We start from the raw sequence: 57,671 nt of genomic DNA, 5'->3' as shown, positions 1-57,671 counted from the left end.
GGCTCATCGGCTGAGGCTGTTACTCGCCCACTCGCCTCCGGGGCGCTCTTGGCCCGGTGCCGACGGTCGGCGCTCCGGCGCTCCTTCGTCGCTTGTCGCTTCTCGCTTTCGGCACCGGCGCGCCCCTTCGGCTCGGGGCGGGGGCTCGCCCGCTCGCTGTGACTCGCCCGCTCGCCTCCGAGGTGCTCGGGGCGGCCGGGGTCACGGCAGGGTGAGGATCTCCGCGCCGTCCGCCGTGACCACCAGGGTGTGCTCGAACTGGGCGGTGCGCTTGCGGTCCTTGGTGACGACCGTCCAGCCGTCCGCCCAGATCTCGTAGTCGTACGTCCCCAGGGTCAGCATCGGCTCGATGGTGAACGTCATGCCCGGCTTGATCACCTCGGTGGCCCGCTCGCTGTCGTAGTGCGGGATGACCAGGCCGGAGTGGAACGACGTGTTGATGCCGTGTCCGGTGAAGTCCCGCACCACGCCGTAGTCGAAGCGCTTGGCGTAGGACTCGATCACCCGTCCGATGACGTTGATCTGACGACCCGGCTTGACCGTCTTGATCGCCCGGTTGAGGGACTCCCGGGTGCGCTCGACCAGCAGCCGGGACTCCTCGTCCACGTCGCCGACCAGGTAGGTGGCGTTGAGGTCGCCGTGCACCCCGTGGATGTACGCGGTGGCGTCGATGTTGACGATGTCGCCGTCCTGCAGCACGGTCGAGTCCGGGATGCCGTGGCAGATCACCTCGTTGATCGAGGTGCAGATCGACTTCGGGAAGCCCCGGTAGCCGAGGTCGGACGGGTAGGCGCCGTGGTCGCACATGTACTCGTGGGCCACGACGTCCAGAGCGTCGGTGGTGACGCCGGGGGCGATCAGCTTGGCCGCCTCCTCCATCGCCCGGGCCGCGATCCCGCCCGCGATCCGCATCTTCTCGATCGTCTCGGCGGTCTGCACCTCGGGCCCGGTGTACGGCGTCGGGGCGGGCCGCCCGACGTACTCGGGACGCGTGATGTGCGCCGGGACCTTGCGGGTGGGGGACTGGATGCCGGGTACGAGAGCCATGGCGGCGAGTCTAGCCGCCGGGCCCCGCCGTTCCCGGGTGGTGTGCGCAGCCGCCCGGGCCGGGGAATGATCGGTACCGACCCATCCGTCCGAACGGGAGAGCGTCATGCCCCTGGGATTCCACCGCAAGCCGACCGGCCAGCCCGGCGAGTGGTTCTACTGCATCAAGCACGGCAAGGTCGAGGAGGGCCCCGAGTGCCCGGCCAAGGACCGCCTCGGGCCGTACGCCACCCCCGAGGAGGCCGCCCACGCGCTGCAGACCGTGGACGAGCGCAACCGGGAGTGGCAGAACGACCCGCGCTGGAGGGACGAGCCGAAGGACAAGGGGGGCGAGTAGCACCGTGATCAGGCGCCGCGACAAGGAGGCCGCCGCCGTTGTGTCGATCGAGGTCCTGCGGGAGCACCAGGAGCGGGAAGACCGCGAGATCAACCGGATCATCGACGAGCGCATGGCCAACCCCTCGCCGGGCGTTCCCATCGAGGACGTCATGAGGGAGACGCTGGCCCGCAGTGAGTGAGGCCGTTCGCTCCGGTCACGCCGCGGCGGCCTTTTCCTGCTCGGTCCGTTCGTGCTCGGCCCGGACCGCCGCGGTGTGCGGGTCGGCGCGGTCGTCGTACGCGAGCAGCCTCGGCAGCGCGGCGGCGACCGCGAGCACGGCGACCACGCAGGCCAGGCCGCCGGTCCAGACGGCGGCGCGCACTCCGATCAGCCCGGCCATGGTGCCGGCCCGGACCTGGCCGAGCTGGGGGCCGACGGAGTAGCTGAGCAGTTCGACGCCGGCCATCCGGCCGCGGACCGCGTCCGGGATGGACTGGTTCCACATCGTCGAGCGGGCGATCCCGCTGATCTCGTCGGCGCCGCCGGCCAGCGCCAGCCCGAGCAGCACCACCCAGACGTTCCCGGACAGCCCGGCCAGCGCCATGGCCGCGCCCCAGCCGACCGCAGCGGCTACCAGCAGCCGCCCGTGCCGGTGGACCCGGGACGTCCAGCCGCTGGTCGCGCCGACCAGCAGGCCGCCGGCGGCGGGGGCCGCGTACATCGGGCCGAGCGCCCAGTTCGCGCCCAACTCCGAGGCCAGGAAGGGGAAGACGGCCACCGGGAAGGCGAACAGCATGGCGCAGGTGTCGATCGCGTAGGTGCCCAGCAGGTCCTTGCGGCTCCACGCGTACCGCACCCCGGTGAGCACCGCCCGTACGGACGGGCGCTCGGCGCCGATGGGCGGCGGCACCGCCTTGATCCGCAGGAGCAGCAGCAGCGAGACGGCGAAGGTGAGCGCGTCCAGCGCGTACGCGGTCCGCACCCCGGAGAAGGCCACCACGATGCCGGCCAGCGCCGGCCCGGCCACCGAAGCGACGTTGTGGTAGAGGGACTTGAGGGCGAAGGCAGCGGTGAGGTGCTGGTGCGCGATGATCCGCGGCAGCAGCGAGTCCAGCGCCGGGCGCTGCAGGCCGTCGCAGGCCGCGACCAGCGCGGCGACCAGGTAGATCGGCCAGAGCACCGGGTGCGGCAGCAGGGCGTTGAGCAGCAGCAGTCCGGCGAGCAGACCGAGCGCGGCCTCCGAGCGAAGCACCAGCTTGCGCCGGTCCAGGGCGTCGGCGAGCGCGCCGCCCCAGAGGCCGAAGACGATCAGCGGGACGAGTTCGACGGCGCCGATCAGGCCGACCGCGAGGGAGGAGTCGGTGAGCTCCTTGATCTGCATCGGCACGGCGACGTACGTCAGGAAGCTGCCGAAGCTGGTGACGCAGCCGGAGGTCCACAGGTAGCGGAAGTCGCGCGAGGCGCGCCACGGGGACAGGTCGGGCGTCAGCGAGCGCAGCAGCGTGCGCGGCCGACCGATATGCGATGGTTCGTCGTCGTCCACGAACCACCATCCTCGGACGGCCACTTCGGCCCCCGCAACGGGTTTTTCACCAGCGGCTGAGCGAGGGCGCCGAGGTCAGCCGCCCGGCGAGTTCGGCCAGCCGGTCCAGGGCGGAGCGGCGGCCAGCCGGCTGCCCGGCGGCGGCGGTGACCAGGTGCTGGGCGAGGTCGAAGGGCTCCTCGGCGGCGGTGCCGACGGCCAGTCGCTCATGGGCGATGCCGCCGAGGTCGCCCGGTGCGCCGGGGGCGGCGCCGTCCAGCGCGAGGACGGTCACGCCGTGCCGGCGGGCGTCCCGCACCCGTTCCAGCAGCGGGGCGCCGGCCGCCGCGGGGGCCACTACCAGGACGGTGGCACCGCGCCGGGCCTCGGTGAGCCGGCGCAGGCCGTGCCCCAGGTGGGCCGGGGCGGCGGGGGGCGGGCGGTGCCGCAGCAGGGTGGGCGCCAGCCGGGGGACGGCCGACCAGGCGGCCTCGTCCTCCAGGTGGGCGGCCAGGTGCCAGGGCTCGTACGCCTCGGTGCCGACCAGCAGCAACTCGCCCGCCCCGTGCCGCTCCACGGAACGCCGCAGCGAGCCGGCGAAGCCGCCGACCGCCTCCAGCCAGCCGGTGCCCGCCAGCCGCTCCCGGAGTGCCGAAACTCTCACCGCGTCCATGCGGGCCAGGATGTCGCGCCGGGCCGGGGATTTGGCAGGATCGGCCCATGACTTCCCTCGATTCAGCGACAAACCCGGCCCACGACGCGCCGGATGTCTCGCAGCTGGTGGTCGGCGTCCTCGGCGGCACCGGCGACCAGGGGCGGGGACTGGCCCTGCGGCTGGCCAAGGCCGGCCAGCAGGTGATCATCGGCTCCCGCGACGCCGCCCGGGCCGAGGCCTCGGCCGCCGAGCTGGGCCTGGGCGTGCGCGGGGCCGACAACGCCACCGTCGCCCGGGAGAGTGACGTGGTGATCGTGGCCGTCCCGTGGGACGGCCACGCCGCCACCCTGACCGCGCTGCGCGCGGAGCTGGCCGGAAAGATCGTGGTGGACTGCGTCAACCCGCTCGGCTTCGACAAGCAGGGCGCGTACGCGCTGAAGCCGGAGGAGGGTAGCGCCGCCCAGCAGGCCGCCGCGCTGCTGCCGGACTCCCGGGTCACCGCCGCCTTCCACCACCTCTCGGCGGTGCTGCTGCAGGACGAGTCGGTGGAGCGGATCGACACCGACGTCATGGTGCTCGGCGACGACCGGGCCGCCACCGACGTGGTGCGGGCGCTGGCGGACCTGATCCCCGGCATGCGGGGCATCTTCGCGGGCCGGCTGCGCAACGCCCACCAGGTGGAGGCGCTGGTGGCCAACCTGATCTCGGTCAACCGCCGCTACAAGGCCCACGCGGGCCTGCGGGTCACCGACGTGTGATCGACGGACGTCGTGTCGGCCTCACCCCTGGACCGTCTTCAGAGGTGAGGTCGGCGACAATGGGTGGCGGTCGCAACCCGGCCGTCCGTACCCGCGCCTAGGAGCCCCGCGTCATGCCTCGCACGTCCCTCATCGCCCTGATCGTCACCGTCCTCGCGCTGGCGGCCGCCGTGGTCTCGGTGATCGCGGGCTTCTGGATCGGGCTGATCTGGCTCCCGCTGGCCGGTGTGGCCAGCAACGTGCTGTGGCTGAACCGCCGCAAGGCGAAGCTGGCCGAGGCCGCAGCGGCTGAGCAGGCCTAGTTCTTCCAGAAGCTGAAGAGGTACCGGCCGACCGTCGCGTAGTCGGTGTCCACGCCGAACAGGTTCATCAGGTCGTGGACGATCCCGAAGAAGAACGAGTTCACCTCGGGCTGCCACAGCAGCGCGAACACCGCGAGCATGCCGTACGGCGCGAACGGCTCGACCGCGCGCCGGGTCTTGGCCGAGAGCCAGGGCTCGATGATCCCGTAGCCGTCCAGGCCGGGCACCGGCAACAGGTTCAGCAGGGCCGCGCTGAGCTGCAGCAGGCCGAGGAAGCCGAGGGCGCAGGCGAAGGGCGAGACGGTCAGCTCGTAGCCGTAGTAGGAGGCGTGCACGGTCGAGTCGTCCAGCCAGCCGGCGCCGACCGGGATCAGCAGCGCCGCCGCGAACAGCAGGTTCACCAGCGGCCCGGCCGCCGAGATCAGGCTGTGCTTGAGCCGGCCGTGGATCCGGTGCCGCTCGATCCACACCGAGCCACCGGGCAGGCCGATGCCGCCGAGGATCACGAAGACGATCGGCAGCACGAAGCTGAGCAGCACGTTGGTGTACTTCAGCGGGTTGAGCGTGAGGTAGCCCTTGGCGCCGACGGTGATGTCGCCGCCGTGCAGCGCGGTGCGCGCGTGGGCGTACTCGTGCAGGCAGAGCGACACCATCCACCCCGACACCACGAACAGGAACACCCCGAACCGGGCGTTGCCGAAGCCGGCGTACACCGCCCAGGCGGAGGTGCCGAGGGTGGCGAGGAGCACCCAGAACACCGGGCTGATCCGGCGGTCCTCGCTGCGGGATCGCGGCGTGGCGGCGAAGGTCATGGTGGGGGTGCTCCGTGGGCAGAGGGAAGGGGAATACCGGCAGGGACCGATCATGCCGGGCGGGCCGGTGGCCGGACAAGCCGTGCCGGGTGAACGTCCGAGGGATCGCCCCCGGTTCCACCGCTCCCGGTTCCGCCGCTGCCGGGCCGACTCCCGGGGCCGACCGCCGGGGCGGGGGGCCAGCACAATTGTGCGCCCCGACACCGCCCATCGACCAGAATGGACCGGTGCACTACGGCATCCTCGGGACCACCACGGCCCACCACGACGACGGCACACCGGTCCCGCTCGGCGGCGCCCGGCTGCGGGCCCTGCTCACCGCGCTGGCCCTGCGCCAGGGCCGGCCGGTCCCGGCCGACCTGCTGGTGGACGAGGTGTGGGACGCCGAGCCCCCGCAGGACTCCTCCGCCGCGCTGCAGACCCTGATCGGCCGGCTGCGCCGCACCATCGGCCGGGAGCGGGTCGGCTCCGGCCCCGCCGGGTACTGGCTGACCGAGCCGGCCACCGACCTCGCCGACTTCCAGCGGCTGAGCGGCGAGGGCCGTCGCGCCCTGGACGCCGGAGACCACGCGCTGGCCGCCGAGCGGCTGGGCGCCGCGCTGGCGCTGTGGCGCGGCCCGGCCCTGGCCGACCTGCCCGACCGCGCAGGACCGGCCGCCCGGCTGGAGGCCCAGCGGGACGAGGTCCGCCGCCGCCGGATCACCGCCGACCTCGGGCTCGGCCGGGCCGCCGAGCTGGTCGCCGAACTCGCCGAGCTGTGCGAACGGCAGCCGCTGGACGAGCCCCTGCAGCTGCTGATGCTGCGGGCGCTGCACGAGAGCGGCCGCACCGCCGAGGCGCTGCGCCACTACGAACGCATCAGGCGGGCCCTGGCGGAGGAGCTCGGCGCCGACCCGGGTCGTCAACTTCAGTCCATGTACTCAGAGTTGCTCGCCTCCTCGGAGCCTCCGGCGCCCGCCCCGGCGGTTCCGCCCGCGCTGCCGGAGCCGTCCGCGCCAACCCCGCCGGCCCCCCAACTCCCGCGCTCTGGAAGCAACCTACGCAGCCGGCTGACCAGCTTCGTCGGCCGCGAGGTCGATATAGCCACCCTGCGCGGAATGTTGACGGACCGTCGACTCGTCACCCTGACCGGCCCCGGCGGCTCCGGCAAGACCAGGATGTCGGTCGAGGCCGGCCGCGCCGAACAGTCCGCCGGGCACTGGCCGGACGGCGTCTGGGTGGCCGAACTCGCCCCGCTGGAGAGCCCGGACGCCGTCCCCGCCGCCGTGGTCTCCGCGCTCGGCCTGCGCGAGATCCAGCTGCACAGCGCCAACATGGTCGCCGAGGTGATGGACAAGCGCGCCGAGGACCCGGTGCGCCGGCTGGTCGAGCACTGCGGCCACCGCCGGATGCTGCTGGTCCTGGACAACTGCGAGCACCTGATCCAGGCCGCCGCCGACCTCGCCGACCTGCTGCTCGCCGAGTGCCCCGGGCTGACCGTGCTCGCCACCAGCCGCGAGCCGCTCGGCGTGCCCGGCGAGACGGTGCTGCCGGTCGAGCCGCTGCCCGACCCGGTGGCGCTGCGGCTGTTCGCCGAGCGCGCCGCCACCGCCCGTCCCGGCTTCGACCCGCAGAGCGACCCGGAGGCCTGCGCCGAGATCTGCCGCCGCCTGGACGGCCTGCCGCTGGCCATCGAACTGGCCGCCGCCCGGCTGCGGGTGATGACGGCTCGTCAGATAGCCGACCGCCTGGACGGCCGCTTCGCGCTGCTCACCGCCGGCAGCCGCACCCTGCTGCCGCGCCAGCAGACCCTGCGCGCGGTGGTCGACTGGAGCTGGGACCTGCTGGGCAAGCGGGAGCGAGCGGTGCTGCGGCGCCTGTCGGTGTTCGCGGGCGGCTGGCAGCTGGAGGACGCCGAGGCGATCTGCGCCGACGGCGCGGAGGTGGCCCGGGGCGAGGTCGCCGCCCTGCTGCTGTCCCTGGTCGACAAGTCCCTGCTGGTGGCAGACCTGGACGACGACAGCCTGCCGCGCTACCGGATGCTGGAGACCATCCACGAGTACGCCACCGAGCGGCTGGCGGGGGCCGCCGCCGAGCGCGCCGCCACCGAGGCCGCCCACCTGGCCCACTTCTGCTCCGCCGTCGCCTCCGCCGACCAGGAGGTCCACGGCTCCCGGCAGCTGCACTGGCTGGCCGTGCTGGAGCGGGAGCAGGACAACGTCCGGGCCGCGCTGCGCCGCGCGGTCGACCGCGGCGACGAGCAGTCGGCGCTGGTCCTCGCCCTCGGCATGAGCTGGTACTGGTCGCTGCGCGGCTACAGCCTGGAGGCCCGCGGCTGGTACACCGCGATCGCGGCCCTGGGGCCGGACCCGTTCGGTCCGGACGTCCCGCCGCCGGTGCCGCTGGAGCACAACGTGCTCGCGTACGGCCTGCCGATGTCCGACGCGGTGCTCCGGGAGGCCCGCCGGCTGCTCGCGATGTTCCGGCTGCTCGGGCTGTTCGAGGGGAACCTGGACGTGCGCGGCGACCCGGAGGCGGTCGCGGTCGCCCAGCGCCTGATGGACGCCTACACCCCCGAGCTGCCGCAGTCCCACCGGTTCCCAGCGCTGATGCGGGTGTTCGGCGCCTTCCTGTCCGGCCGGCTGGACCTGATGAGGGAGCTGGTGGACGACGCGGTCCGCGGCTGCGAGGTGCACGGCGGGCCGAACGACCTGGCGTTCATCCTGCAGGCCCGCTCCAGGATGCTGAACGACTGGCCGGGCGGCCTGGAGCAGAGCATCCGGGACGGCGAGCGCTCCCTGGAGCTGTACCAGCAGGCCGGCAACCTCTGGGGGGTCTCGCAGGCGCTGGCGGCCCACGGCGAGGCGCTGGCCAACCGGGGCGAGGCCGAGGCCGCCGCCGCCGCGTACCAGCGGGCGATCGAGCTGGCCGAGGAGCTGGGGGCGCCGCAGGAGGTGCCGTTCCTCAAGGTGCACCTCGGCACTGCCCTGCTGGATGGGGACCTGGCACGCGGCGAGCGGGTGATCCGCGAGGCGGTGGAGTCCATCGGCTCCCCGGGCGCCAACCAGTCCACCACCGGCGCCCTGATGATCGGCCACCTGACGCTCTGCGCCATCCGGGCCCAACGCGGCGAGTACCAGGAGGCGCTGGCCGAGCTGGACGTCCTCGACGGGATCACGGTGAGTGGCTTCGTGCCGACCATCGTGAAGGGACTGCTGTTCAGTGCCCGGGGCTGGATCACCGCCCGGGCCGGGGACCCGGAGCGGGGGCTCGCCATGCTGCGCGAGGGCCGCCGGTCGCTGCGGGCGATGACGGAGGCGAGCGGTTTCGCCGAGCACATGACCGTGATGGTGGTGCCCGCGGTGTGCGGAGTGCTGTGCTCCTTCGCCGTGCGCGACGGTGACCTGGGGCGGGCCCGGCTGGCGGCGGTGCTGCAGGGCGCGCAGAGCGGGCTGCACGGTCCGAGGGGCGGCTACCTGGAGCGGGTCGAGCACGAGCGGATGGCCGCCCAGCTGCGGGAGCTGCTGGGCGAGGCCGGGTACGAGGAGGCCCGCGCCGAGGGCGACAGGATGACCCAGCAGCAGACCCACGAGCTGCTGAATGAGTTGATCGGATAGCGGTGGCCGGCCGGCGCCCGTCCCCTGGTCGCCGGCCGGCCACTCTTGCCCCGCGCGTCCTCGCGGCGCAAGACCTCGCGCCGCTCGCTCAGGTCCGCTTGCGGAAGCGGGCCACCGCGAGCGGGGCGAAGATCGCGGTTGAGGCGACGGACCAGATCAGCACGATCATCACCGGGTGGGCCACCGCCCCCTCACCGTTGAGCAGCCCGCGGGAGGCGTCGGCCAGCGCGGACAGCGGGTTGACCTTGGTGAAGGACTGCAGCCAGCCCGGCATGGTGTCGGTCGGCGCGAAGATCGAGCTGCCGAACTGCATCGGCATCAGGACCAGCATGGAGACGCCCTGGACGGCCTGGGCGCTGCGCAGCGACATGCCCAGCAGCATCGAGATCCAGACGATCGACATGCCGAACACCAGCGACAGGCCGACCGCGGTCAGCAGTTCCAGCACGCCGGTCTTCAGCTCGAACCCGAGGATGAACGCGAAGGCCAGCAGGATCGTGGAGGAGAGCAGCGCCCGCAGCGACTCCGCCACGATTTTGGACAGCAGCACCGAGGCCCGTCCGATCGGCAGGGTGCGGAAGCGGTCCATCACCCCGGTCTGGAAGTCGCTGTTCAGGCCGGTGCCGACGGCCAGCGCCAGCGTCATGCCGGTCTGCCCGAGCAGACCGGGGATCAGGCGTTGTATGTAGGTGTCCTGACCGCCCGCGATCGCGCCGCCGAAGACGTAGACGAACAGCAGGGTGAAGACGATCGGCATCAGCACGGCGTCGAACATCGACTCCGGGTCGGCCTTGATCCGCATCAGGTTGCGGCGGGTCAGCGCGCCGATGTGGCGCAGGGTGCCGGCCAGGCCGATCCGGGCGTCCTCCGCCCGGGCGTTCTCGGCCCGGGCCGGGGCGATGGTGGCGGTGGTCATGCGACGGGCTCCTTGACGAGGCTGGTGGCGGGGGCGGTGGCCGCGTCGGCGGCGGGCTTGCCGGTGACGGCGAGGAAGACCTCGTCCAGGCTGGGCACCTTGGTGTCGATGCCGGCGATCGCGAAGCCGCGGGTGCCGAGCACCGCGATGACGGCGGTCAGCTGCTCCTCGCCGGTGATCGGCACCGCGAGCAGGCCGTCGTCGGGGGAGACGGTGGCGCTGGTGATGCCGCTCTCGTGCAGGCAGCGGGCCATCTCGGGCAGTTCGGCCGGGTGCGCCGGGCGGACCTGGAGGGTCTGGCCGCCGACCTTGGCCCTGAGCTCGGCGACGGCGCCGTTGGCGATCACCTTGCCGCGGTCGATGACGGTCAGCTCGTTCGCGAGCTGCTCCGCCTCCTCCATGTACTGGGTGGTCAGCAGCACGGTGCTGCCCTCGGCGACCATCCGCTGCACCTCGTCCCAGACCTCGTTGCGGGTGCGCGGGTCCAGGCCGGTGGTGGGCTCGTCCAGGTAGAGCACCCGGGGGCGGCCGATCATGCTGGCGGCCAGGTCGAGGCGGCGGCGCATGCCGCCGGAGTAGGTCTTGGCGGGCCGCTTGGCGGCCTCGGTGAGGGAGAAGCGCTCCAGCAGTTCGGCGGCCCGGGACTTGGCCTCGCGGCTGGAGAGGTCGAGCAGCCGGCCGATCAGGTAGAGGTTCTCGTAGCCGGAGAGCAGCTCGTCCACCGAGGCGTACTGGCCGGTCAGGCCGATGGTGCGGCGCAGCTGCTTGGGCTGGCGCAGGACGTCGTAGCCGCCGACGTACGCGGTGCCGGCGTCGGGCTTGATCAGGGTGGAGAGGACCCGGACCAGGGTGGTCTTGCCCGCGCCGTTGGGGCCGAGCAGGGCGAGGACGGTGCCCTCGCGGACGGTGAGGTCGACCCCGTCAAGGGCCTTGGTGGCGCCGTAGTGCTTGACGATGCCGTGCACCTCGACGGCGTTCCCGGCGTTTCCCCGCGTGTTCGGGGCGGTGGCGATTCCTGTCATGCCCCCAGGTTGTCCGCCCCGGCTGTCAGCCCCCTATCGCGCGGCCGGCCGCCCTGACGCCGCGCCGTCAGGCGGCTGTCACCCGGCTGTCATCGCTGTGCGGGCATGACAGCGGCCCCGCTCCGAGTCGCTCGGAGCGGGGCCGCGAAGGGCGTCAGTGGAAGCTGTGCTCCTCCGCCGGGAAGGCGCCGGTGCGGACCTCGTCGGCGAACTCGCGGGCGGCGTCGCCGAGGACGGCGCGCAGGTTCGCGTACTTCTTGACGAACTTGGGCACCCGGCCCGCCGTCATGCCGGCCATGTCGGTCCAGACCAGCACCTGGGCGTCGGTCTCCGGTCCGCCGCCGATGCCGACGGTCGGGATCGCCAGCTGCTCGGTGACCTGGGCGGCCAGCTCGGCCGGGACGGCCTCCAGGACCACCGAGAAGGCGCCGGCCTGCTGGACGGCCTTGGCGTCGCGCAGCAACTGGTGCGCCGCCTCGTCGCCGCGGCCCTGGACGGGGTAGCCGCCGAAGGCGTGCACGGACTGCGGGGTGAGGCCGATGTGCGCCATCACCGGGATGCCGGCCTCGACCAGCAGCTCGATCGAGCGGGCGCTGCGCTCGCCGCCCTCCAGCTTGACCGCGCCGACCCCGGCCTCCTTCATCAGCCGGGCCGCGTTGTGCATGGCCTGGGCGGGCGACTCCTGGTACGAGCCGAACGGCAGGTCGGCGACGATCATCGCGCGCTGGGTGCCGCGGACGACGGCGGCGGAGAGCATCACCATCTGATCCATGGTCACCGGCACGGTGGTCTCGTAGCCGAGGTGGCAGTTGCCGGCGGAGTCGCCGACCAGCAGGACGGGGATCCCGGCCTCGTCGAACACCCCTGCGGTGAGGGCGTCGTAGGCGGTCAGCATCGCCCACTTCTCGCCGCGCTGCTTGGCGGCGGCGAGGTCGCGGACGGTGACGCGGCGGTTGGTGACCCCGCCGTAGAGGGTGGCGGTCGACGCCTGGTTCTGGGCAGGCGAAGGCGAAGAAGCGTTCATCGAACGGACTCCTGAAGGGTTGTCGTCTCGTGGCGCCGTGCGGCGTCCCCGGATCACCTCCATGCTTGCACGCCCCGACGTGAGCGGAAAGAGGGGTGCGCGCGACCGGGTGCGATCCACGCCACACCGACCCCTCCGGGCCCTCCGGGCTTTGCCCCCATTTTGCGAAACGGATTCGTCTCGTATCGTATTGGCCGCTACTCTGGTCCGGGGGGTTACGAGACGTCCGCGACTCGCAAATGCCCGCCAGTGCCACATCAACACGGACGGGAAGACCAATGACCACCGCAGCCGCGCCACCCCGTGTGCCGGAAGCCATCCACCGCAGACGCTGGGCGATCCTGTGCACCCTGGTGCTCGCCCTGCTCGTCGTCGTGCTCGACAACTCGATCCTCAACGTCGCGATGAAGACCATCGCGACCCCCGCCCCGGTCGGCCTGGGCGCCACCCAGAGCGACCTCGAATGGGCGATCAACTCCTACACCCTGGTGTTCGCCGGGCTGCTCTTCACCTCGGGCCTGCTCGGCGACCGCTTCGGTCGCAAGCGCGCGCTGCTGGCCGGCATGGTGGTCTTCGGCATCGCCTCGCTGCTGTCCGCGATGGCCGGCTCGCCCGGTGAACTCATCGGCTACCGAGCCCTGATGGGCGTCGGCGGCGCGCTCGCGATGCCCGCCACGCTGGCCATCATCATGAACGTCTTCGAGCGCGAGGAACAGCCCAAGGCGATCGGCATCTGGGCCGGCGCGGTCGGCCTGGCCATCGCCATCGGCCCGATCACCGGCGGCCTGCTGATCGAGCACTTCTGGTGGGGCTCGGTCTTCCTGGTCAACGTCCCGATCGTGGTCGTCGCGGTGATCGCGATGGCGATCCTGGTCCCCGAGTCCAAGGACCCGAACCCGGGCAAGATGGACCCGGTCGGGGTGCTGCTGTCGATCATCGGCCTGGTCGCGCTGATCTACGGCATCATCAAGGGCGGCCAGCTGGCCGACTTCACCGCCTTCGAGGCCTGGGGCCCGACCTCGCTCGGCGTGCTGGCGCTGGCCGCCTTCGTCTGGTTCGAGCGCCGCACAGCGTTCCCCGCGCTGGACGTCACCTGGTTCCGCAACAAGGTGTTCAGCGCCTCGGTGGTGGTCGTCGCCGTGATCTTCTTCGCGCTGATGGGCGTCTCCTTCTTCGGCGTCTTCTACACCCAGAGCGTGCGCGGCTACAGCGCCCTGCAGGCCGGTGTGCTGATGCTGCCGCTGGCCGCCGCCCAGCTGCTGTTCGCGCCGCGGGCCCGGCTGGTGGTCGACCGCTTCGGCGTCGCCGCCACCGCCGCGGGCGGCATGGTGCTGGTCGCGCTCGGCTTCGTCGGCTACACCGTGCTGACCGCGACCACCCCGATCTGGGTGCTGATCGTGCTCGGCCTGGTGATGGGTGCGGGCATGGCGCACGTCATGCCGCCGGTCACCGTCGCGATCATGGGCTCGCTGCCCCGCGAGAAGGCCGGCGCCGGCTCGGCCGTCAACAACACCTTCCGCCAGGTCGGCGGCTCGCTCGGGGTCGCCGTGCTCGGCGCGGTGCTCTCCACCGTCTACCGCGACGGGATGTCCGACACCCTCAACCACCTGCCCGAGGGGCTGCGCGAGAAGGCCGGCGAGTCGCTGGAGGCCACCCTGGCCATCGCCGACCGGATCCCCAACGGCGCGGGCAAGGCGCTGATCGCCCCGGCGAACGACTCCTTCATCCACGCCATGCACGTGGTGGCCTCGCTCTCGGTGGGCATCTCGCTGGTCGGCGCGCTGGTCGCCTGGTTCCTGCTGCCGCGCCGCACCGCCGCCCCCGGCGGCCCGGCCGGACCGGCCCCGGCGCAGCCGGGCCAGGCCCGGGAGACCGCGGCCGCCGACGCCTGATCTGCGGATCGGCTGCGCGACAATGGCCCTGCCGCCCGGTGCACCCGGTCGGCAGGGCCTCGGTCCGGGGCGGGGTCCACCCACCGACGGACAAGCTGCGGCGCCCGCGCGCCCAGGGGCAGCGAGGGAGAGACAGCGGGGTTGACATCCTCCTCCGGCCAAGGCCGGAGGATTCCAACCCTCGCGGGTCGGGCTTTCTGCTTCGCAGCCGGTTGCCGACCTGGGGTTACCAGCAAACGGGACGGTGTGCCGCCCATCGGTCTTACATCAGCTCCACAGACCTGACTTCCCGCCAGCCCGGCGGTAGGCCGATGCGGAGTTTGGTTATCGTTTCGCACCAGCGTGACGAGATTATCACGAAGGGTGACCTCTCGGGGCCGGGAGCGGCGGACCGCCGATGCCCGACCTGCTCCGCAGAGCATCCGATTCCCCCCGGCTGAAGCCGGGGTTTCCTCGGAGGTACAGATGAAGATGGACACGCCGGGCGCCGACACCGGGCAGCACTGCGCGGCCGCACGCCGCGGCCGGCCCCGCAGCGAGGCCGCCGAGCAGGCCATCTTCAGCGCCGTCGAGGACATGATGGCCGCCGGCACCACACTCTCCGAGCTCACCATCGAGGGCATCGCCACCGCCGCCGGCGTCGGCAAGGCCACCATCTACCGGCGCTGGTCCAACAAGGAGGCCCTGCTGGTCGACGTGGTCAGCCGGCTGGAGGTCCCGGTGCCGGAGCCGTCCGGCGGCAGCGCCCGGGACGACCTGATCGAGATGATCGACTACGTCCGCCGGCGCGGTCTCGCCAAGCGCACCCGCTGGGTGCTCAAGGCCGCCCTCGGCCAGATGCAGACCCTCCCCGAGCTGTACACCGCGTACCGCGAGCGGGTGATCAAGCCGCGCCGGGAGGCCGGGCTCTGCCTGATCCGCCAGGCCGTCGCCGAGGGCATCATCCGCGACGACCTCGACCTGGACCTGCTCGGCGACCTGCTGATGGGCCCGATCCTCTACCGCAGCATCCTGTGGGACGACTCCGACCTGGAGGACCCGGACCTCGCCCGCAAGATGGTCGACGCCCTGCTCGACGGCCTCGCGCCCAAGTAGGCCGTGTCCGGACGTGGCCTGGCTCACCAAACCGGGCCACGCCGGAACCCGCTCCCGTGGCCGGGCGTCTGTCCCGGCATAGGCTGAGCCGGGTATCCGATCAAACCGGCACCAGTCCGGCACCCCGCCCGTACCCGCACGGACCGGACGCCGGACCGGCGACGGCACGAGCGAGGGAGCCACGGCATGACGCAGGCGGACAGCACCGACCGCATCACGGACGCCGGGGGCACGGGCGCCGCCCCCGTCGGCCGCACCGGCGGCTTCCTCGGCCTGCGGGACTGGGGCCGGGACGGCCGCGGCAGCAGCACCTGGCGGCGCGGACTGGTGATCGCTGTGCTGGCCGTGCTCACCGCCGTGCTGCTGGCCTTCCACGCCGAGGTGCCCAACGGCGTCGGCAACCTCGGCAGCCTGCTGGAGACCTTCCTGCCCTGGCTGGGCCTGGCCGTCCCGGTGCTGCTGGTGCCCGCGCTGCTGCGCCGCTCCGCCACCGCGCTGCTCGCCCTGCTGCTGCCCGCCGTGCTGTGGGCCAACCTGTTCGGCGGGCAGCTGACCGACAAGAGCGGTGGCAAGGGCGACTGGACGGTGGTCAGCCACAACGTCGCCGCCGACAACACCGACGTGCCGGGCACCGTCCGCGGCCTGGTGGCCGCGGACGCCCAGATCGTCGCCCTGCAGGAGCTGGCCGGCAAGCAGCTGCGGGCCTACGAGACCGGACTCGCCGACGCGTACCCGTACCACGCGGTGGAGGGGACGGTCGGGCTCTGGTCGAAGTACCCGATCAGCGGGGTCTCCCCGGTGGACCTGAAGATGGGCTGGACCAGGGCGTTCCGGGCCCAGGTGGCCACCCCGCAGGGCCCGGTCGCGGTGTACGTCGCGCACCTGCCGTCGGTCCGGCTCAAGGCCGAGAGCGGTTTCACCGTCGACCAGCGGGACGTCAGCGCCCAGGCGCTCGGGGACGCGATCCAGGCCGAGCAGCAGAAGAAGGTCCTGCTGCTCGGCGACCTCAACGGCACCATGAACGACCGCAGCCTGGCGCCGGTCACCTCGCAGATGCGCTCGGCCCAGGGCGCCGCCGGGGACGGCTTCGGCTTCAGCTGGCCGTCCGCCTTCCCGATGGCGCGGATCGACCAGATCATGAGCAAGGGCGGGCTCAAGCCGGTGGACTCCCGCACCCTGCCCCGGGACGGCAGCGACCACCTCGGGGCGGCCGCCACCTACCGGTACTCCTCGTAGGTCAGCCGCGCCGCCAGCGGTTGGTGATCGGCAGCCGGCGGTCCCGGCCGAAGTTCTTCACCGAGATCTTCGGGCCCGGCGGGTACTGGCGCCGCTTGTACTCGGCGGTGTCGACCAGCCGGACCACCCGGTCCACCACGGCCGGGTCGAAGCCGGCCGCGACGATCGCGTCCCGGCCCTCGTCGCCCTCGATGTAGCGGTCCAGCACGCTGTCCAGCAGGTCGTAGTCGGGCAGCGAGTCGGTGTCCTTCTGGTCCGGCCGCAGCTCGGCGGACGGCGGCTTGCTGATCGTGTTCTCCGGGATCGGCGGCACCTCGCCGCGCCGCTCGGCCTCCTCGTTGCGCCAACGGGCGAGCCGGAAGATCAGCGACTTGTAGACGTCCTTGATCGGCCCGAACGCGCCCACCGAGTCGCCGTAGAGGGTCGAGTAGCCGACCGCCAGCTCGCTCTTGTTGCCGGGCGCGAGCACGATGTGCCCCTCCTGGTTGGAGATCGCCATCAGCAGGGTGCCGCGCAGCCGGGACTGCAGGTTCTCCTCGGCCAGGCCGGTCAGCTCGGTGGCGCCCAGGTAGGCGTCGAACATCGGGGCGATGGAGACGGTCCGGAAGTGCAGCCCGGTGCGGCGGGCCAGCTCGGCCGCGTCGTCCCGGGAGTGCTGGGAGGAGTAGCGGCTGGGCATCGAGACGCAGTACACGTTCTCGGCGCCGATCGCGTCCACCGCGATCGAGGCCACCAGCGCCGAGTCGATGCCGCCGGAGAGGCCGATCAGCACCGACCTGAAGCCGTTCTTGTTCACGTAGGCCCGGGTGCCGGAGACCAGCGCGGCCCAGATCTCGGCCTCGTCGGACAGCCGCGGCGCGACCCCGGCGTCGAGCCGCCCGGCGGGGGTCTCGGCCTGCTCGCCGCCCAGCCCGGTGCGGACCAGGTGCAGCCCGTCGCTCAGCAGCAGGCCGTCGGTGTGGTCGCTGCTGGCCGCCGGCAGGTCGAGGTCCAGCACCAGCAGGTGCTCCTCGAACTGTGGGGAGCGGGCGAGGACTTCGCCGTCCGCGCCGACCACGATCGAGTCGCCGTCGAAGACCAGCTCGTCCTGGCCGCCGACCATGTTGACGTACGCCAGGGTGCAGCCCGCCTCGGCCGCGCGCCGCTGGACCAGCTCCAGCCGCTGGTCGTCCTTGTTCCGCTCGTACGGCGAGCCGTTGACCACCAGCAGCAGTCCGGACTCGGCCTCGCGGGCGGCGGTGACCCGGCCGCCGTCCTGCCAGATGTCCTCGCAGATGGCCAGCGCGACGTCCACCCCGTGCACCCGCAGCACCGGCAGCTGGTCGCCGGGGACGAACCAGCGGTACTCGTCGAAGACGCCGTAGTTGGGCAGGTGGTGCTTGGCGAAGCGGGTGACCACCTCACCCCGGTGCAGTACGGCGGCGCAGTTCTGCGGCGATCCGGCCGGGCGGCCGAAGCGCGGCGAGGCGTGGTCGGAGCGCCCGAGGTAGCCGACCACCACCGGCACCTCGCCCAGCCCGTCGTCGGCCAGCCGCCCGGCCAGCTCGACCAGCGCACCGCGGGAGGCCTCGACGAACGAGCTGCGCAGGGCGAGGTCCTCGACCGGGTACCCGGTCAGGGCCATCTCGGGGAACGCGACCAGCTGGGCACCGGCCTCGACGGCCTGCCTGGTCCAGCGCACCACCTCATCGCTGTTGCGGGCGATGTCACCGACCCAGGGGTCGATCTGGCACAGGGCGAGACGGAGATTGGGCATGCCCCGAGTGTAATCGTCTAACTGACGCAATGTTCCGCGCGGGGGTCCGGAACCGGGGTCGGCACTGCCGGGCGGCGCGATGATCGGCCATGATGGGGGCAGTCGCCGCGCGAGGTCTTCCGGGGGTCGCCCGGGCGTAACACGAGCGTAAAGAGCAGAGGTGAGACTGTCCCCATGGGCAAGCAGCAGCAGTTCGTGCTTCGGACGCTCGAAGAGCGTGACATCCGGTTCGTCCGGCTGTGGTTCACCGATGTGCTCGGGTTCCTGAAGTCGGTCGCAGTGGCGCCGGCCGAACTGGAGCAGGCCTTCGAGGAGGGCATCGGCTTCGACGGCTCGGCGATCGAGGGCTTCGCCCGGGTCTACGAGTCCGACATGATCGCCAAGCCGGACCCGACCACCTTCCAGATCCTGCCGTGGCGTTCGGAGACCCCGGGGACCGCCCGGATGTTCTGCGACATCCTGATGCCGGACGGCTCGCCCTCCTACGCCGACCCCCGGTTCGTGCTCAAGCGCACCCTGGAGAAGGCCTCCGACCTGGGCTTCACCTTCTACACCCACCCCGAGATCGAGTTCTTCCTGCTGAAGAACCTGCCGGGCGACGGCACCCCGCCGATCCCCGCCGACCAGTCCGGTTACTTCGACCACACCCCGCGCGGGGTGGGCCACGACTTCCGCCGCCAGGCGATCACCATGCTGGAGTCGATGGGCATCTCGGTCGAGTTCTCGCACCACGAGGGCGCCCCCGGCCAGCAGGAGATCGACCTGCGCTACGCCGACGCGCTGTCCACCGCCGACAACATCATGACCTTCCGACTGGTCATGAAGGAGGTCGCGCTGGAGCAGGGCGTGCACGCGAGCTTCATGCCCAAGCCGTTCTCCGAGCACCCGGGCAGCGGCATGCACACCCACGTGTCGCTGTTCGAGGGCGACCGCAACGCCTTCCACGAGTCCGGCGCCGAGTACCAGCTCTCCAAGGTCGGCAGATCCTTCATCGCCGGCCTGCTGCGGCACGCCGCCGAGACCGCCGCCGTCACCAACCAGTGGGTGAACTCCTACAAGCGGATCTGGGGCGGCTCCCAGCGCACCGCCGGCGCCGGCGGCGAGGCCCCCTCGTACATCTGCTGGGGCCACAACAACCGCTCGGCGCTGATCCGGGTGCCGATGTACAAGCCGGGCAAGCAGGGCTCCACCCGGATCGAGGTCCGCTCCCTGGACACCGGCTGCAACCCGTACCTCGCCTACGCCGTCACCCTCGCGGCCGGCCTCAAGGGCATCGAGGAGGGCTACGAGCTCCCGCCCGGCGCCGACGACGACGTGTGGGCGCTGTCCGACTCCGAGCGCCGGGCCCTCGGTATCCAGCCGATGCCGCAGAACCTCGGCGAGGCGATCGACCTCATGCAGCGCAGCGAGCTGGTCGCGGAGACGCTGGGCGAGCACGTCTTCGACTTCTTCCTGCGCAACAAGCGCCAGGAGTGGGAGGAGTACCGCTCCGAGGTCACCCCGTTCGAGCTGCGGAAGAACCTGCAGGTGCTCTGAGCCCGGCTCAAACCCCTCCGGGCCCGTTGTCGTTCGTTCGGACGACGGCGGGCCCGCGGTGCAACGAGGACGGGTTCGAACGGCGGGCCGGTCCGCCCGCCGGTCACGCCCGGCGCCGCGCCGCGCGGGCGCGTAACCTGCTGGGGGGACGGATGGAGGGGCCGATGGCGGTGGATGAGCAGCGGGCCGGGAGCCGGGTCAGCCGGCCCGAGATCAGGCTGGTCCGGCGCGGGTTCACCGACCCCGCCCAGGCGGTGCGGCTGCTGGCGGGCCCCGGACTGGAGGGCCTGGCCGACGACCCGGTGGTGCTGGACGCGCTCGGCGCCACCGCCGACCCCGACCTCGCGCTGCTGGGCCTGGCCCGGCTGCTGGAGGCCGCCGACGAACCCGAGCGGCACACCCTGCGCGACACCCTCACCACCTCCAAGCCGTTGCGCGACCGGCTGTTCGGCGTGCTCGGCGTCTCCACCGCGCTCGGCGACCACCTGGCCCGGCACCCGCACGACTGGCACGTGCTGGTCACCTTCGAGCTGCGCGACATGCACCCCGGCCCGGAGGACTTCCGCCGCGCCCTCGCCGAGGGCGTCCGGGACGACACCCTCAGCCCGGCGAACGCGCTGCGGGTCGCCTACCGCCGCTGCCTGCTGGCCATCGCCGCCCGCGACCTCACCGGCACCACCGACCTCGCCCAGACCGCCGCCGAACTCGCCGACCTGGCCGGCGCCACCCTGCAGACCGCCCTGGACCTCGCCACCGAGCAGGACCCGGAGGCCGCCGCGGCCTGCCGGCTCGCGGTGATCGGCATGGGCAAGTGCGGCGGCCGCGAACTCAACTACGTCTCGGACGTGGACGTCATCTTCGTCGCCGAGCCGCGCGACGGCGTGGACGAGCACGAGGCGGTCAAGGCCGCCACCCGGCTGGCCGCGGCACTCACCCGGCTCTGCTCGGACACCACCGGCGAGGGCACCATCTGGCCGGTGGACGCCAACCTGCGCCCGGAGGGCCGCAACGGCCCGCTGGTGCGCACCCTGGGCAGCCACCTCGCCTACTACCAGCGCTGGGCCAAGACCTGGGAGTTCCAGGCGCTGCTCAAGGCCCGCCCGGTCGCCGGGGACGCCGAACTCGGCGCCGCGTACGTCGAGGCGCTCGCCCCGATGGTCTGGCAGGCCGCCGCCCGGGAGAACTTCGTCACCGACGTGCAGCAGATGCGCCGCCGGGTGATCGACTCCATCCCGGCCACCGAACTGGACCGCCAGCTCAAACTCGGCCCGGGCGGGCTGCGCGACGTCGAGTTCTCCGTCCAGCTGCTCCAGCTGGTGCACGGCCGCACCGATCCGGCGCTGCGCAGCGGCAACACCCTGGAGGCGCTGGCCGCGCTCTCCCGCGGCGGGTACGTCGGCCGGGCGGACGCCGCCTCGCTGGACGCCGCGTACCGCTTCCTGCGCTCGCTGGAGCACCGCATCCAGCTGCACCGGCTGCGCCGCACCCACCTGATGCCCACCGCCGAGGAGGACCAGCGCCGCCTCGCCCGCTCGCTCGCCGCGCTGATCAACGACGACACCCGCTCCGACCCGGTGGCCGCGCTGCAGCGCGAGTGGAAGCGGCACGCGGTGGAGGTCCGGCGGCTGAACGAGAAGCTGTTCTACCGCCCGCTGCTCGACGCCGTCGCCGAGCTGCCGCCCGGCGCCGCCGGGCTGACCCCGGACGCGGCCCGGGCCCGGCTGGAGGCGCTCGGCTACGCCGACCCGGCCGCCGCGCTGCGGCACATCAGCGCGCTCGCCTCCGGGGTGAGCCGCAAGGCGGCGATCCAGCGCACCCTGCTGCCGGTGCTGCTCGGCTGGTTCGCCGACTCGGCCGACCCGGACGCCGGGCTGCTCAACTTCCGCCAGGTCTCCGACGCGCTCGGCCGCACCCCCTGGTACCTGCGGCTGCTGCGGGACGAGAGCGCCGCCGCCGAGCAGCTGGCCCGGGTGCTGTCGGCCGGCCGGCTCGCCCCCGACCTGCTGCTGCGCGCCCCCGAGGCGGTGGCCATGCTGGGCGACCCGCAGGGCCTGGTGCCGCGCGGCCGGGCGGCGCTGCAGTCGGAGATACTGGCCGCCGTCGGCCGGGCCGGGTCCACCGCCACCGCCGTGGCCGCCGCCCGGTCGGTGCGCCGCCGGGAGCTGTTCCGTACGGCCGCGGCGGACGTGCTCGGCCGGCTCGGGGAGGAGCCGGGCGAGGCGCTGGACACCGCGGGGGAGGCGCTGACCGCGCTCAACGCCGCCACCCTGCAGGGCGCGCTGCGCGCCTGCGTGGCCGGCTGGGAGGCCGAGCACGGGGACCTGCCGACCCGGATCGCGGTGATCGCGATGGGCCGCTTCGGCGGTCACGAGCTGGGCTACGGCTCGGACGCCGACGTGCTCTTCGTCCACGAGCCGCTGCTCGGCTCGCTGGAGCAGGAGGCGGCCCGAGCCGCCCAGGCGATCTGCAACGAGCTGCGGACCCTGCTGGCCGCGCCGTCCACCGAGCCGCCGCTGCTGGTCGACGCCGATCTGCGGCCGGAGGGGCGCAGCGGCCCGCTGGTGCGCACCCTGGCCTCGTACGCCGCCTACTACCGGCGCTGGTCGCACGCCTGGGAGAGCCAGGCGCTGCTGCGGGCCGAGCCGGTGGCCGGGGACGAGGAGCTGGGGACGCGGTTCCGGCAGCTGATCGACCCGCTGCGCTTCCCGGGCACCGGGGTGCCGGAGCGGGACCTGCTGGAGATCCGCCGGATCAAGGCGCGGATCGAGGCCGAGCGGCTGCCGCGCGGGGCCGATCCGACCACCCACACCAAGATCGGCCGGGGCGGGCTGGCGGACGTGGAGTGGACGGTGCAGCTGCTCCAGCTCCAGCACGGGCACGAACTGCCGGCCCTGCGCACCACCAGGACCAGGGCCGCGCTGGCGGCCGCCACGGGGGCCGGGCTGGTCGAGCCGACGGACGCGGAGGTGCTGGACGCGGCCTGGGTGCTGGCCTCCCGGGTGCGGGCGGCGGTGATGCTGGTGCGCGGGCGGCCGGGGGACAGCTTCCCGGGCGAGGCCCGGGAGCTGGCCGGGGTAGCCCGCTACCTGGGGTACGGCGCCGGGCACAGCGGGGAGCTGGTGGACGACTACCGGCGCACCACCCGGCGGGCCCGGGCGGTGGTGGACCGGCTGTTCTACGGGTCCGGCTGAGCCGTCACGGGCATGCGAAAGGGGCCCCTGCGTGAGGGGCCCCTGTTCGGTACGGCTACCGCCGGGCGGTGCTGACCGCCGGTTCGCTCCACTGCTCCGGGACGGTGATCGGCTCCTCCGTCGCCTTCTCCCGGGTGGGCACCCGGGGCAGCTTGTAGACCCACTCGTGGTACAGCCAGCGGGCCACGAGGAAGCCCAGCATGAGGCAGATCTCGCCGCCGACGGCGTCCATCCAGAAGTGGTTGGCGGTCGAGACGATGACCAGCAGGGTGGCGGCCGGGTACATCAGACCGAGCGCCCTGACCCACTTCCGGCGGGCCAGGAAGAAGATCGCCAGGCCGCACCACATCGACCAGCCGATGTGCATCGAGGGCATCGCGGCGTACAGGTTGGAGACGTGTGCGGCGGGCCCGGAGGCGAACGAGCCCCAGGTGTGGTGGGTCTGCACGGTGTCGATGAAGCCGCCGTCGGTCATCAGCCGGGGCGGGGCCAGCGGGAAGCCGTAGAAGCCGACCAGGGCGATCAGGGTGGTGACGAACAGCACCGTGCGGGCGGCCACGTACCGGCCGGGGTGGCTGCGGTAGAGCCAGACCAGGACGCCGATCGTCATGATGAAGTGCAGCGTCGCGTAGTAGTAGTTCATCCCGGTGATGAGCCACCCGACGCTGTCCATGGCGTGGTTGACCGAGCGCTCGACCGCGATGCCGAGGTTCTGCTCCAGGTCCCAGATCCAGCGCGCGTGCTTCTGGGCTATCGCTTCCTGTTCCGGGACGGCGTTGCGGACGATCGAGTAGAGCCAGTAGCTGATCCCGATCAGGGCCAGCTCGATCCAGATCCGCGGCCGGGCCGGCGAGCGGCGCTGGTCGCGGATGCGGGCGCGCAGGGCGGCGGTGCGGGACTGGGCGGCACGGGTGGCTCCTTCGGGCAGCCGGGCCGCGGTGGCCGTCGCTGCTTCGGAACCGCCACCGTGGGCCGCGTCGGCGCGCTCGGCGTCGCCTCGCTGGATCTCGGTCGGTTCCCCCATGGACGGCAAGTCTGCCAGACCGCTCGTAGCCGTCTGCTCATCCTCCGGAAGTGGATTCTTCACCGGCTGTCCCCCTTGAGGGGTAGGGGGCGGATCCCACCGGGGTAGGGGGTGCGATCGGGTCTGGTGGTTACCGGTGGAGCGGACATACGTCCCATTGTCAGGCCGACGGCCGGAGGGGCGTAACCGGGGTGGTCCGGAGCGCCCGTGGCCTGGATTTTCCCGGCACGAAACGCTTTCTGCATCTTGCTGAAACATATTGCAGGCCGCTAGCTTCCTGGGAAATCGATCGCCCTTCCCCCTAAGGGAGCCCCTCAGTGGCCGATACGCCGCTCCGCCCCCGACGGAGCACTGCCCGACGGAGCACCGGCCGCCGCAGACCCGGCCGCACGGCCGTGCTGCTGGCCGCCGCACTGACCGCCGCCACGCTCGGCGGCGCCCCCGCGGCCCTCGCCGCCGCCCCGCCGCCCCCGCCCTCGGACGCCGCGCTGGCGGCCACCGCCGGGCGGCACGACCTCACCCGCGAGCAGTTCTACTTCGTCCTGCCCGACCGCTTCGCCAACGGCGACGCCGCCAACGACACCGGCGCCAAACTCCCGGATGGCATCACCGGGGGCCGGCTGGACAACGGCTTCGACCCCGGCGACAAGGGCTTCTACCACGGCGGCGACCTGGCCGGTCTGATCCAGAAGCTCGACTACATCCAGAACCTCGGCACCACCGCGATCTGGATGGCCCCGATCTTCAAGAACAATCCGGTGCAGGGCAGCGGAGCCGACGCCTCGGCCGGCTACCACGGCTACTGGATCACCGACTTCACCCAGGTCGACCCGCACTTCGGCACCAACGAGCAGCTGAAGGAGCTGATAGCCAAGGCTCACGCGCGCGGCATCAAGGTCTTCTTCGACGTCATCACCAACCACACCGCCGACGTCGTCGACTACGCCGAGCAGCAGCACGGCTACCGCTCGGTCGGTGCGTACCCGACCCTCGACGCCGACGGCAACCCGGTCGACGAGACCGCGATCGCCGACGCCGGCGCCCCCTGGCCGAAGATCACCAAGGACTCCTTCCCCTACACCCCGGTTTTCCGCACCCCGGCCGACGCCAAGGCCAAGAGCCCGTCCTGGCTCAACGACCCGGCGCTGTACCACAACCGCGGCGACTCGACCTTCGTCGGCGAGTCCGCCACCGAGGGCGACTTCAACGGCCTGGACGACCTGGACACCCAGAACCCCCGGGTGGTGAAGGGCTTCGAGCAGGTCTACCAGCAGTGGGTCAAGGACACCGGTGTGGACGGCTTCCGGATCGACACCGTCAAGCACGTCGACATGGCCTTCTGGCAGCAGTGGGCGCCCGCGCTCAAGGACTTCGCCACCAAGCAGGGCAACAAGAAGTTCTTCATGTTCGGCGAGGTCTACTCCGGCGACCCGGCGGTCACCTCGCCGTACGTCACCAAGGGCAAGCTGCAGGCCACGCTCGACTTCCCGTTCCAGGGCGCGGCCCGCTCGTACGTCTCGCAGGGCGGCTCGGCCAGGAACCTCGCCGACGTCTACGCCCAGGACTACCGCTACACCAGCGCCGACACCGACGCGTACGAGCTGCCGACCTTCCTCGGCAACCACGACATGGGCCGCTTCGGCTCCTTCCTGCTCGCCGACAACCCGGGCGCCGACGACGCCACCCTGCTGAAGAAGGACCGGCTCGGCAGCGAGCTGCAGTTCCTCACCCGCGGCCAGCCCGTCGTCTACTACGGCGACGAACAGGGCTTCACCGGCGCGGGCGGCGACAAGGACGCCCGGCAGGACATGTTCGCCTCCAGGACTCCCTCCTACAACAGCGACCGGGTGCTCGGCGGCGCCTCCGGCCCGGCCGACCGGTACGGGCAGGGCGGCGAGCTCTACCAGGGCATCGCGGGCCTGGCCAAGCTGCGCCGGGACAACCCGGCGCTGGCCGACGGCGCACAGATCGAGCGCTACGCGGCCGACGGCGCAGGCGTGTACGCCTTCTCCCGGATCGACGCCGGCCAGCAGGTCGAGTACCTGGTGGCGGTCAACAACGCCACCGAGGCGAAGACCGTCACGCTGGACACCTTCTCGGCGGGGATGGGCTTCGACCCGATCTACCCCTCGGCCGGAGCACGGGTCACCAGCGGCGCGGACCGCAAGCTGACCGTGACCGTACCGGCGCTGTCCTCCGTGGTGCTCAAGGCGGGCGCCAGGCTGGCGCCGGTCGGCGCCGCGCCGCAGCTCTCGGTGCAGCCGCCGGCGGACGGGTCCACCGGCCCGGTCACGGTCGGCGCCACGGCGGACGGCGGCGGCTTCGACCGGGTGAGCTTCGCCGCCCAGATCGGCAACGGGCCCTGGCAGACCCTGGGGACGGCCGACACCGGGAAGTCCGGCTCCGACGGCCGGAGGCTCTTCGCCGTCACCCAGGACCTGAGCGCGGTCGCGCCCGGCACGGTGGTGCGGTACAAGGCTGTCGTGCAGGACTCCAGCGGCCATCTGCGCTCCGCCACCGCGAGCTTCACCACCGGCGCCCCCGCGCCCAAGCCGGTGCCCACCGCCGGCGCCCGCCCGTACGCCGTCGTCCACTACAACCGGCCGGACGGCGACTACGACGGCTGGAACCTCTACGCCTGGGGCGACCTCGCCGACGGCGAGGGCACGCAGTGGCCGGCCGGGCACCCCTTCATCGGGCGGGACGCGTACGGGGCCTTCGCCTACGTGCGGCTGAAGCCCGGGGCCTCGGACGTCGGCTTCATCGTCGAGAAGAACGGCGTCAAGGACGTGGACGCCGACCGGCACATCGACGTCGGCGCCGCCGGCGAGGTGTGGCTGAAGCAGGGCGACGCGACCGTCCGTACGGCCGACCCGGGCCCGGCGAACACACAGCCGGCGAACACCGCCGTGATCCACTACAACCGGGCGGACGGGAACTACGACGGCTGGGGCCTGCACGACTGGACCGGCGCCGCCAACCCCACCGACTGGGGCAAGCCGCTGATGCCGGCCCGCCGGGACGCCTTCGGCGCCGTCTTCGAGGTGCCGCTCGCCCCCGGGGCGACCAGCCTCAGCTACATCCTGCACAACGGCAACGACAAGGACCTGCCCGCCGACCAGTCGCTGGACTTCGCCGTCAACGGCAAGGAGGTGTGGATCCTCGGCGGCCGTGAGGGCTACCTGCTGCCGCAGAACCCCGCCGCCTCCTCGCAGTTGGACCTCTCCGGCGCCAAGGCCCAGTGGATCGACGCGAAGACCGTCGTCGTCCCGGCGAACTACGGCGCCACCGACCAGGCCCTGGCCGGCGGCACCAGCGCCCAGCTCGTCTACGACCCCGAGGGCGGCATCCGTGCCGACAAGGGCGTGCTGACCAAGCCGGGCAGGTGGATCCGCCTCAACCCCGTGGCCGGCGGGCTGACCGACGCCCAGAAGGCCAAGTACCCGCACCTGGCGGGCTACCGGGCCTTCACCGTCGACGCCCGGGACACCGCCCGCGTCCCGGCCGCGCTGCGCGGCCAGCTGCTGTTCACCGAACACCTGCCGAGCGGCGCGGTGCTGGCCGGGACGGGCGTCCAGACCCCGGGCGTGCTGGACGACCTGTACGCGCGTCGCACCGGCAAGGTGGACTTCGGCCCGGCGTACTACGACGGCAAGGTCGCGCTCTCCCTGTGGGCACCGACCGCCCAGGAGGTGTCCGTCCAGGTCTTCGACAGCGCCACCGGGGGCACCCCGAGGACGCTGCCGCTGAAACTGGACGACGAGACCGGGGTGTGGGAAGCCGTCCGCGACAAGCAGGAGTTGGACGGCAAGTACTACCTGTACCAGGTGAAGGTCTGGGCGCCGTCGGTGCAGCAGCTGGTGGTCAACACCGTCACCGACCCGTACTCGGTGGCGCTGTCCACCGACTCCAAGCGCAGCCTGGTCGCCGATCTGGACGCCAAGGAGCTCAAGCCGCAGGGCTGGGACGACCAGCCCCGCCCGCAGGCCGTCCCGCCCGCGCAGCAGCAGATCCAGGAGCTGCACGTCCGGGACTTCTCGGTGGAGGACACCACCGTCCCGGAGGCCGAGCGCGGCACCTACCTGGCGTTCACCGAGTCCGACTCGGCCGGGATGAAGCACCTCCGGGACCTCGCCAAGGCCGGGGTGACCACGGTGCACCTGCTGCCGACCTTCGACATCGCCACCATCCACGAGAACCGGGCCGACCAGAAGCTGCCGGCCTGCGACCTCAAGTCCCTGCCGCCGGACAGCCCGAAGCAGCAGGAGTGCGTGGCGGCCGTCGCCGCCGACGACGCGTACAACTGGGGCTACGACCCGCTGCACTACAACGTGCCGGAGGGCTCGTACGCCACTGACCCGAACGGGACCGCACGGACCGTGCAGTTCCGGCAGATGGTGCAGGCGATGCACGCGGCCGGGCTGCGGGTGGTGCTGGACGTGGTCTACAACCACACCGCCGCCAGCGGCCAGGCCGAGCACTCGGTGCTGGACAAGGTCGTCCCCGGCTACTACCAGCGGCTGGACGCCGACGGCAAGGTGACGGCGGACAGTTGCTGCGCCGACACCGCGCCCGAGCACGCCATGATGAACCGGCTGGTGGTCGACTCGGTGACCCTGTGGGCCCGCGAGTACCAGGTCGACGGCTTCCGCTTCGACCTGATGGGCCTCGACCCGAAGTCCACCATGCTGGACGTGCAGGCCGCGCTGCGGAAGATGACGCCCGAGTCGGACGGCGTGGACGGGAAGAACATCTTCCTCTACGGCGAGGGCTGGAACTTCGGCACCGTCGCCAACAACGCCCGGTTCGAGCAGGCCACCCAGCAGAACATGGCCGGCACCGGCATCGCCACCTTCGACGACCGGATCCGCGACGCCGCCCGCGGCGGCAACTTCATGCTCAGCTCGGCGCCGCAGCAGGGCTTCGCCTCGGGCCTGTACACCGACCCCAACGGCTCGCCCGCGAACGGCAGCCCTCAGGAGCAGAAGGCCCGACTGCTGCACCAGATGGACCAGTTGAAGGTCGGGCTGACCGGTAACCTGGCCGGCTACTCCTTCACCGACAGCTCGGGCAAGGCCGTCACCGGCGCCCAGGTCGACTACAACGGTGCCCCGACCGGGTACGCGGCCAAGCCGGGCGAGGCGGTGGAGTACGTGGACGCCCACGACAACACCGACCTGTTCGACGCGCTCGCGTACAAGCTGCCGACCGGCACCGCGCCCGCCGACCGGGCCCGGATGCAGGCGCTCGGGCTGTCGCTGACCGCGCTCACCCAGGGCGCGGGCTTCGCCCAGGCCGGCAGCGACCTGCTGCGCTCCAAGTCGCTGGACTCCAACGCCTACGACTCGGGCGACTGGTTCAACGCCATCCACTGGCCCAATCCGTCGACGGGGGCCGCGGACGGCAACGGCTGGGGCCGCGGCCTGCCGATGGCCAAGGACAACCAGGAGATGTGGCCGACCGCCCGGTCCCTGCTGTCCAACCCGAAGTTGACCGTGGGCGCGGCCGACATCCAGGCGACCACCGCGCAGTTCCAGGACTTCCTGCGGATCAAGCAGTCCTCGCCGCTGTTCTCGCTCCCCACCCTGGCCGACGTCCAGCAGCGGCTGTCGTACCCGCTCTCCGGCACGTCCGGCGAGACGCCCGGGGTGATCACCCTGCACCTGGACGGCACCGGGCTGCCGGGTGCGGAGAAGGGCATCACGGTGGTCTTCAACGCCACGCCCACCACCCAGACCCAGGTCGTGGCCAAGCTGTCGGGGACCGGCCAGGCGCTGCACCCCGTCCAGGCGGCCGGGGTGGACCAGGTGGTGAAGCAGTCCGGCTTCGACGCCGCGACCGGGACCTTCACCGTGCCGGGTCGTACCGTGGCGGTATTCGTCCAGAACTGACCCACTGATTCCGACCGTCCGGTAACTCCCGGGCCCCGCACCGCTGTTACGGCCGGTGCGGGGCCCGGTTCCGTTTCCGCCGGGGAATGGCCGGAATCCGGCGGTGGCACGGCCGGAACTGTCACGTGCCGTACCCGCGCGGCGCTGCCGCCTACCGTGCGGTAGGGGGCGGAGGGCTGAGCGCTGGTCAGTCACCTCCGGCTGTGATCGAACTTTGCCGGGACCATGAAAACCGTGTTCAGGACTTGGTTATGCCGTAACACAACTGACGACCCGTTGTGCATACGGTTTCGGTAATGAATCGGCCAATCAGTGGCATGCATCTGTCATTGGCGGCGCGTTTGCTGCCACGATTCCTCCGGCTGCAGACGAGGGGGCCCCACCCCCCGGTGCAGTTGCCCCAGTTGAGGTGCAGCGCCTCCCAACCCTGCAACGAGCCCCTGCAACGCCCGTGAGCACCGCAATCGCACCCCCGTCGCACCCGGCGGGGGCCCCCACTGCGCCGCAACCCTGCGGCCCAGATTCTCTCCACCGTGCGCGAACCGGCGCCGGTCGGAAAAGGAGTCCGCATGTCCCGTTACGCTCACACCCGGAAGGCGGCGGTCGTCCTGGCCGCCACCACCGCGCTGCTGGTCACCGGCATACCGGTGATCGCCCAGGCCGCCCCGGACGCGCCGGCCGCCGTCGCCGCCCAGCAGACCACCCGGGCCGCGCTGATCGCCTCGGCGAACCAGCAGACCGCCTCCCTCGCCCAGGCCCTCGGCCTGGACGGCAAGGAGAAGCTGGTCACCAAGGACGTCGTCCAGGACGCCAACGGCGGTCGCCACCTGCGCTACGAGCGCACATACGCCGGACTCCCCGTCCTGGGCGGCGACCTGATCGTCCACCAGGACGCGGCCGGCGCCACCAAGAGCGTGACCAAGGCCAGCGAGGCCAACCTCGCGGGCGTCGACACCACCCCGACCCAGGCCGCCCCGAAGGCCCAGGAGGCCGCGCTCGCCGCCGAGCAGGGCTCGGTCGACTCCGCCCCGCGCCTGGTCGTCTGGGCCGCCGACGGCACCCCGAAGCTCGCCTGGGAGACGGTCGTCAACGGCCGCGAGTCCGACGGCACCCCGAGCAAGCTGCACGTGGTCACCGACGCCAAGACCGGTGCCGTGCTCAGCAAGGCCGACGGCATCAAGCGCGGCACCGGCACCGGCGTGTTCGTCGGTACCGTCCCGCTGACCACCACCCAGAGCGGCTCGACCTACTCGCTCAAGGACGCCACCCGCGGCGGCCAGTACACCACCGACATGAACAACGGCACCTCCGGCAACGGCACGCTGTTCTCCAAGTCCTCCGACACCTGGGGCAACGGCCAGGTCAGCAACCGAGAGTCGGCCGCCGTCGACGCCCAGTACGGCGCCGCCGCCACCTGGGACTTCTACAAGAACACCTTCGGCCGCAGCGGCATCAAGAACGACGGCGTCGGCGCGATGAGCCGGGTCCACTACGACACCGGCTACGTCAACGCATTCTGGGACGACAGCTGCTTCTGCATGACCTACGGCGACGGCACGAGCGACACCCACCCGCTCACCGAACTCGACGTCTCCGGCCACGAGATGAGCCACGGCGTCACCTCGGCCACCGCCAACCTGAACTACTCGGGCGAGTCCGGCGGCCTCAACGAGGCCACCTCCGACATCATGGGCACCGGCGTCGAGTTCTACGCCAACCTGCCCGCCAACCCGCCGAACTACCTGATCGGCGAGCTGATCAACATCAACGGCGACGGCAAGCCGCTGCGCTACATGGACAAGCCCTCCACGGACGGCTCGTCGGCCGACTCCTGGTACTCGGGCGTCGGCAACCTGGACGTGCACTACTCGTCCGGCGTCGCCAACCACTTCTTCTACCTGCTGTCCGAGGGCAGCGGCGCGAAGACCATCAACGGCTTCAACTACAACAGCCCGACGGTCAACAACATCTCCGTCACCGGCATCGGCCGCGACAAGGCGCTGCAGGTCTGGTACAAGGCGCTGACCGCCTACATGACCTCCACCACCGACTACGCGGCCGCCCGCACCGCGACCCTGAACGCGGCCACCGACCTGTACGGCGCGAACAGCGCCGAGTACAACCAGGTCGCCACCGCCTGGGCCGCCGTCAACGTCGGCTCGCTGCCCAACCCGGGCGGCGTCACCGTCACCAACCCGGGCAACCAGTCCACTGCGGTGGGCGGCTCGGTCAACCTGCAGATCAAGGCCTCGGGCGGCACCGCGCCGCTGTCGTACAGCGCGAGCGGCCTGCCGGCCGGCCTGGCCATCAACGCCAACACCGGTGTGATCACCGGCACCGCGACCACCGCGGGCAGCTCCAACGTGACGGTCACGGTGAAGGACTCGGCCGGCAAGACCGGGACGACCAGCTTCACCTGGGCGGTCACCGGTGGTGGCGGTGGCAGCTGCACCCCGGCGCAGCTGCTGGGCAACCAGGGCTTCGAGACGGGCACGGCGGCGCCGTGGACCGCGAGCTCGGGCGTGATCGACAACAGCTCCTCGCAGGCGGCGCACGGCGGTTCGTGGAAGGCGTGGCTGGACGGTTACGGCAGCACCCACACGGACACGCTGTCCCAGACGGTGACGATCCCGGCGGGCTGCAAGGCGACGCTGAGCTTCTGGCTGCACGTCGACACCGCCGAGACCGGGTCCACGGCGTACGACAAGCTGACCGTGCAGGTGAACGGCACCACGCTGAAGACCTACTCCAACGTGGACGCCGCGGCCGGCTACCAGCAGCGCACCTTCGACCTCTCGTCCTACGCGGGCCAGACGGTCACCCTGAAGTTCACCGGCACCGAGGACTCCTCGCTGCAGACGAGCTTCGTGATCGACGACACTTCGATCCAGACCAGCTGACGTCCGGTCGGTAGGCGAAGGCCCGGCAGCCACGGCTGCCGGGCCTTCGCCGCGTCCCGGATACTGCTTCGGATACTGATGCGGAAACGTTTCTGTCGGTTGCCTTGACGCTGTCTTCCCATGGCTCTAAGTTCTCTGCAAGTTTCCGGCAAGTTACAGAATTTTCTTGCAGGACCTCAGAGATTCATCCCGGCTGCCCCACCCCAGCCACCTCCATGGAGACAACGTGGTCACCACCCCCACCCGCCGGCCCGCCCGCGCGGCCGGTGCGCTCGCCGCCTCGGCGGCGCTCGCGCTCTCGCTCACCGGAAGTCTCGGCACCCCCGCCGCCCACGCCACCCCGCCCGCGAACAACGGCAAAGACGTCACCGCCACCCTCTTCGAGTGGCGCTTCGACTCGGTCGCCCAGGCCTGCACCTCCACCCTCGGCCCGAAGGGCTACGGCTTCGTCGAGGTCTCGCCGCCCCAGGAGCACATCCAGGGCCCGCAATGGTGGACCTCGTACCAGCCGGTCAGCTACCAGATCGCCGGGCGGCTCGGCGACCGCACCTCCTTCAAGAACATGGTCGACACCTGCCACGCGGCCGGGGTCAAGGTGATCGCCGACGCCGTCGTCAACCACATGACGGCCGGCTCCGGGACGGGCACCGGCGGCACGGTGTACACCAAGTACAACTACCCCGGCACGTACCAGGACCAGGACTTCCACACCTGCCGCCAGCCGATCACCAACTACCAGGACCGCACCAACGTGCAGGACTGCGAACTGGTCAACCTGGCCGACCTGGACACCGGCAGCGCCTACGTCCAGACCACCATCGCGCACTACCTGGACGACCTGGGCTCGCTCGGCGTCGACGGCTACCGGATCGACGCCGCCAAGCACATCGCCGCCGGCGAGCTCGCCGCGATCAAGGCCAAGATGGCCAACCCCAACGCCTACTGGGTGCAGGAGGTCATCTACGGCGCCGGCGAGCCGATCCAGCCCTCCGAGTACACCGGCAACGGCGACGTCGACGAGTTCCGGGTCGGCACCGACCTCAAGCGCATCTTCACCAGCGACAAGCTCGCCAACCTCAGCGGCTGGGGCGCCTCCTGGGGCTACCTGCCGAGCGGCCAGGCGCGCAGCTTCATCGACAACTGGGACACCGAGCGCAACGGCTCCACCCTCAACTACACCTACGGCAACACCTACACGCTGGCCAACGTCTTCCTGCTGGCCTCGACCTACGGCTCGCCCAACATCTACTCGGGCTACAGCTTCACCAACAACGACGACGGCCCGCCCAACGGCGGCACCGTGAACGCCTGCTACCAGGACGGCTGGAACTGCACCCACGCCTGGCGGCAGATCGCCAACATGGTCGGCTTCCGCAACGCGGTCGCGGGCACCGGGGTGACCGACTGGTGGTCCAACGGCAACAATGCGATCGCCTTCGGCCGCGGCAACCGGGGCTACGTCGCGATCAACCACGAGAGCGGCGCGATCACCCAGACCTTCCAGACCGGGCTGCCCGCCGGGACGTACTGCGACGTCCAGCACGGTGACCCGCAGCCGGGCGGCGGCTGCACCGGCCCGACGTACCAGGTGGGGGCCAACGGGCAGTTCACCGCGACGGTCGGCGCGGGCGACGCGGTCGCGCTGTACGTCCAGCCCGGGACGAACGTCTCCGGCGCCTCCTTCAACGTCAACGCGACCACCTCGTACGGTCAGAACATCTATGTGGTGGGTGACGTCCCCGCGCTCGGCGGCTGGGACCCGGCCAAGGCGCTGCCGCTCTCCTCGGCCGGCTACCCGGTCTGGTCGCTCGCGCTGTCGCTGCCGGGCGGCACGTCCTTCCAGTACAAGTACATCCGCAAGGACGCGAGCGGGGCGGTGACCTGGGAGTCCGGGGCCAACCGCACGGCGACCGCGCCCTCCTCGGGGAACGTCACGCTGAACGACGCCTGGCAGCCGTAGCCCCGGGACCCTTTGAAACCGCTTGGGACCCCCGTCAGCCTGGACTGACGGGGGTCGCTCCTTTGGGTGAGAGTTTCAGTTCGGACTTCGAACAGTCGGCTTGTCGCCGTACCGGGGAGCGCGTCAATCGCACGACGAGTAGCGACGGGTGAGGGCGTACGGGCCGACGTCCTCAGCCCCGCCCGATGTACGGCATCGCCGTCGCCATCACGGTGGCGAACTGCACATTGGCCTCCAGCGGCAGCCCGGCCATGTGCCGTACGGTGCGCGCCACATCGGCCACGTCCATGGTCGGCTCGGGCGCGATCCGGCCGTCCGCCTGCCGCACCCCGGCGCTCATCGCGGCCGTCATGTCGGTCGCCGCGTTGCCGATGTCGATCTGGCCGCAGGCGATCCGGTACGGACGGCCGTCCAGCGAGAGCGACTTGGTCAGGCCGGTGACCGCGTGCTTGGTCGCGGTGTAGGCGATCGAGTGCGGGCGCGGGACGTGCGCGGAGATCGAGCCGTTGTTGATGATCCGGCCGCCCTGCGGGTCCTGGGCCCGCATCTGCCGGAACGCGGCCCGGGCGCAGAGGAAGGCGCCGGTCAGGTTGAGGTCGACCACCGCCCGCCAGTCCTCGACCGCCAACTCCTCCACCGGGACGGCCGGGCCGAAGGTGCCGGCGTTGTTGAACAGCAGGTCCACCCGGCCGTGGCGTTCGACGGCCGTCGCGAACAGCGCGTCCACCGCCGCAGGATCGGTGACGTCGGTCGGCACCACCTCGGCCGGGGCGGCGCAGAGCGCGGCCGTCCCCCGCAGCGGCTCGGCGCGACGTCCGGCCAGTACCACCCGCCAGCCGGCCGCGGCCAGCTCGACCGAGACGGCCCGGCCGACCCCGCTCCCGGCCCCGGTGACGACGGCGACTCCGGAGGCCGGGGCCCTTCCGGCGGTGGCGGCGGTGATCTGCTCGGACATGGTGCTCTCCTCGGTGGACGGGTACCGGTGCGGTCACTCTCCGGGCGTGCTGAGGAGATCGTTCCGGATGTGCGGGCCGTCGTCACTGGTCAAAGCACCCAAAAACCGGACGGCCCGGCCGGTGGGCGGCTGTGGCCCCCGCCGTCCGGCCCCCGCCGTCCGGCGGGAGGGGTGAAGGCCTTTACCTGATCGCGAACAAACATTGGATTTCCGGTGGCCACCTCGCAACCGGCCCGCCCCGGCCCACGTCATAAGATCGCAGGAAGGTGCGCTTCCGTAAGGGACGTCGCGCCCACCACTCCGGGGACCGCACCAGCACCGCGCCCCCGGGCCTGTCCGGCCCCACCGGGGGGCCGCCGCCCGGTCAGACGGACCGGGCGCGACATCGGTCGGAGAGTCCTCACCGTGCTTAGGCAGTCGTCCCGTTCCCGTGCCGTCCTGACCGGCGCCGCCGTCCTCACCCTGGCCGCCTCGCTCGCGGCCTGCGGGGGGTCCGACGACGGGAAGGGGAAGGGCTCCTCGGCCGATGGCACCCCGGCGGCGACCGCCGGCGCGGGCAGCCCGACCGCCGGCACCGCCGCCTCGGCCGCGCCCTCCGCCGAGCAGCCCACCCCGGCCAACGGGGCGGTGCAGATGCCGACCGGCCCGGCCCCCGCCATGAACAAGGTCCGGGACACCGCGGCCGGCCCGATCATGATGACCAAGGTGGCCGGCGCCAAGTCCGGCGTCACCGGCCAGGTCTGGGTCTGGCTGCCGCCCGAGTACAACGACCCCAAGTACGCCAAGACCGGCTTCCCGGTGCTCACCCTCTACGCGGGCGGCCAGAGCAACGGCTACAACACCTGGACCGACAACCAGCTGCCGATCCAGGAGGAGGACGAGCGGCTGGTCAAGGAGGGCAAGGCCCATCCGTTCATCATGATCATGCCGGTGCAGAACTTCAACGGCGACGAGAAGAACGCGCTGGACTGCTCCGACATCCCGGGCCAGCCCAAGATGGGCACCTGGATGGCCGAGGACGTCCCGGACTGGGTCCGCGCGAGCTTCCGCACCCTGAAGGGCCGTGACAGCTGGGGCGTGATGGGCGCCTCCACCGGTGGCTTCTGCAGCGCCAAGATGGCCCTGCAGCACCCGGACGTCTACAAGGTCGCGGTGCCGATCGACGGCTACTTCATCCCGGACTCCGGGCTGTGGAAGGGCCACGACGCCGAGAAGGCGGCCAACAGCCCCAACCAGCTGATCACCCAGGGCAAGGCCGACGTGAAGATGTACGTCACCGCGGGCGGCGCCAACGGCTACGAGAAGGACGTCGTCAAGAGCTGGGTGGCCAAGGCCGTCCCGCCGGTGTCCATCGAGTACTACGAGCAGCCCGGCGGCAAGCACCTCACCTCGGACTTCAAGAAGATGATCCCGGACACCCTGCAGTGGCTCACCAAGAACCTGGCGGGCCCCGCCTCGGACTGACCGGGGGGTGGTTCGGCGGGCGGGCTCCGGCCCGTGCGCAGGCCCGTGACCTGCGCGTCAATCGGACATTGATTCGCTTTTGATCGACTGTGAGCACCTTGGCTGGGGCGGCCTCCACGGGCCGCCCCAGCCGCCCTGCCACGTCGTGAAGAGAGCCTCATGCCGATCCACCTGCTGCCCCAGCCCGCTCCCTCCGTGCCCGCGCAGGCGGAGTCCGCTGCCGACTCCCGGGGGACGGACACGTACGGGCGGACCGCGGACGAGGAGCCGTTCATCGCCCGGTTCGCCGGGCTGCGGCTGGTGCACGCCGCACTGCGCCGGGACCTCGCCCGACTGCCCAACGCGCTGCGGCTGCTCCAGCCCGAGGAGGAGCACAAGGGCGAGGCGCTGCTGCGGCACTGGACCTTCATGACCGCGATGCTGACCTGCCACCACGAGCAGCAGGACACCCGGATCTGGCCGATCGTGCGGCGCTTCGCGCCCGAGCTGCGGCTGCTGCTCAACTGGCTGGAGGCCGACCACCACAACCTCGACCACTCCTTCACCCGGGTCACCACGCTGGTCCGGATCGCCAGCCGGGACACCGGCAGCGCCTGGCCGGTGGCGTACGCGATGGAGGACCTGGCGGCCCGGCTGGAGACGCACCTGCGGATCGAGGAGCGGCAGTTGCTGCCCCGGATGGAGCGGGTGGTCACCGACAACTCCCGGCTCGGCGGCCTGGGCGAGCTGCTCGACCTGCTGCGCTCGGCGGACGGCCCGGGCACCGCGGACGCGCTGGCCTGGCTGCTGGACGGGGTGGAGCCGGCGACGGTCGAGCGGCTGCTGGCCGAGTGCGACGACGACGTGGCCCGCAACTGGCCGCACTGGCAGGCGACCTACCAGCGCTGCACGGCGCCGCTGTGGGGGCCGTCGGGTGACCTGGGCGGGGGAGCGGTCGGCGGCGGGCCGGTCGACGGCAACCTGAGCATCTTCGGTGAGGGCCTCGGCGGCCTGGGGAGCGTCGTCGACTGACGCGCGGCCCTTTTCACGGGCCGTTGATCTACGCGCGTGGCATTGGCCTCGGGCATATGACGGAACCCGGCCGGTGTGCCCAACTCCCTCGTCCCATCGGGGATCGTGCTCCCGGCGCCTACTCCGGCAGGCGGTTGAGCCACTCCAGCGGAGCGACCCGGATCGCCGTGTGCGGCGAACCGTCCCACTCCACCGGAAGGCCGACGGCCTCCAACGCGGCCACCACGGCCCGGCCGACCTCCACCGTCCGCCGCTCCGACACCTCGCCCGGCTCCTCCCCGGCCCGGAACCCGCCGTAGCGCAGCATCAGTCCGCGCCCGGCCGCGGCCGCCTCGGTGTCCTGCTGGTGGAAGAAGACGAAGCCGTACGAATCCTCATCGGCCTCGTCGCCGATCTCCGCATAGCCGCAGCCCGCGCAGCAGGTGAAGTCCATCGCGGCGACGATGCCCTGCTCCTCCAGCGCGTCGAAGGCCTCCTCCAGTCGGTCCACGTCCGTGGTCTGCGGCCACTCGGCCTGCTCGGCCAGCCGCTCGGTCCACAGCGGAGCGACGATCCGCTCCGCCTCCTCCTGGGTCAGCCCCTGGTCGTCGAGGACCTCGACCAGGGACTCGGCTATCTCGTCCGGCTCCTGGAAGCCGCACCGGATCAACTCGCGAGCCCGCTCCCGGGCTTCGAGCAGCACATCGGGGGTGAGCGCCGTCTCCTGGGTCATGTCCGCATCCTCGCACCCACCACTGACAATTCACCGGCGGAGCCCCCGCCGGTGCGCTACCGTCCGCCGGTGAACTCTCTGCTCCAACCCCCGCTGATCACCCGGCTGCTGGCCGCCGAACGCATCCTGGTCGCCGGGGCCGGCGGCGGCTTCGACGTGTACGCCGGACTGCCGATCGCCCTCGCCCTGCGCGCCGCGGGCAAGGAGGTGCACCTGGCCAACCTGTCCTTCACCCACCTCTACGGCCTGCCCGGCGAGGTCTGGGTGGAGCCCGACCTGGCCAGGATCGGCCCGCACACCCCCGCCCCCGAGGGCTACTTCCCCGAACGCACCCTGGCCCGCTGGCTGAGCCTGCACCGGATGCCCGACACCGTGTGGGCCTTCCCCTCGGTGGGCGTCCGCCTGCTGCGCGAGGCCTACCGCAGACTCGTCGCCCACCTGGGCGTGGACGCGATCCTGCTGGTGGACGGCGGCACCGACATCCTGATGCGCGGCGACGAGGCCGGCCTCGGCACCCCGGAGGAGGACATGGCGAGCCTGGCCGCGGTGGCCGGCCTGTCGGAGGTGCCCGAGCGGCTGGTCGCCTGCCTGGGCTTCGGCATCGACGCCCACCACGGCGTCAACCACGCGCTGGTGCTGGAGAACCTCGCCGCGCTGGACCGGGCCGGCGGCTACCTCGGCGCCTTCTCCATCCCGCGCGGCAGTCGGGAGGGCGCACTCTACCTGGACGCCGTCGAGCACGCCCGGGCCGCCTTCCCGCAGCACCCCAGTATCGTCAACGGCTCGGTGGCGGCCGCGCTGCGCGGCGAGTTCGGCAACGTCCAGTTCACCGAGCGGACCAAGGACGACGAGCTCTTCGTCAATCCGCTGATGACGCTCTACTTCGGCGTCACGGTCGAGGCGCTGGCCGCCGAACACCGCTACCTGGACCGGCTGGAGCACACCGTGCAGACCCGCCAGATCAGCACCGTGATCGACGAGTTCCGGGACGAACTGCCCCGGCAGCGCCCGCCCCGGCAGTTCCCGCACTGACCGGCGGCGCGAGCGGACCGGGGGGCGAGTCGACCGGGTCAGTGCGCGGCGAGCCGGAACTCCAGGTTGCCGAACCGCACCTGGTCGCCCGGCCGGACCGGCACCCCGCCCGCTATCCGCCGCCCGTTCACGTGCGTGCCGTTGGTCGAGCCGAGGTCGTAGAGCACCCAGCCGCCGTTCTCGTGCCGCAGCTGGGCGTGGTGCCGGGAGACCGAGGCGTCGTGCAGCCGCAGCCCCGAGCCGGGGATCCGTCCGATCGTCAACTGTCCGGCCCCGGAATGCGGGAGGCTCAGCCCGGGCAGTCGCTCGGTGCGCCAGGCCCGGTTCAGCCGGTCGCCGAAGCCGGACACCCGGCCGACCACCCGCAGCACGAAGCGCTCCACCGGCCCGCCGGTGGGCAGCCCGGCCACCGCCGCGTCCAACTCGGCGCGGCTGGTGGCCTGGAGGACGATCTCCATCCGGCCGAGGAAGGTGTCGTGCGACAGCCGGCCGCTGCCCGCGCCCTCGCGCAGCACCCCGAGCGCCGCTTCCCGTTCGGCGTCGGAGGGCCGGGCTTGGCCGGTGGGAAGCTCAGGCTGCGTCATGGCCCGATTGTCGGATCGACCGGCTCGGACTGTCCAGATCACGCCGTGCCCCGGCGCTCGGTTCGTACGTCACTGCACTCCAGACGCCCGTACCGGGGACGCGGTTCCAGTTCTCCGGACGGGCCGTCAGGCCTTGCGGGCGGCCGCGAGGATCTTCTCCGTGGTGTGCAGGAACCGGGAGGTGACCGACCCCCGGTAGCCCTTGCCGAACAGGTCCTTGGTGACCCACTTGCCGTTCTGGAGGCGGACCACGACGTACGCGGCCCCGGGATCGGCGCCCAGCACCTCGACGTCGCCCTTCGCCGAGCGGTGCGGGCGGGCGAGTTCGGCCGGCAGCGGCTCGGAGAGGAAGGCGACCACCAGCCGCACGTCCGGCGTCACCTCGACGCCCCGGAACGGCTCGGCGGCGAGCAGCCCGGCCACCTCCTCGACCGTCCGCAGCATGACCGGCACCGGGTAGCCGAGCGCCCGCTCCAGGTGCTCCTCGATCCGCCGGGTCAGCGCGGCGCGCTCCGCGGCCCGGTCCGGTCCGTCGGTGCTGAAGAAGACGTTGCCGCTCTGGATGTACGAGCGGACGTTCCCCAGCCCCAGTTCGGCGAAGAGCGCCCGCAGCCGCTCCATCCGCACCGTCCGGCCGCCGACGTTGATGGCCCGCAGGAAGGCGATGTACGTGGTCGTGGTGGTCACCCCGCCAGTGTGGCACCCGCCGCCGACAACGCCCGGTCCGGACCGCGGGCCGCGCCCGGCCGCTCGTACCCGGCGGTTGTCGGTGCCGGCTGCCAGACTGGCGCCATGGCTACCTGGCAGGATTTCGAGCACGAGGCCCCCGAACTCGCGGCCCTGGTACGGGCCCGGTTCGAGGCGAACAAGCACCACGTCCTGGCGACGCTGCGCAGGGACGGTTCACCCCGGGTGAGCGGGACGGAGGTCGACTTCATCGGCGCCGACGCCTGGCTCGGATCGATGTACCAGGCGGTCAAGGCGCGCGACCTCCAGCGGGACGCCCGCTTCGCGCTGCACGCCCACCCGGGCGACGAGACCATGGCCGGCGGGGACTCCAAGCTCTCCGGCCGCGTGGTGGAGGTCACCGACGAGGACGAGATCGCCGCCTTCTCGGCCGAGCTGCCCGAGCCGCCGCCCACCCCGTTCCACCTGTTCCGGCTGGACCTCCAGCAGGTGGTGCACACCGCCCTGGAGGGCGACGAGCTGCTGGTCCACAACTGGCACCCGGGCCGGCCGGTGGAGACGACCCGGCTCCACTGACCGGCCTGACGGTTCCCGGCAGCCGCGACCGGCAGCCGCGACCGGCCGCCGGGAGCGGCCAACCGCCCTACGGCAGGACGGACTTGAGGGCCTCGGGGGTCCGGGCCACGACGGCGTGCCCGTCGTCCGCGGTGATGATCGGCCGCTGGATCAGCACCGGGTGCTCGGCCATAGCGGCGATCCAGCGCGCCCGCTCGCCCGCCTCCCGGGGCCACTCCTTCATCCCCAGGTCCTTCGCGACCTGCTCGTCGGTGCGGGTGATGTCCCAGGGCTCCAGGCCCAGGCGCTCCAGCACCTGCTCCAGCTCCGCCGCCGTCGGCGGCTCCTCCAGGTAGCGCCGCACGGTGTACTCCACCCCGGCGCCGTCCAGCTCGCTGAGCGCCGTCCGGCACTTGCTGCAGCGCGGGTTGATCCAGATCTCCATGCCGGCCAGCCTATCGAGGGCCCTCCTCGGGCCGGCATCCGAACCGCCCGGACGGGAACTCCGCTGTACCCGCCGGTGGTTCACGAGCTGGGAACCATCGTCTTCGCAGGGGAGCACCGGATGGACGGCGCGACGATCATCGAGCAGCTGATGACCACGGAGGTCAGGACCGACCCGTACCCGCTGTACGCGAGGGCGCACGAGCTCGGCCCGGCGGTCCCGGCGGGGGACGGGATGTACGTGGTGAGCGGGTACGCGGCGGTCAACAAGGTGCTGCGCACCCCCGCCTTCGGTGTCGCGACCGCCGACATGATGGCCGGCCTGGCCCCCGAGTTCGCCTCGCACTCCTCACTGGCCCTGTTCGGCCGTTCGATCCTCCAGCGCAACGCGCCCGACCAGCCCCGGGTCCGCTCGCTGATCGCCTCGGTGTTCACCGCCCGCCGGGTCGCCGCGCTGCGCCCGGCCGTGGAGGCGGCGGTCGAGCGGCTGCTGGACGGGATGGCCGAGAAGGGCGCCGACGGCTCGCCGGTGGACTTCATGGACGCCTTCGCCTTCCGGCTGCCGGTCGGGGTGATCTGCGAGCTGCTCGGCGTCCCCGAGCAGGACCGCTACCGCTTCCGGGGCCTCGCCGCCGACCTGACCGTCGCCCTGGAGGTCACCCAGGACCTCGACGAGCTCTACGACGCCGACCGGGCCGCCGACGAGCTGTCCGGGTACTTCACCGAGCTGGCCGCCGAACGCCTGGCCCGTCCGCAGCACGACCTGGTCAGCGACCTGGCCCGGATCGCCGCCGAGGACGACGGGCGGCTCTCCGCCGAGGAGCTGCTGGCCAACCTGGTGCTGCTGCTGGTGGCCGGGTTCGAGACCACCACCAACCTGCTCGGCAACGGCCTCGCCCTGCTGTTCCGCCACCCCGGGGTGGCCGCCGCGCTGCGCAGCGGCGCCGTCACCCCGGCCGGCTTCACCGACGAGGTGCTGCGCTTCGACTCCCCGGTCCAGGCCACCGGCCGGGTCGCGCTGGAGGAGGGCCTGAGCGTCGAGGGCGTGCCCGTCCCGCCCGGCAGCGGGGTGACCCTGTTGATCGGCGCGGCCCACCACGACCCGACTCGCTACGACCGCCCGGAGGTGTTCGACCCGACCCGCACCGACAGCCAGCCGCTGAGCTTCGGCGGCGGCCAGCACTTCTGCCTGGGCTACCAGCTGGCCCGGCTGGAGGCCGAGGTCGCGATCCCGGCGCTGCTCGACCGCTTCCCCCGGCTCGCCCTGGGCGGGGTCCCGACCCGGCGCGACCGCCTGGTGCTGCGCGGCTTCGAGTCCCTGCCGGTGACCGTTCGCTGACCCAGGCCGGCCCGGCTGACCCTGGCTGACCCCGGCCGGCTCCGGAATCCGGGACGGCCGGTCGTGACCGGGCCCGTTCGTGGGGGACCATGGAGGGACGAACCGGCCATTCCGGGCCTTTCCTCCCGGACCGGCCGGGCCGGCCGGCCAGGAGGTCCCCGTCGTGTCAGCACCCCGCCCGCCGCAGCTCGCGGTCGCGCAGTCCCGGGTGCCGCGCTGGGTGCCCTGGCTGCCCGTCCTGCTGCTGGTCATCGACCTGGTCGCCGAGTTCGTCGTCCCGGACGCCGTCGCCGCCGGCTTCCTGCTGACCGCCCTGCCGGTGGTGGCCGCGTTCAGCTACGGTCCGGTGCTGACCGCCGGCGCCACCGGCGGCTCGCTGGCGCTGCAACTGCTGCTGGCCCTGCGCGCGGGCCACGTCAACGAGCAGCACCACGTCTGGGTCTACATGGCCACCCTGCTCTCCGGGGTGATGGGTACCGTCCTGTCCTGGCAGCGCACCCGGCAGAACCGCAACCTGCTCCAGGCCCGTACGGTCGCCGAGACCCTCCAGCGCACCGTGCTGCGGCCGGTCCCCGAGCGGGCCGGCGGCCTGCGGGTGGCCGGGCTCTACCGCCCGGCCCAGGCCGAGGTGCTGGTCGGCGGCGACCTGTACGAGGTGTGCGACACCCGCTTCGGGGTCCGGGTGCTGCTCGGCGACGTCCGCGGCAAGGGCCTCGGCGCGGTCCGTACGGTGGCCGACGTGCTCGGCGCCTTCCGGGCGGCCGCGTACGACACCCCGGGCCTGGTCGAGCTCGCCGACCAGCTGGACCGCGCGGTGCTGCGCGACGCGGCCGAGCGCGGCGACGACGAGCTCTTCGTCACCGCCGTCCTGCTGCAGTACCGGCCGGGCACCGACTGCGTGGAGATCGTCAACCGCGGCCACACCACCCCGCTGCTGCTCGCCGCCGGCACCATCGCCCCGGTGGCCTGCGCCGACGAGCTCCCGCTCGGCCTCGGCCACCTCGGGCCCGACGACGCGCCCGCCAAACCGACCACCGTCGCCCTGCCCCCGGGCCACACCGTCCTGGTCTACACCGACGGCGTCAGCGAGGCCCGCGACAGCGCCGGCGCCTTCTACCCGCTGGCCCCGCGCCTCGCCGCCCTGGGCAGCGCCGCCCCCGACCGGGTGGTCTCCTTCCTGGCCCAGGACGTCCACCAGTTCGCCGGCCTGCTCGCCGACGACCTCGCCGTGCTCGCCCTCACCCCGGAGTAGCCCCCTGCCACTCCCACAGGTTCGCGAACAGCACGGCCTGCTCCCGAGCGTCGTCCAGTGCGTGGTGGGTGTGCGGCAGGTCCGGCAGCAGCTCCGGCGGCATCGACCGCTTCCCGATCCCGGCGAACGGCACCCCCGCCCGCGCCGCGTACAGCGTCTTCAGGTCCAGGCACCCGGAGTGCCCGAACGGGCTGCCACCGGTGAACCGCATCAGGTACCAGTACAGGAACTGCCAGTCGTACACCGCCGGGTAGGCCACCATCACCGGCCGGTACCGCCGGCCCTGCGGCCCGGTCCGCACCCGCTCCACCCACCGCCCGAACTCCCGCAGCGCCGCCCCGGGCTCCGCCCCACCCGCCTCCAGCGCGGCCCGCTCCAAGCCCGACACCGCCAGCGCCTGCGGGTCGTAATCCGCGCTGATCGGCCGCAACTCCCGGTAGAACGACGCCGCCACCCCCGGCTCCGCCCGCCGGAACCCCTCCCCGTCGTGCCACCCGGCCACCACCGCCCCGAAACTCACCATCGAGTACGGCCCCGGGATCGGCCCGTCCGCCTCCACGTCCACCGACACGTACACCGTCGGCGTCACCCCACCGCTCCTGCTTCCCATGCCCCCATCCAACCCACCCCCGCAAGCGGATTCCCGCCGGCAGGCCCCGCACCCACGAGCGCGGACCGGCGCCCCTCGGCGAAAACGCCTGCGGGGGCGCGGACATGGCGTCCGCGCCCCCCCAGGGTGGGTGGTTCCTAGAGGTCGTAGTAGTGCTAGAACATGCCTCTGACCTGCGCGAATGATGGTCGCATAGAAGATCATTTCACAACCAGTGCACACGCGGCGGCTTCAACGGATGAGATGCATTGAGAAGGGCCGAGCAGTGGCGGGGGATCGCGTTGGCTGGTCGATGCAGGGCGCTACGCAGTGCTACCGAACCCGAACTGGCTCGTATGCGGCGCCCATATCGATCCACGCCCAGGTACGCCAGTCTCAGCTGCACGATCCATCAGCCTGACACGCTCATCCGACACCCATGGCCATTCATGAGAACGCGCAGATCACAGTCCTGGATAAGGTTTTCGGCAGGAGCAGGAGCAGGAGCAGGAGCAGGAGCAGGAGCAGGAGCAGGAGCAGGAGCAGGGCCATGGGACCTGAGTAGCCACTACTCACCTTCGGGCGCTGTGCGGGGTGGGCGTGCGGCCCGGGGGCGGCGGCGCGGTGGGGCGGCCGGGCAGTCACTCGAACACGTTTGAGTAGCTCGTACTCATGTGCTGGGGGCTGGCTCGTGGTCGACTTGAGGACGCTGGGCAGCACGGGCCGCACCGAGCTATGGGGGGTAGAGATGCAGTTCCGGATCCTGGGTCCTGCGGAGATCTTCGACGAGGCCAGGCAACGACGGGTCCAGCTGAACAGTCCCAAGCAGCGGATGCTGCTCGGCGCGCTCCTCGCCCGGCTGGGCACGCCGGTGCCCACCGACCTGCTGATCCGGGAGCTGTGGGGCGGCGACGCGCCGGACAAGGTCGGCAACGCCCTCCAGGCGCACGTGTCGCGCCTGCGCCAGGTGCTGATCGAGGCGGAGCCCGCGCGGGCCAACGCGCCGCGCCTGGTCGCCCGCGGCACCGGCTACCTGCTGCAGGCCCGGCCCGACGAGATCGACAGCTCGCACTTCCGGATGGAGGTGATCCGGGCGCGGCGGCTGGTGGCGAGCGACCCGCGGACCGCCTACTCGCTGCTGTGCAAGGCGCTGAAGCTGTGGCGCGGCCCGGCCCTGGACGGCGGGGCCGGCGGCCCGCTCTGCGCCGGTGCCGCGGCGCAGCTGGAGGAGGAGCGGCTGCGGGCGCTGGAGGACCGCTACGACGCCGCGCTGCGGCTGGGCCTGCAGTGGCAGGTGGTGGGCCAGCTGGAGGAGCTGGTCACCACTCACCCGGGGCGCGAGAGGTTCCACGAGCAGCTGGCGGTCGCGCTCAAGCGGTGTGGCCGGGAGGTCGAGGAGCCCGCCGGGGCCGGCCGGGAGCGGGGGCGTCCCAGCGGCGAGCGCGGCCTGGCGCCGGTCTCGCTGCTGTCCGCCAGGAGCCGTCAACTCGCGCCGGACGCCGATCGGTCGGGCCAGCGCGGGCAGCCCCGGCAGCCGGGCGACGCGCTGCCGGCGACCGGCGCGGCGGCCACTGCGGTGACCGGGGCGAGGACCGGCGCGCAGACCGGCCGGTCGGCGGCGGCGCGGTCCGGCGGCGATCACCCCGCCACCCTCGAAATTCTCCAACTGAGGCTGCAGATCGAGCAGTTGATCTGTGAGCAGGAGAGCCTGCGGGCGGCGGTCGAGCACCTTACGGCCCTGGTGGCCCAGCGCGAGCCCGGGCACCACCTGGCGGCGGTGCGCGATGACCTGCCCTACGAGCTGCCCTACCAGGGGCGGTCCGGTACCAGCTCGGCCGGTACGGGGTGAGCACCCGGCCCGAGGGCCGGCGGGCTCCGGCGCCCGCCCGGCCGACGGGTTGCCAGGTGTCCGGTCGGGCAGCTGTGCGCCGGGGATCCTCGCGCGGGCCGGGCCGCACACCCGGGTGCGGGTACGGGGGCGGATCAGCCGGCAGCCCGGTGGCCCGGGCCCTTGGTGGTGCCCGGCGGTCTCGGTCCGGGCCGCGTCTGCTCGGCCGTCGCGCCTGCCACCGGGGCCACCGCCGGGGTCGCCCGGACATTGCTGAGCAGCACCGGCTCGGCGGCCTCCGCCTGGCCCAGCGCCCGGGCCAGCTCGGCTCGGGCCGTGACCGCCAGTTTGTGGTACACGCGGTGCAGGTGGTTCTCCACCGTCCGTACCGAGAGCACCAGTTGGCCGGCGATGTCGCGGTTGGACACCCCGGTCGCGGCGAGCGCGGCGATCTCCCGCTCCCTGGTGGTCAGCTGCGCGGCCGCGTCCTCCCCCCGGGGTTCGACCGCGCACCACGGCGGCAGCGTGCCACCACAGTCGGCCAGGATCTCCCTGCAACGGCTCCGGACCTCACGGCTCTTGTGGTGCCGACCGGCCGCCCGGTAGGCGCGGCCGGCCTGCGCCGCCGTCTCGGCGGCCAGCGGGAGCGCGCCCAGCGCGCGGAGCCGGGTCGTCACCGCGGTCAGTGTGTCACCGTCGGACTCGGCGAGCGCCCGGATGTGTTCGGCCTGCAGCCGGACCAGCTCCGAACTGCTGTGCGCGGCCAGCCGGGTGGCCTGGGCGGTGAGCGGAGCGGCCTGCGCGACGCGGGCCGCCAGGTGCAGGGCGGCCACGGCGGTGGCCGTGCGGTGGGCCGCCGCCGAGTTCCTGGCCACCTCCAGCGCCTGGCTGACGGCTCCGGGACGGTCCCCGCAGTGCGCCAGGACCAGGGCGCGCTCCAGCGCGATGTCGTCGGCGGCGATCGGGTGCGCCACCGCCTCACCCTGTACCAGCCGGGCCTCGACCAGCGTGCGCAGCGCCTCGGACTGCCGACCGGACTCGGCCAGCGCGCCGGCGAGTTGGGACAGCGTCCAGGCCTGGGTGGTCAACCAGTCGTCCCGCCCCTGGAGGACGCTCGCCTCCCGCAGCAGCGCGACCGCCTTGTCCGGCCGTCCGGCGGCGCGGCACAGGCGGGCGCGGAGCACCGCGATCTGGAGCCGGCGCTGGTGGTCCTCCTCGGCGGCGTGCCGGCTCATGGCCTCCAGCGCGCCGATGCAGCCGTGCGGATCGCCCATCAGGAACGCGCAGCGGGCAAGCAGCACTTGGTGGCGCAGCCGGGCGTCGTCGTCCCAGCCGTCCACGGCCGCCGCGCACCGCGACAGCAGCTCCAACGCACCGGCCGGGTCCCCGAGTTCCATCCGCGCGAAGGCCACTGCCGGCAGCAGGACCTGGGTGACGGGGGAGTCGGCGGGCTCGTCTGGCAGCGCCGCGTCGCCGATCGCGACCGCGTCGTGCAGCCGGTCCGCCATTACCGCGATGACGGCCCGGGAGCCCTGGAGCGCCGGCGCCCGGTCGGCGCCCACGGTCGCCACCGCCCGGTCCAGCACGGCCGCCGCGTCGTCCAGCCGGCGCAGGCCGAAGGCCAGGTTGGCCGCCCTGCTGTGCACCGCGGCGAGCAGGTCGGCGACCGGCACCCGGGCGCCGGTGTCGACGCCGGCGGCGAAGAGCGTCTCGGCCTCGGCGTGGTGGCCCCGGGCTGCCAGGATCCGGCCCAGCAGCAGGGCGGTCGGCACGTCGTCGGGGGCCGCCGTGGGCTCGTCACCGGCCGACGCTACGCGCGTCAGCAGCGGGCGTGAAGCGGCGCCGAACGCCGCTGAGCCGATTCCCGAACCGATCCCCGAACCGGTCGTCGAGCCGACCGCGGAGCCGATCGGCAGCGCCGGCTCCCAAGCCGGACCGGGCCGGGGCCGCCGGTCGCGGGCCCGCCCCCCGGCGCCGGTCGGGGAGCCGTCCAGCGCCAGCCGGCACAGGCGCTCCGCGAGCGCCAGGTCCTGCCGCTGGAACGCGGTGCGCGCCAGCCGCAGCAACTGCCGCCGCCCGGGGACGAGTCCCGCGTCCAGCCGCAGGGTGATGATGCGCAACTCGTCGTCCGCGCGCTGGGCGCCGGTGCTCTCGATCCAGTCGGCCACCTGGCGGCGGAGCCGACGCGCGGTCAGATCGGACATCCGGGCGGCCACCACGACCCCGCTCAGCGGCAGCGTCAGCCGCAGCCGCACCCGGTGCCCGCCGTACTCGACCGCCACCACCCCGCGCAGGTTGAGCGATTCGGCGGCCTGGGCGAGGCCGCAGTGGTTGGTGATCTCCGCCTCCAGCGGCTGCGCGACCGCGAGCATGTTGACCAGTTCCTGCTCGTCCGGGGCGAGGCCGCGCAGGCCGAGGTGGACGACGGCGGCCAGCCGCTCGGCGGGGCGTTCGGCCAGGCCCTGCCACCGCCAGATCCCGTTGACCTGCCGGAGCGAGCCGTCCGTGAGAGCACCCTCGACCAGCTCACCCAGGATCAGCGGGTTGCCGCCGGTGGTGGCCCAGAGGCGCTCCAGGGTGGCGGTGTCGACGTGTCCGCCCAGCCGGCAGTGCAGGGCGCGGGCGACCGCGGTCCGGTCGAAGGGGCCGAGCTCGATGCGCTCCACCAGGCGGGTGACCCAGAGCTTGTCGATCCCGGCCGGCGCCGGTGCGCCGCGCTCGACGGCCGTCACCAGGGCCAGCCGACCGGAGGCGACCAGCTGGTACAGCTGGGCCGCTGACGCGTCGTCGACGAGATGGGCGTCATCGATGCCGAGCACCGCGCGGTCGACGACGGCCTCCCGGAGCCGGGACGCGGTGAACCATTCCAGGCATTCCGACAGCGATCCGAAGGCTTCGACGGAGTCCCCCCGACCCCGTCCCGCCCCGCCGACCGAGATGACGGTCCGGCCCGCGGCCGCAGCCCGTTCCAGGGCCGCCGCCAGCAGCCGGGTCTTCCCCATTCCGCGATCGCCGTCCAGGAGGACTCCGCCGCCCTGGTTAATGGCGTCCTCAATTGTCTTTAGTTCAACTTCTCTTCCGGTCAGGGGCCAGTCGTGCGCAGTATCCACCAGCATGTGCTTTGTAATCCCCCCAAAGAGATGCCACCCAGATGGAAAAGCCGCTCTCTTCATGGCAGCGCGACATGCTGGTGCCACCGCGATGTGAACCAGGCATTGCCATGGCGATGTGAACCGCATATTGCCGCCGGGATAAATCTAGCTCAGTGTCATCCCGCTGCTGCTTCATGATTGCGTGACCATACGCACCGTAAACGAATCGGAGGAAGCCTTGCTGTATCGATTCTGGCGGCGACCCCGAAGCGGTAAGGGTAGCCTGACCTCAGCGTATGATGTGGTGGTCGGGCCGAGCGGCAACTCGGGGGAGGAAAATCTGTCGCCCGGAGAGGCAGTTGCGGGGCGGTCGTGGCATGGGCGTGTCGCGCCTCACATGACCGGGTCGGTGCCGCTGTGTGTGCCGGATGACACATGGCCTCGCTGCAGTCAGTGCCGACGCCTGCACGGTCAGCGCTGAGCTGTCACGGTGCGTGATGTACAAGCTGGGGGGAAGGAAGTGTTGTGGGCATGACCGTGCACTCCTGGGGGGCGATCCTGCGGGGTGCTCGACTGGCCGCCGGTCTGACGCAGAGTGAGGTGGCCGAGCGGGCCGGGCTCAGCGTCCGCGCCCTGCGCTACATCGAGTCCGGCCGGGTGGCGCAGCCGCGCCGCGACTCGCTCGACCGGTTGGCGCGGGCCGTGGGGCTGGACCGAGGCACGGTCCGCTGGGAGGAGGGCACCGGTCGGACCGGGACGACCGCGCAGGTCGACCGGCCGTACGACATCCGGGTCCTGGGACCGTTGTCCGTCTCGTGCGACGGCTGCGCGGTGGCGTTACCGCTCAAGCAGCGCGTCCTGCTCGGGCTGCTGGCCATCCAGCCCAACCGGACGGTCAGCCACGGCGAGATCGCGGACGTGCTGTGGAGCGGTGAGGCACCGCCCTCCGGCACCGATCTGCTGCACAGCTACGTGGCGAGGCTGCGTCGGGCCGTCAAGGGGGGCGGCGGGCGCGGCCGGCACTGCCGGATCAGCACCGTGCGCGGCGGGTACCTCCTGGAGGCCCACCCCGCGATGCTCGACCTGCTGCGCTTCGAGGAGCTCAGCGGCCGGGCCGCCGCGGCGCGGGAGAGCGACCCGGCCCTCGCCCTGGAGCTGTTCGGCCGGGCGTTCCGGTACTGGCGCGGCCCGGTGCTGGAGGACCTGCCGGTGCTGCGGCAGCACCCGGCCGCGGTGGCGATCGCGCAGCAGCGGATCGAGCTGGCCGTCGAGTTCGCGGACCTGGCGCTCGGCCGGGACCGGCCCGCCTTCGTGGTCGAGCAGCTGCGGATGGCGGCCTACGAGGAGCCGCTGCACGAGGGGGTGCAGGCGCGGCTGATGCTCGCGTTGGCCGGCTCGGGCCGCCGGGCGGCGGCGCTGCGGCTCTTCAGCGACCTGCGCAGGCAGTTCCGCGAGGAGCTGGGGGTGGAGCCGAGCGAGGAGGTCTGGGAGGCGCGCCGGCGCATCCTGTGCCAGTCCGGCGCGGCCGCCGGGCAGGCCGGCACGCCGGGGTGTGACGAGGTGCCGGAGCGCGACGAGAGGCCGGGGCGCCGGGACGAGCGGCAGCACCTCCTGCCGCCGCGAGCCGGGTTCCCGGCCCGGGACGGCACCGCCGCGCCCGCCCAGCTGCCACCCCTGATCAGGCCGTTCGTCGGCCGCCGGAGCGAACTGGCCGAGCTCGACGAGCTGCTGGCGCGGCGGCGGGAGGACTGCTCGATGGCCGTCGCGGCCATCCACGGGCCGGCCGAACTGGGCAAGACGACCCTGGCCGTGCTCTGGGCCCACCGGGCGCTCGACCAGTTCCCGGACGGTCAGCTCTACGCCGACCTCCAGGGCAGTGCGGGGACCGGTCGCCCGCTGCCCCCCGGGGAGGTCCTGGGGAGCTTCCTGCGCTCCCTGGGCGTGGCCCGGGACCGGATACCCGCCGACCCGGAGGAGGCGTCCGCGCTCTTCCGCACCGTGCTGGCGGGGCGGCGGGTCCTGGTGCTGCTGGACGACGCGCAGTCCTCCGCCCAGCTGCGCCCGCTGCTCCCGGGCACCTCGGGAAACCTGGTGCTGGTGACCAGCCGGCGCCCGCTGACGGACCTGGTGGCCCGCAACGGCGCCAGGTCACTCGCTCTTGACGCCCTGTCCGGGGCGGAGGCGCGTGGTCTGCTCGAATCCTTCCTCGGCCGGGAGCGGACAGCGGCCGAGCCGGAGGCCGCGGCGGCGCTGGCCGAGGCCTGCGGACGGCGCCCGCTGGCGCTGCGGATGGCCGCCGCGCGGCTCGCCTCGATGCCTGGCGTCTCGATCGGTGCCTGGGTCCGCGGCATGGCGGAGAACCGCGGAACGACCCTGCCGGGCCGGATGCGCACGGTGACGCTGGGCAGCCCGCGCCGGGCTGACGGCGGCTGACAGGAGCGCTGACAGACGCGCTGACACGCTTGCGCCAGGCTGACGGGAGCCCGCCCCGTCAGCCGTTTCCCCTGACGATCCCGCAGGTCAGCGCGGTCGGCCCGACTTCGTGGTTACCGACTGATCAGCAGGATCGGTGTCAGCCGGCGTTTCGAGCTTTGGATTGAGTTGCCCGGCACCCGGCACCGGCCTACTGTCACGACCTGCGGACGGCTCAGCGAATTTGGCCGCGGCATTCGTGAAAACTCCGACGAGGCCCCAGTGCGCCGTTTTTCCGTGCGTCCGCGGACAGTCCAATCACAAGGTCGGGAAAGGATCGGAATGGGGAACATCACAGTCGATGAAGCCCAGCAGTGGCTGATTGAGAAGATTGCCCACCGGCTGGGGGTGGATCCGTCCACGGTTCCGCCGGAGCAGTACTTCGACGAGCTCGACCTGGACAGCACCGAGGCGCTCATCCTGGCCGGCGAAATGGAGAACTGGCTGGGTTTTGAACTGGGCACGACGACGCTGTGGTATCACCCGACCATCAAGGACCTGGCGGAGTACCTGGCCGAGGAGGTCGCGCAGCGTGCCGCCTCGGCGTAGGGCCGGAGCGCTCCGGGGAGCCGGTACCGGTCCGGACGCGCCACCGCTGGCGCTCCGGCACCGGCCCACCGCCCCCGGGGAGCACACCGTGTACGCCGTCCACCCCGGCGCGCTCCCGTCGAGCGTCTGGGGTGGCATCACGCAGGCGCTGCCCGGGGACTGCGGGGCCGTCGTCCTCGACCTGGCCGGTGTCCCGGAGTACTTCGAAGCCGCGCTGTCGGGCGGTCGCACCGAGCTGACCGTTGCCTCGCTGGTGGACCGGCTGGTCGCGGAGTACCGCGCCGACCGGGTGCAGCAGCCGGCCGTCGGCCCGGTGACCTTCGTCGGCTGGTCCTTCGGCGGTGTCCTCGCGCAGGCGATGACCGAGCGCCTGGCGCAGTCGGAGCGACCCGACCGGCTGGTGCTCCTCGACAGCATCGCCCCCACCGACGCTTACCAGCAGCCCGACGACGCGCTCGATCCGCCCCTGCTGCTGCGCTGGTTCGCGATGTACCTGGGGGCCAAGCGCGGCCGCACGGTCTCGTTCGGCCCCGGCGGAAGCGTCGGCCTCGACACCGAGACTGGGCTGGTCCGCCTGCTCGACGCCGCGATCGACTGCGGCGCGCTGGCCGAGGGCACACCGCTTCCCGGCCTGCGCAAGCTCTACGACACCTACGTCGACGGGCTGTTGCGCAACAACCGGCTCACCGCCACGCACCGCCCGGAGCCCTCGTCCGTGCCGCTGGTCCTGATCAAGGCCGCGGACAGCCTCATCCCGGAGGACGAGACGCTCGGCTGGGAGGAGCTGGCCCCGCGCGGCCTGGCCGTGCACACCGCACCGGGCGACCACTACACGATGCTCAGCCGCCCGGACGCCGCCGCAGTCATCGCCGAACTGATCCGCCGGCCCCGGTACTGACCGACCGCACGGCCCCGTTCGCCCGCCCGCCGGCCGGGCGGCGGAGCCCTGTGCTGCGGGCGCCGCGACCGGAGATCCCGTTCGTCCAGATCCCGAGAGATCCAGAGAGACTCGCCGTGAACCCTTCGCAGGAACCCGACCTCGATCGTCGGCTCGCCCGTGACCCCATCGCCATCGTCGGCCTCTCCGCGCTCTATCCCAAGTCCCGCGACCTGCGGGAATTCTGGGCAAACGTCACCTCGGCCGCGGACTGCATCGACGACGTGCCCGCGTCCCACTGGGACGTCGACGAGCACTACGACCCGGACCCGTCGGTGCCCGACAAGACGTACTCCCGGCGCGGCGGCTTCATCCCCGACGTGGCCTTCAACCCGATGGAGTTCGGCCTGCCGCCGAACACCCTGGAGGTGACCGACGTCCTCCAGCTGCTCAGCCTGGTCGTCGCCCGCGACCTGCTCAAGGACGCTGGCTCCGACCAGCCCTGGTACGACGCCTCGCGCACCGGGGTCGTCCTCGGGATCACCGGCGCCAACCAGCTGACCCAGCCGCTCACCGCGCGCCTGCAGACCCCGGTGCTCAAGGAGGTCGTGCGCAGCTGCGGCCTGAGCGAGCGGGACGCCGAGGAGATCGCCGCCAAGTTCCGCCTGGCGTACGCCCCGTGGGAGGAGAACTCGTTCCCCGGCATGCTGGGCAACGTGGTCGCCGGGCGGATCGCCAACCGCCTGGACCTGGGCGGCACCAACATGACCATCGACGCCGCCTGCGCGAGCTCGCTGGGCGCGGTCAAGACCGCCGTCAGCGAACTGCTCGAAGGCCGCGCCGACACCATGCTGGTGGGCGGTTGCGATGCCGAGAACACCATCTTCATGTACCTCTGCTTCAGCAAGACCCCGGCGCTGTCCAAGAGCGGCCGGATCCGCCCGTTCGACAAGGACGCGGACGGCACGCTGATCGGCGAGGGCATCGGCATGCTCGCGCTGCGCCGGCTCTCCGACGCCGAGCGCGACGGCAACCGGATCTACGCGGTGCTGCGGGGCCTGGGCACCTCCAGCGACGGCCGGTTCAAGTCCATCTACGCCCCGCGCAAGGAAGGCCAGATGGTCGCGCTGCGCCGCGCGTACCACGACGCCGACTGCTCGCCCGCGAGCGTGGAGCTCTTCGAGGCGCACGGCACCGGCACCGCGGTCGGCGACGCCACCGAGCTGAGCGCGCTGGCAGCCGTGGTCACCGAGGCCACCGAGGCGCGCAAGTACGCGGCCGTGGGCAGCGTGAAGTCGCAGATCGGCCACACCAAGGCGGCTGCCGGCGCGGCCGGGATGATCAAGCTGGCGCTCTCCCTGCACCACAAGCTGCTGCCGCCCACCATCAACGTCAACGAGCCCAACCCGGCGATCGACTTCGAGAACGGGCCGTTCTACGTCAACACCGAGTTGCGGCCGTGGATCCGCGACCCGGAGCTGGGCAAGCGGCGGGCCGCCATCTCCTCGTTCGGCTTCGGCGGCACCAACTTCCACTTCGTGATGGAGGAGTACGGCAACGGCGCCGACCTGAAGGTGATGTTCCCGGTCGCCCGGGTGCACCTGTGGCACGCGCCGGACACCGCCGCGCTGACGGCCGCCGTGGCGGACGGCGCGCCGTCCGCCGGTGGTCCGGTCCCGGCCGGCCACCCCCGGCTCGCCCTGGTCGCCAGGACCGAGGAGGAGCTGGCCGCGTTGCGCGAGGTGGCGCTGGGCGAGCTGCGCTCCCGGCCGGAGGCGGAGTCCTGGTCGCACCCCAAGGGCGTGTACTTCCGGCGTGCCGCGGCGCAGGCCGGCAAGGTGGCCGCACTCTTCGCCGGCCAGGGCAGCCAGTACGTGAACCCCGGCAAGACCGCCGTGCTGGCGCTACCGCCGCTGCGCGCCGCCTTCGACCGGGCCAACGAGCAGTTCGCGGGCGCCGAGACGCTCTCCCGGGTCGCCTTCCCCGCGCCGTCGTTCACCGCGGCCGGGCGCCAGGAGCAGGAGGTCGCGCTGCGGCGCACCGCCTACGCGCAGCCCGCCATCGGCGCGCTGTCGGTCGGGCAGTACCGCTACCTGAGCGAACTCGGCTTCACGGCCGAGGGGTTCCTGGGCCACAGCTTCGGCGAGCTGACCGCGCTGTGGGCAGCCGGCGCCCTCGACGACGACACCTTCTTCGCGCTGGCCCACGCCCGCGGCGCTGCGATGGCCCCGCCCGAGCAGCCCGGCTTCGATGCCGGTGCGATGGCCGCGGTCTCCGCACCCGAGCAGCGCGTGCTGGAACTGCTCGCCGACCGGCCCGGGTTGGCCGTCTGCAACCGCAACGCGCCGGACCAGATCGTGGTCGGCGGCGCCACCGAGGAGGTCGAGCGCCTGGTGGCGGCGGCCAAGGAGGCCGGTCTGCGGGCCGCCCGGCTGCCGGTCTCGGCGGCCTTCCACAGCCCGTACGTCGCCCACGCGGTGGAGGCCTTCCGCGCCCACGTGCAGGCGGCCGAGGTGCGCGAGCCGCGCGGCCCGGTGCTCGCCAACACCCGCGGCGCCGTCTACGGCGCGGACCTCGACGCCAACCGGCGGGTGCTGGCCGAGCAGTTGATCCACCCGGTGGACTTCGCCGAGCGGGTGGAGGAGCTGTACGCGGCCGGCTTCCGGGTCTTCGTCGAGTTCGGCCCGAGCGCCGTGCTCAGCCAGCTGGTCCGCCGCATCCTCGGAGACCGCGACCACACCGTGCTCGCCCTCGACGGCGGCGCCAACCGGGACGCGGAGCTGGTGCTCAAGCAGACCGTGGCCCAACTCGCGGTGCTGGGACTGCCGTTGGCTACCGCCGACCGGTACGTGGCCGAGCCGTGGCGCAGCGAGCCGGCGAAGGGCATGACCATCTCGCTGAACGGCATCAACTACGTCTCGCCGCAGCGCCGGGCGGCCTACCGGGACGCGATCGACAACGGCTACCGGGTGCCGCAGCCGGCCGCCGCCCAGGCCCCGGCTGTTCCCGCGACCGCTGCCGCCGCCCCGGCCGCCCCGGTGCCCGCTGCTGCTCCCGCGCCGGCCGCCCCGGTGCCCGCTGCTGCTCCCGCGCCGGTCGCCGTGCGGCCCGCGCCGCTCCCGGCGCCGGTTCGGGTGGCCCCCGCGCCGGCGTCTGCCCCGGTCCCCGCGGCGGCCGCCGCCGCGCCCGCTCCCGCCGCCCCTGCTCCCACCGTTCTGGAGACAGCTCACGTGGACAATGACCGCCTGGTCGATCTCATCGCCGACCATCTAGTCCTGCACGACGATTACTTGAACGGCCAGCTGCAGAGCGCCGAGCGCCTGGCCGGACTGCTGGAGCGCGCCGACGAGCAGGGCCGGCTGAGCCAGGTGCTCCCCGGGGTCACCGCCGTCAAGGAGCACGGCCTGGCGATCGGCCGGACCCACCTGCGGGCCAACGAGATCCTGCGCGACCTGGCCGGCCTGGAGCTGGGCAGCGCCCCCGCCCCGTCCCGCCCGGCGCCCCGGGCCGCGGCCGCACCGGTGGCGCCGCCGGTCGCGGAGATCGCGCAGCCGACCGCCGCGCTGCCCGCCCCCGCGGTGGTCCAGCCGCAGGCTGCCGCTCCGGCGCCGGCTCCGGTGGCTCCGGTCGCCGTTGCCGCTCCGGCGCCTGCCGCTGCTGTCGCTGCTGTTCCGGTGGTTGCTTCCGGGCTGGACCCGGTGGTGGTGGAGGGTGCGCTGCTGGAGGTGGTGGCGCAGAAGACGGGTTATCCGGCGGACATGCTGGAGCTCGACAT

Annotated in this window: 41 protein-coding genes (1 of these 41 only partly in view); 25 read left to right on the top strand and 16 right to left on the bottom strand. The window is 72.6% G+C overall.

Features of this window, described 5'->3' with window-relative positions; genetic code table 11:
- Nucleotides 1–14, top strand: the end of a protein-coding gene (locus ACFQ87_RS05390; RefSeq protein WP_380609241.1) for a bifunctional DNA primase/polymerase. 685 nt of this gene lie to the left of the window's left edge; the window shows 14 of its 699 coding nt (coding positions 686–699); the start codon falls outside the window, past its left edge; it ends in the stop codon at nt 12–14.
- A 187-nt stretch (nt 15–201) separates the two neighbouring features.
- Here ACFQ87_RS05390 and map read toward each other — a convergent pair whose 3' ends face one another.
- Nucleotides 202–1,047 carry a type I methionyl aminopeptidase gene (gene map / locus ACFQ87_RS05385; RefSeq protein WP_380609240.1) on the bottom strand — a complete coding sequence of 282 codons (846 nt, stop codon included), beginning with the start codon at nt 1,045–1,047 and terminating at the stop codon, nt 202–204.
- Nucleotides 1,048–1,153: 106 nt separating this feature from the next.
- Here map and ACFQ87_RS05380 point away from each other — a divergent pair, with 106 nt between their 5' ends.
- The gene (locus tag ACFQ87_RS05380; protein ID WP_380609239.1) at nt 1,154–1,384 is read left to right on the top strand and encodes a hypothetical protein; all 231 of its coding nucleotides are present in this window, start codon (nt 1,154–1,156) and stop codon (nt 1,382–1,384) included.
- Between the two features lie 4 nt (nt 1,385–1,388).
- Complete coding sequence (locus ACFQ87_RS05375; RefSeq protein WP_380609238.1) at nt 1,389–1,565, top strand: type II toxin-antitoxin system prevent-host-death family antitoxin; 177 nt, start codon at nt 1,389–1,391, stop codon at nt 1,563–1,565.
- A gap of 15 nt (nt 1,566–1,580) precedes the next feature.
- On the opposite strand, the gene ACFQ87_RS05370 is transcribed toward ACFQ87_RS05375, so the two are convergent.
- Nucleotides 1,581–2,909, bottom strand: coding sequence for an MFS transporter (locus tag ACFQ87_RS05370; RefSeq protein WP_380609237.1), 1,329 nt, complete (start codon nt 2,907–2,909; stop codon nt 1,581–1,583).
- 46 nt (nt 2,910–2,955) lie between these two features.
- Nucleotides 2,956–3,561 (bottom strand): hypothetical protein, encoded by a 606-nt coding sequence (locus ACFQ87_RS05365; RefSeq protein ID WP_380609236.1) that lies wholly within the window; start codon nt 3,559–3,561, stop codon nt 2,956–2,958.
- A 47-nt stretch (nt 3,562–3,608) separates the two neighbouring features.
- On the opposite strand from ACFQ87_RS05365, the gene npdG reads away from it, so the two are divergent.
- Nucleotides 3,609–4,301: an NADPH-dependent F420 reductase gene (gene npdG, locus ACFQ87_RS05360; RefSeq protein ID WP_380609235.1), complete on the top strand. Its 693-nt coding sequence runs from the start codon at nt 3,609–3,611 to the stop codon at nt 4,299–4,301.
- Nucleotides 4,302–4,414: 113 nt separating this feature from the next.
- A complete protein-coding gene (locus ACFQ87_RS05355) occupies nt 4,415–4,603 on the top strand; it encodes a hypothetical protein (protein ID WP_380609234.1) in 189 nt (62 codons plus the stop codon).
- On the opposite strand, the gene ACFQ87_RS05350 is transcribed toward ACFQ87_RS05355, so the two are convergent.
- Entirely contained in the window at nt 4,600–5,415 is an 816-nt protein-coding gene (locus ACFQ87_RS05350) for a site-2 protease family protein (RefSeq protein WP_380609233.1), read from the bottom strand. The genes ACFQ87_RS05355 and ACFQ87_RS05350 overlap by 4 nt on opposite strands.
- Nucleotides 5,416–5,642: 227 nt before the next feature.
- Between ACFQ87_RS05350 and ACFQ87_RS05345 the strand changes: the two genes are divergently transcribed.
- Complete coding sequence (locus ACFQ87_RS05345) at nt 5,643–9,011, top strand: BTAD domain-containing putative transcriptional regulator (RefSeq protein WP_380609232.1); 3,369 nt, start codon at nt 5,643–5,645, stop codon at nt 9,009–9,011.
- An 88-nt stretch (nt 9,012–9,099) separates the two neighbouring features.
- On the opposite strand, the gene ACFQ87_RS05340 is transcribed toward ACFQ87_RS05345, so the two are convergent.
- The 3 genes from ACFQ87_RS05340 to panB form a co-directional block, all read right to left on the bottom strand.
- The gene (locus ACFQ87_RS05340; protein ID WP_380609231.1) at nt 9,100–9,927 is read right to left on the bottom strand and encodes an ABC transporter permease; all 828 of its coding nucleotides are present in this window, start codon (nt 9,925–9,927) and stop codon (nt 9,100–9,102) included.
- Nucleotides 9,924–10,949 carry an ATP-binding cassette domain-containing protein gene (locus ACFQ87_RS05335; protein WP_380609230.1) on the bottom strand — a complete coding sequence of 342 codons (1,026 nt, stop codon included), beginning with the start codon at nt 10,947–10,949 and terminating at the stop codon, nt 9,924–9,926. Before ACFQ87_RS05335 ends, ACFQ87_RS05340 begins: the two co-directional genes overlap by 4 nt.
- Before the next feature lie 154 nt (nt 10,950–11,103).
- A complete protein-coding gene (gene panB, locus ACFQ87_RS05330; protein ID WP_380609229.1) occupies nt 11,104–11,973 on the bottom strand; it encodes a 3-methyl-2-oxobutanoate hydroxymethyltransferase in 870 nt (289 codons plus the stop codon).
- Between the two features lie 278 nt (nt 11,974–12,251).
- Here panB and ACFQ87_RS05325 point away from each other — a divergent pair, with 278 nt between their 5' ends.
- The 3 genes from ACFQ87_RS05325 (at nt 12,252) to ACFQ87_RS05315 (ending at nt 16,196) form a co-directional block, all read left to right on the top strand.
- Complete coding sequence (locus ACFQ87_RS05325) at nt 12,252–13,865, top strand: MFS transporter (RefSeq protein WP_380609228.1); 1,614 nt, start codon at nt 12,252–12,254, stop codon at nt 13,863–13,865.
- A gap of 465 nt (nt 13,866–14,330) precedes the next feature.
- Nucleotides 14,331–14,960 carry a TetR/AcrR family transcriptional regulator gene (locus ACFQ87_RS05320; protein ID WP_380609227.1) on the top strand — a complete coding sequence of 210 codons (630 nt, stop codon included), beginning with the start codon at nt 14,331–14,333 and terminating at the stop codon, nt 14,958–14,960.
- Nucleotides 14,961–15,146: 186 nt separating this feature from the next.
- The gene (locus ACFQ87_RS05315) at nt 15,147–16,196 is read left to right on the top strand and encodes an endonuclease/exonuclease/phosphatase family protein (protein ID WP_380609226.1); all 1,050 of its coding nucleotides are present in this window, start codon (nt 15,147–15,149) and stop codon (nt 16,194–16,196) included.
- Nucleotide 16,197: 1 nt separating this feature from the next.
- On the opposite strand, the gene ACFQ87_RS05310 is transcribed toward ACFQ87_RS05315, so the two are convergent.
- Nucleotides 16,198–17,952, bottom strand: a complete 1,755-nt coding sequence (locus ACFQ87_RS05310) for an NAD+ synthase (RefSeq protein WP_380609225.1) — start codon at nt 17,950–17,952, stop codon at nt 16,198–16,200.
- A gap of 174 nt (nt 17,953–18,126) precedes the next feature.
- On the opposite strand from ACFQ87_RS05310, the gene glnA reads away from it, so the two are divergent.
- Entirely contained in the window at nt 18,127–19,488 is a 1,362-nt protein-coding gene (gene glnA / locus ACFQ87_RS05305; RefSeq protein WP_380609224.1) for a type I glutamate--ammonia ligase, read from the top strand.
- A gap of 164 nt (nt 19,489–19,652) precedes the next feature.
- Nucleotides 19,653–22,679, top strand: a complete 3,027-nt coding sequence (locus ACFQ87_RS05300) for a bifunctional [glutamine synthetase] adenylyltransferase/[glutamine synthetase]-adenylyl-L-tyrosine phosphorylase (RefSeq protein WP_380609223.1) — start codon at nt 19,653–19,655, stop codon at nt 22,677–22,679.
- A 55-nt stretch (nt 22,680–22,734) separates the two neighbouring features.
- On the opposite strand, the gene ACFQ87_RS05295 is transcribed toward ACFQ87_RS05300, so the two are convergent.
- The gene (locus ACFQ87_RS05295; protein WP_380609222.1) at nt 22,735–23,703 is read right to left on the bottom strand and encodes a phosphatase PAP2 family protein; all 969 of its coding nucleotides are present in this window, start codon (nt 23,701–23,703) and stop codon (nt 22,735–22,737) included.
- Nucleotides 23,704–24,020: 317 nt separating this feature from the next.
- Between ACFQ87_RS05295 and pulA the strand changes: the two genes are divergently transcribed.
- The 3 genes from pulA (at nt 24,021) to ACFQ87_RS05280 (ending at nt 34,454) form a co-directional block, all read left to right on the top strand.
- Entirely contained in the window at nt 24,021–29,594 is a 5,574-nt protein-coding gene (gene pulA, locus ACFQ87_RS05290) for a pullulanase-type alpha-1,6-glucosidase (protein WP_380609221.1), read from the top strand.
- A gap of 569 nt (nt 29,595–30,163) precedes the next feature.
- The gene (locus tag ACFQ87_RS05285) at nt 30,164–32,494 is read left to right on the top strand and encodes a M4 family metallopeptidase (protein WP_380609220.1); all 2,331 of its coding nucleotides are present in this window, start codon (nt 30,164–30,166) and stop codon (nt 32,492–32,494) included.
- Between the two features lie 226 nt (nt 32,495–32,720).
- Nucleotides 32,721–34,454: a carbohydrate-binding module family 20 domain-containing protein gene (locus ACFQ87_RS05280; RefSeq protein WP_380609219.1), complete on the top strand. Its 1,734-nt coding sequence runs from the start codon at nt 32,721–32,723 to the stop codon at nt 34,452–34,454.
- A 172-nt stretch (nt 34,455–34,626) separates the two neighbouring features.
- Here the strand turns inward: ACFQ87_RS05280 and ACFQ87_RS05275 are convergent, their stop codons facing one another.
- Nucleotides 34,627–35,409: an SDR family oxidoreductase gene (locus tag ACFQ87_RS05275; RefSeq protein ID WP_380609218.1), complete on the bottom strand. Its 783-nt coding sequence runs from the start codon at nt 35,407–35,409 to the stop codon at nt 34,627–34,629.
- A 405-nt stretch (nt 35,410–35,814) separates the two neighbouring features.
- Between ACFQ87_RS05275 and ACFQ87_RS05270 the strand changes: the two genes are divergently transcribed.
- Both ACFQ87_RS05270 and ACFQ87_RS05265 read left to right on the top strand, forming a co-directional pair.
- Nucleotides 35,815–36,873, top strand: coding sequence for an alpha/beta hydrolase (locus tag ACFQ87_RS05270; RefSeq protein ID WP_380609217.1), 1,059 nt, complete (start codon nt 35,815–35,817; stop codon nt 36,871–36,873).
- A gap of 159 nt (nt 36,874–37,032) precedes the next feature.
- Complete coding sequence (locus ACFQ87_RS05265) at nt 37,033–37,884, top strand: hemerythrin domain-containing protein (RefSeq protein ID WP_380609216.1); 852 nt, start codon at nt 37,033–37,035, stop codon at nt 37,882–37,884.
- 118 nt (nt 37,885–38,002) lie between these two features.
- Here ACFQ87_RS05265 and ACFQ87_RS05260 read toward each other — a convergent pair whose 3' ends face one another.
- On the bottom strand, nt 38,003–38,596 hold the full coding sequence (locus tag ACFQ87_RS05260; RefSeq protein WP_380609215.1) for a DUF6891 domain-containing protein: 594 nt from the start codon (nt 38,594–38,596) through the stop codon (nt 38,003–38,005).
- 69 nt (nt 38,597–38,665) lie between these two features.
- Between ACFQ87_RS05260 and ACFQ87_RS05255 the strand changes: the two genes are divergently transcribed.
- A complete protein-coding gene (locus ACFQ87_RS05255; protein WP_380609214.1) occupies nt 38,666–39,628 on the top strand; it encodes a DUF1152 domain-containing protein in 963 nt (320 codons plus the stop codon).
- 38 nt (nt 39,629–39,666) lie between these two features.
- Here ACFQ87_RS05255 and ACFQ87_RS05250 read toward each other — a convergent pair whose 3' ends face one another.
- A complete protein-coding gene (locus ACFQ87_RS05250; RefSeq protein WP_380609213.1) occupies nt 39,667–40,212 on the bottom strand; it encodes an FHA domain-containing protein in 546 nt (181 codons plus the stop codon).
- A gap of 126 nt (nt 40,213–40,338) precedes the next feature.
- Complete coding sequence (locus ACFQ87_RS05245; RefSeq protein ID WP_380609212.1) at nt 40,339–40,899, bottom strand: DUF1697 domain-containing protein; 561 nt, start codon at nt 40,897–40,899, stop codon at nt 40,339–40,341.
- Nucleotides 40,900–41,004: 105 nt separating this feature from the next.
- Here ACFQ87_RS05245 and ACFQ87_RS05240 point away from each other — a divergent pair, with 105 nt between their 5' ends.
- Nucleotides 41,005–41,475, top strand: a complete 471-nt coding sequence (locus ACFQ87_RS05240) for a pyridoxamine 5'-phosphate oxidase family protein (protein ID WP_380609211.1) — start codon at nt 41,005–41,007, stop codon at nt 41,473–41,475.
- Between the two features lie 67 nt (nt 41,476–41,542).
- Here the strand turns inward: ACFQ87_RS05240 and ACFQ87_RS05235 are convergent, their stop codons facing one another.
- A complete protein-coding gene (locus tag ACFQ87_RS05235; protein WP_380609210.1) occupies nt 41,543–41,899 on the bottom strand; it encodes an arsenate reductase family protein in 357 nt (118 codons plus the stop codon).
- Between the two features lie 120 nt (nt 41,900–42,019).
- Here ACFQ87_RS05235 and ACFQ87_RS05230 point away from each other — a divergent pair, with 120 nt between their 5' ends.
- Together ACFQ87_RS05230 and ACFQ87_RS05225 are read left to right on the top strand one after the other, a co-directional pair.
- Nucleotides 42,020–43,237 carry a cytochrome P450 gene (locus ACFQ87_RS05230; protein WP_380609209.1) on the top strand — a complete coding sequence of 406 codons (1,218 nt, stop codon included), beginning with the start codon at nt 42,020–42,022 and terminating at the stop codon, nt 43,235–43,237.
- A 163-nt stretch (nt 43,238–43,400) separates the two neighbouring features.
- Nucleotides 43,401–44,489, top strand: coding sequence for a PP2C family protein-serine/threonine phosphatase (locus ACFQ87_RS05225; protein ID WP_380609208.1), 1,089 nt, complete (start codon nt 43,401–43,403; stop codon nt 44,487–44,489).
- On the opposite strand, the gene ACFQ87_RS05220 is transcribed toward ACFQ87_RS05225, so the two are convergent.
- Nucleotides 44,476–45,099, bottom strand: a complete 624-nt coding sequence (locus ACFQ87_RS05220; RefSeq protein ID WP_380609207.1) for an exonuclease — start codon at nt 45,097–45,099, stop codon at nt 44,476–44,478. The two genes, ACFQ87_RS05225 and ACFQ87_RS05220, sit on opposite strands and share 14 nt — an antisense overlap.
- 727 nt (nt 45,100–45,826) lie before the next feature.
- Here ACFQ87_RS05220 and ACFQ87_RS05215 point away from each other — a divergent pair.
- Nucleotides 45,827–46,927 carry a BTAD domain-containing putative transcriptional regulator gene (locus tag ACFQ87_RS05215; protein ID WP_380609206.1) on the top strand — a complete coding sequence of 367 codons (1,101 nt, stop codon included), beginning with the start codon at nt 45,827–45,829 and terminating at the stop codon, nt 46,925–46,927.
- A gap of 134 nt (nt 46,928–47,061) precedes the next feature.
- On the opposite strand, the gene ACFQ87_RS05210 is transcribed toward ACFQ87_RS05215, so the two are convergent.
- The gene (locus tag ACFQ87_RS05210; protein ID WP_380609205.1) at nt 47,062–49,908 is read right to left on the bottom strand and encodes a LuxR C-terminal-related transcriptional regulator; all 2,847 of its coding nucleotides are present in this window, start codon (nt 49,906–49,908) and stop codon (nt 47,062–47,064) included.
- Between the two features lie 621 nt (nt 49,909–50,529).
- On the opposite strand from ACFQ87_RS05210, the gene ACFQ87_RS05205 reads away from it, so the two are divergent.
- The 4 genes from ACFQ87_RS05205 to ACFQ87_RS05190 all read left to right on the top strand — a co-directional run.
- On the top strand, nt 50,530–52,431 hold the full coding sequence (locus tag ACFQ87_RS05205) for a BTAD domain-containing putative transcriptional regulator (RefSeq protein ID WP_380609204.1): 1,902 nt from the start codon (nt 50,530–50,532) through the stop codon (nt 52,429–52,431).
- 321 nt (nt 52,432–52,752) lie between these two features.
- The gene (locus ACFQ87_RS05200; protein ID WP_380609203.1) at nt 52,753–53,019 is read left to right on the top strand and encodes an acyl carrier protein; all 267 of its coding nucleotides are present in this window, start codon (nt 52,753–52,755) and stop codon (nt 53,017–53,019) included.
- Between the two features lie 88 nt (nt 53,020–53,107).
- Nucleotides 53,108–53,917 (top strand): alpha/beta fold hydrolase, encoded by an 810-nt coding sequence (locus ACFQ87_RS05195; protein ID WP_380609202.1) that lies wholly within the window; start codon nt 53,108–53,110, stop codon nt 53,915–53,917.
- Between the two features lie 116 nt (nt 53,918–54,033).
- Nucleotides 54,034–57,671: beta-ketoacyl synthase N-terminal-like domain-containing protein (locus ACFQ87_RS05190; RefSeq protein ID WP_380609399.1), on the top strand; the 3,638-nt coding region annotated here is incomplete at its 3' end.

It is taken from the genome of Kitasatospora sp. NPDC056531, from assembly GCF_042794375.1.
In the GTDB taxonomy this organism is placed as follows: domain Bacteria; phylum Actinomycetota; class Actinomycetes; order Streptomycetales; family Streptomycetaceae; genus Kitasatospora.
Note: the sequence above shows the minus strand (reverse complement) of the source record. Positions and strands in the feature narration are given on the sequence as shown.

Coding starts and splice junctions, on each gene's coding strand:
- ACFQ87_RS05355 (WP_380609234.1), top strand. CDS start 4,415: ATGCCTCGCACGTCCCTCATCGCCCTGATCGTCACCGTCCTCGCGCTG.
- panB (WP_380609229.1), bottom strand. CDS start 11,973: ATGAACGCTTCTTCGCCTTCGCCTGCCCAGAACCAGGCGTCGACCGCC.
- ACFQ87_RS05210 (WP_380609205.1), bottom strand. CDS start 49,908: ATGGGGAAGACCCGGCTGCTGGCGGCGGCCCTGGAACGGGCTGCGGCC.
- ACFQ87_RS05365 (WP_380609236.1), bottom strand. CDS start 3,561: ATGGACGCGGTGAGAGTTTCGGCACTCCGGGAGCGGCTGGCGGGCACC.
- ACFQ87_RS05215 (WP_380609206.1), top strand. CDS start 45,827: ATGCAGTTCCGGATCCTGGGTCCTGCGGAGATCTTCGACGAGGCCAGG.
- ACFQ87_RS05320 (WP_380609227.1), top strand. CDS start 14,331: ATGAAGATGGACACGCCGGGCGCCGACACCGGGCAGCACTGCGCGGCC.
- ACFQ87_RS05205 (WP_380609204.1), top strand. CDS start 50,530: ATGACCGTGCACTCCTGGGGGGCGATCCTGCGGGGTGCTCGACTGGCC.
- ACFQ87_RS05285 (WP_380609220.1), top strand. CDS start 30,164: ATGTCCCGTTACGCTCACACCCGGAAGGCGGCGGTCGTCCTGGCCGCC.
- ACFQ87_RS05325 (WP_380609228.1), top strand. CDS start 12,252: ATGACCACCGCAGCCGCGCCACCCCGTGTGCCGGAAGCCATCCACCGC.
- glnA (WP_380609224.1), top strand. CDS start 18,127: ATGGGCAAGCAGCAGCAGTTCGTGCTTCGGACGCTCGAAGAGCGTGAC.
- ACFQ87_RS05295 (WP_380609222.1), bottom strand. CDS start 23,703: ATGGGGGAACCGACCGAGATCCAGCGAGGCGACGCCGAGCGCGCCGAC.
- ACFQ87_RS05250 (WP_380609213.1), bottom strand. CDS start 40,212: ATGACGCAGCCTGAGCTTCCCACCGGCCAAGCCCGGCCCTCCGACGCC.
- npdG (WP_380609235.1), top strand. CDS start 3,609: ATGACTTCCCTCGATTCAGCGACAAACCCGGCCCACGACGCGCCGGAT.
- ACFQ87_RS05220 (WP_380609207.1), bottom strand. CDS start 45,099: ATGGGAAGCAGGAGCGGTGGGGTGACGCCGACGGTGTACGTGTCGGTG.
- ACFQ87_RS05260 (WP_380609215.1), bottom strand. CDS start 38,596: ATGACCCAGGAGACGGCGCTCACCCCCGATGTGCTGCTCGAAGCCCGG.
- ACFQ87_RS05380 (WP_380609239.1), top strand. CDS start 1,154: ATGCCCCTGGGATTCCACCGCAAGCCGACCGGCCAGCCCGGCGAGTGG.
- ACFQ87_RS05315 (WP_380609226.1), top strand. CDS start 15,147: ATGACGCAGGCGGACAGCACCGACCGCATCACGGACGCCGGGGGCACG.
- ACFQ87_RS05340 (WP_380609231.1), bottom strand. CDS start 9,927: ATGACCACCGCCACCATCGCCCCGGCCCGGGCCGAGAACGCCCGGGCG.
- ACFQ87_RS05265 (WP_380609216.1), top strand. CDS start 37,033: ATGCCGATCCACCTGCTGCCCCAGCCCGCTCCCTCCGTGCCCGCGCAG.
- ACFQ87_RS05230 (WP_380609209.1), top strand. CDS start 42,020: ATGGACGGCGCGACGATCATCGAGCAGCTGATGACCACGGAGGTCAGG.
- ACFQ87_RS05240 (WP_380609211.1), top strand. CDS start 41,005: ATGGCTACCTGGCAGGATTTCGAGCACGAGGCCCCCGAACTCGCGGCC.
- ACFQ87_RS05235 (WP_380609210.1), bottom strand. CDS start 41,899: ATGGAGATCTGGATCAACCCGCGCTGCAGCAAGTGCCGGACGGCGCTC.
- ACFQ87_RS05275 (WP_380609218.1), bottom strand. CDS start 35,409: ATGTCCGAGCAGATCACCGCCGCCACCGCCGGAAGGGCCCCGGCCTCC.
- ACFQ87_RS05310 (WP_380609225.1), bottom strand. CDS start 17,952: ATGCCCAATCTCCGTCTCGCCCTGTGCCAGATCGACCCCTGGGTCGGT.
- ACFQ87_RS05300 (WP_380609223.1), top strand. CDS start 19,653: ATGGCGGTGGATGAGCAGCGGGCCGGGAGCCGGGTCAGCCGGCCCGAG.
- ACFQ87_RS05335 (WP_380609230.1), bottom strand. CDS start 10,949: ATGACAGGAATCGCCACCGCCCCGAACACGCGGGGAAACGCCGGGAAC.
- map (WP_380609240.1), bottom strand. CDS start 1,047: ATGGCTCTCGTACCCGGCATCCAGTCCCCCACCCGCAAGGTCCCGGCG.
- ACFQ87_RS05200 (WP_380609203.1), top strand. CDS start 52,753: ATGGGGAACATCACAGTCGATGAAGCCCAGCAGTGGCTGATTGAGAAG.
- ACFQ87_RS05350 (WP_380609233.1), bottom strand. CDS start 5,415: ATGACCTTCGCCGCCACGCCGCGATCCCGCAGCGAGGACCGCCGGATC.